57 protein-coding genes and 1 rRNA gene (1 of these 58 only partly in view) are annotated in these 54,915 nt (G+C 73.0%); 32 read left to right on the forward strand and 26 right to left on the reverse strand.

Annotation, left to right across the window (positions count from 1 at the left end):
* Both rrf and ACI2LW_RS09570 read left to right on the forward strand, forming a co-directional pair.
* Positions 1–87, forward strand: a 5S ribosomal RNA gene (gene rrf, locus ACI2LW_RS09565); the annotation flags it as partial.
* 70 nt (positions 88–157) lie between these two features.
* A complete protein-coding gene (locus ACI2LW_RS09570; protein WP_404730616.1) occupies positions 158–724 on the forward strand; it encodes a GNAT family N-acetyltransferase in 567 nt (188 codons plus the stop codon).
* A 57-nt stretch (positions 725–781) separates the two neighbouring features.
* Here ACI2LW_RS09570 and ACI2LW_RS09575 read toward each other — a convergent pair whose 3' ends face one another.
* The 6 genes from ACI2LW_RS09575 to ACI2LW_RS09600 all read right to left on the reverse strand — a co-directional run bounded on the left by ACI2LW_RS09575 (position 782) and on the right by ACI2LW_RS09600 (position 8,258).
* The gene (locus ACI2LW_RS09575) at positions 782–2,536 is read right to left on the reverse strand and encodes a type VI secretion protein (protein ID WP_404730617.1); all 1,755 of its coding nucleotides are present in this window, start codon (positions 2,534–2,536) and stop codon (positions 782–784) included.
* An 8-nt stretch (positions 2,537–2,544) separates the two neighbouring features.
* On the reverse strand, positions 2,545–3,957 hold the full coding sequence (locus ACI2LW_RS09580) for an ATP-binding protein (RefSeq protein WP_404730618.1): 1,413 nt from the start codon (positions 3,955–3,957) through the stop codon (positions 2,545–2,547).
* Positions 3,958–3,971: 14 nt separating this feature from the next.
* Positions 3,972–5,513, reverse strand: a complete 1,542-nt coding sequence (locus ACI2LW_RS09585; protein ID WP_404730804.1) for an SCO6880 family protein — start codon at positions 5,511–5,513, stop codon at positions 3,972–3,974.
* Between the two features lie 14 nt (positions 5,514–5,527).
* Entirely contained in the window at positions 5,528–6,877 is a 1,350-nt protein-coding gene (locus ACI2LW_RS09590) for a hypothetical protein (RefSeq protein ID WP_404730619.1), read from the reverse strand.
* Positions 6,867–7,715 (reverse strand): hypothetical protein, encoded by an 849-nt coding sequence (locus ACI2LW_RS09595; protein ID WP_404730620.1) that lies wholly within the window; start codon positions 7,713–7,715, stop codon positions 6,867–6,869. The genes ACI2LW_RS09590 and ACI2LW_RS09595 overlap by 11 nt, the downstream gene beginning before the upstream one ends.
* A 234-nt stretch (positions 7,716–7,949) precedes the next feature.
* Positions 7,950–8,258, reverse strand: coding sequence for a hypothetical protein (locus ACI2LW_RS09600; protein ID WP_014673544.1), 309 nt, complete (start codon positions 8,256–8,258; stop codon positions 7,950–7,952).
* A 408-nt stretch (positions 8,259–8,666) separates the two neighbouring features.
* Here ACI2LW_RS09600 and ACI2LW_RS09605 point away from each other — a divergent pair, with 408 nt between their 5' ends.
* From ACI2LW_RS09605 to ACI2LW_RS09615, 3 genes are all read left to right on the forward strand, one after another.
* Positions 8,667–9,518: a trypsin-like peptidase domain-containing protein gene (locus ACI2LW_RS09605; protein WP_404730621.1), complete on the forward strand. Its 852-nt coding sequence runs from the start codon at positions 8,667–8,669 to the stop codon at positions 9,516–9,518.
* Between the two features lie 129 nt (positions 9,519–9,647).
* Positions 9,648–10,646, forward strand: a complete 999-nt coding sequence (locus tag ACI2LW_RS09610; protein ID WP_404730622.1) for an NlpC/P60 family protein — start codon at positions 9,648–9,650, stop codon at positions 10,644–10,646.
* A 259-nt stretch (positions 10,647–10,905) separates the two neighbouring features.
* Entirely contained in the window at positions 10,906–11,616 is a 711-nt protein-coding gene (locus ACI2LW_RS09615; protein WP_404730623.1) for a phosphatase PAP2 family protein, read from the forward strand.
* 388 nt (positions 11,617–12,004) lie between these two features.
* On the opposite strand, the gene ACI2LW_RS09620 is transcribed toward ACI2LW_RS09615, so the two are convergent.
* On the reverse strand, positions 12,005–13,618 hold the full coding sequence (locus ACI2LW_RS09620) for an FAD-binding oxidoreductase (protein ID WP_404730624.1): 1,614 nt from the start codon (positions 13,616–13,618) through the stop codon (positions 12,005–12,007).
* Positions 13,619–13,946: 328 nt separating this feature from the next.
* On the opposite strand from ACI2LW_RS09620, the gene pstS reads away from it, so the two are divergent.
* The 4 genes from pstS to pstB all read left to right on the forward strand — a co-directional run bounded on the left by pstS (position 13,947) and on the right by pstB (position 18,118).
* Positions 13,947–15,077 (forward strand): phosphate ABC transporter substrate-binding protein PstS, encoded by a 1,131-nt coding sequence (gene pstS, locus ACI2LW_RS09625; RefSeq protein ID WP_404730625.1) that lies wholly within the window; start codon positions 13,947–13,949, stop codon positions 15,075–15,077.
* Positions 15,078–15,187: 110 nt separating this feature from the next.
* Positions 15,188–16,210: a phosphate ABC transporter permease subunit PstC gene (pstC, locus tag ACI2LW_RS09630; protein WP_404730626.1), complete on the forward strand. Its 1,023-nt coding sequence runs from the start codon at positions 15,188–15,190 to the stop codon at positions 16,208–16,210.
* The gene (gene pstA / locus ACI2LW_RS09635) at positions 16,207–17,271 is read left to right on the forward strand and encodes a phosphate ABC transporter permease PstA (RefSeq protein ID WP_404730627.1); all 1,065 of its coding nucleotides are present in this window, start codon (positions 16,207–16,209) and stop codon (positions 17,269–17,271) included. Before pstC ends, pstA begins: the two co-directional genes overlap by 4 nt.
* A gap of 70 nt (positions 17,272–17,341) precedes the next feature.
* Complete coding sequence (pstB, locus tag ACI2LW_RS09640; protein ID WP_404730628.1) at positions 17,342–18,118, forward strand: phosphate ABC transporter ATP-binding protein PstB; 777 nt, start codon at positions 17,342–17,344, stop codon at positions 18,116–18,118.
* Positions 18,119–18,455: 337 nt separating this feature from the next.
* Here pstB and ACI2LW_RS09645 read toward each other — a convergent pair whose 3' ends face one another.
* Genes ACI2LW_RS09645 through ACI2LW_RS09655 form a run of 3 tightly spaced genes read right to left on the reverse strand, consistent with a single transcriptional unit; the run spans position 18,456 to position 20,314 of the window.
* A complete protein-coding gene (locus ACI2LW_RS09645) occupies positions 18,456–18,656 on the reverse strand; it encodes a DUF5988 family protein (RefSeq protein WP_404730629.1) in 201 nt (66 codons plus the stop codon).
* A 31-nt stretch (positions 18,657–18,687) separates the two neighbouring features.
* Positions 18,688–19,686 carry an anion permease gene (locus ACI2LW_RS09650; RefSeq protein WP_404730630.1) on the reverse strand — a complete coding sequence of 333 codons (999 nt, stop codon included), beginning with the start codon at positions 19,684–19,686 and terminating at the stop codon, positions 18,688–18,690.
* A 7-nt stretch (positions 19,687–19,693) separates the two neighbouring features.
* On the reverse strand, positions 19,694–20,314 hold the full coding sequence (locus tag ACI2LW_RS09655; RefSeq protein WP_404730631.1) for a DUF47 domain-containing protein: 621 nt from the start codon (positions 20,312–20,314) through the stop codon (positions 19,694–19,696).
* Between the two features lie 218 nt (positions 20,315–20,532).
* Between ACI2LW_RS09655 and ACI2LW_RS09660 the strand changes: the two genes are divergently transcribed.
* Positions 20,533–20,865 carry a metal-sensitive transcriptional regulator gene (locus ACI2LW_RS09660; RefSeq protein ID WP_404730632.1) on the forward strand — a complete coding sequence of 111 codons (333 nt, stop codon included), beginning with the start codon at positions 20,533–20,535 and terminating at the stop codon, positions 20,863–20,865.
* Positions 20,866–20,892: 27 nt separating this feature from the next.
* On the opposite strand, the gene ACI2LW_RS09665 is transcribed toward ACI2LW_RS09660, so the two are convergent.
* Positions 20,893–21,087 carry a hypothetical protein gene (locus tag ACI2LW_RS09665; protein ID WP_404730633.1) on the reverse strand — a complete coding sequence of 65 codons (195 nt, stop codon included), beginning with the start codon at positions 21,085–21,087 and terminating at the stop codon, positions 20,893–20,895.
* Between the two features lie 126 nt (positions 21,088–21,213).
* Positions 21,214–22,095 (reverse strand): hypothetical protein, encoded by an 882-nt coding sequence (locus ACI2LW_RS09670; RefSeq protein WP_404730634.1) that lies wholly within the window; start codon positions 22,093–22,095, stop codon positions 21,214–21,216.
* A gap of 146 nt (positions 22,096–22,241) precedes the next feature.
* Between ACI2LW_RS09670 and ACI2LW_RS09675 the strand changes: the two genes are divergently transcribed.
* Positions 22,242–22,412 (forward strand): hypothetical protein, encoded by a 171-nt coding sequence (locus ACI2LW_RS09675; protein ID WP_404730635.1) that lies wholly within the window; start codon positions 22,242–22,244, stop codon positions 22,410–22,412.
* On the opposite strand, the gene ACI2LW_RS09680 is transcribed toward ACI2LW_RS09675, so the two are convergent.
* From ACI2LW_RS09680 to ACI2LW_RS09725, 10 genes are all read right to left on the reverse strand, one after another.
* The gene (locus ACI2LW_RS09680; RefSeq protein ID WP_404730636.1) at positions 22,405–22,872 is read right to left on the reverse strand and encodes an NUDIX hydrolase; all 468 of its coding nucleotides are present in this window, start codon (positions 22,870–22,872) and stop codon (positions 22,405–22,407) included. The two genes, ACI2LW_RS09675 and ACI2LW_RS09680, sit on opposite strands and share 8 nt — an antisense overlap.
* Before the next feature lie 35 nt (positions 22,873–22,907).
* A complete protein-coding gene (locus tag ACI2LW_RS09685) occupies positions 22,908–24,350 on the reverse strand; it encodes a CHAD domain-containing protein (protein WP_404730637.1) in 1,443 nt (480 codons plus the stop codon).
* Positions 24,351–24,375: 25 nt separating this feature from the next.
* Positions 24,376–26,748: an RNA degradosome polyphosphate kinase gene (locus ACI2LW_RS09690; protein ID WP_404730638.1), complete on the reverse strand. Its 2,373-nt coding sequence runs from the start codon at positions 26,746–26,748 to the stop codon at positions 24,376–24,378.
* 165 nt (positions 26,749–26,913) lie between these two features.
* Positions 26,914–27,834, reverse strand: a complete 921-nt coding sequence (gene mshD, locus ACI2LW_RS09695; protein WP_404730639.1) for a mycothiol synthase — start codon at positions 27,832–27,834, stop codon at positions 26,914–26,916.
* A 55-nt stretch (positions 27,835–27,889) separates the two neighbouring features.
* Complete coding sequence (locus tag ACI2LW_RS09700) at positions 27,890–29,356, reverse strand: sensor histidine kinase (RefSeq protein WP_404730640.1); 1,467 nt, start codon at positions 29,354–29,356, stop codon at positions 27,890–27,892.
* The gene (locus ACI2LW_RS09705) at positions 29,353–30,093 is read right to left on the reverse strand and encodes a response regulator transcription factor (RefSeq protein ID WP_404730641.1); all 741 of its coding nucleotides are present in this window, start codon (positions 30,091–30,093) and stop codon (positions 29,353–29,355) included. The genes ACI2LW_RS09700 and ACI2LW_RS09705 overlap by 4 nt, the downstream gene beginning before the upstream one ends.
* A 116-nt stretch (positions 30,094–30,209) precedes the next feature.
* On the reverse strand, positions 30,210–30,476 hold the full coding sequence (locus tag ACI2LW_RS09710) for a hypothetical protein (RefSeq protein ID WP_404730642.1): 267 nt from the start codon (positions 30,474–30,476) through the stop codon (positions 30,210–30,212).
* A 92-nt stretch (positions 30,477–30,568) separates the two neighbouring features.
* Complete coding sequence (locus tag ACI2LW_RS09715) at positions 30,569–31,711, reverse strand: S1C family serine protease (RefSeq protein WP_404730643.1); 1,143 nt, start codon at positions 31,709–31,711, stop codon at positions 30,569–30,571.
* Positions 31,712–31,879: 168 nt separating this feature from the next.
* The gene (locus ACI2LW_RS09720; protein ID WP_404730644.1) at positions 31,880–32,902 is read right to left on the reverse strand and encodes a LacI family DNA-binding transcriptional regulator; all 1,023 of its coding nucleotides are present in this window, start codon (positions 32,900–32,902) and stop codon (positions 31,880–31,882) included.
* Between the two features lie 567 nt (positions 32,903–33,469).
* Entirely contained in the window at positions 33,470–34,285 is an 816-nt protein-coding gene (locus ACI2LW_RS09725) for a response regulator transcription factor (protein WP_404730645.1), read from the reverse strand.
* Between the two features lie 302 nt (positions 34,286–34,587).
* On the opposite strand from ACI2LW_RS09725, the gene ACI2LW_RS09730 reads away from it, so the two are divergent.
* The 8 genes from ACI2LW_RS09730 (at position 34,588) to ACI2LW_RS09765 (ending at position 39,872) form a co-directional block, all read left to right on the forward strand.
* A complete protein-coding gene (locus ACI2LW_RS09730; RefSeq protein WP_404730646.1) occupies positions 34,588–35,556 on the forward strand; it encodes an alpha/beta hydrolase in 969 nt (322 codons plus the stop codon).
* Between the two features lie 37 nt (positions 35,557–35,593).
* Positions 35,594–35,848, forward strand: a complete 255-nt coding sequence (locus tag ACI2LW_RS09735) for a MoaD/ThiS family protein (RefSeq protein ID WP_398181272.1) — start codon at positions 35,594–35,596, stop codon at positions 35,846–35,848.
* Positions 35,849–35,851: 3 nt separating this feature from the next.
* A complete protein-coding gene (locus ACI2LW_RS09740; protein ID WP_404730647.1) occupies positions 35,852–37,039 on the forward strand; it encodes a hypothetical protein in 1,188 nt (395 codons plus the stop codon).
* Between the two features lie 139 nt (positions 37,040–37,178).
* Complete coding sequence (locus ACI2LW_RS09745) at positions 37,179–37,916, forward strand: DUF2993 domain-containing protein (protein WP_404730648.1); 738 nt, start codon at positions 37,179–37,181, stop codon at positions 37,914–37,916.
* A gap of 196 nt (positions 37,917–38,112) precedes the next feature.
* Positions 38,113–38,193 (forward strand): Ms5788A family Cys-rich leader peptide, encoded by an 81-nt coding sequence (locus ACI2LW_RS09750; protein WP_350751515.1) that lies wholly within the window; start codon positions 38,113–38,115, stop codon positions 38,191–38,193.
* 140 nt (positions 38,194–38,333) lie between these two features.
* Complete coding sequence (locus ACI2LW_RS09755; protein ID WP_404730649.1) at positions 38,334–39,179, forward strand: sulfurtransferase; 846 nt, start codon at positions 38,334–38,336, stop codon at positions 39,177–39,179.
* A 37-nt stretch (positions 39,180–39,216) separates the two neighbouring features.
* A complete protein-coding gene (locus ACI2LW_RS09760) occupies positions 39,217–39,504 on the forward strand; it encodes a DUF1416 domain-containing protein (protein ID WP_010351646.1) in 288 nt (95 codons plus the stop codon).
* Positions 39,505–39,614: 110 nt separating this feature from the next.
* Positions 39,615–39,872, forward strand: coding sequence for a DUF3099 domain-containing protein (locus ACI2LW_RS09765; RefSeq protein WP_404730650.1), 258 nt, complete (start codon positions 39,615–39,617; stop codon positions 39,870–39,872).
* A gap of 94 nt (positions 39,873–39,966) precedes the next feature.
* On the opposite strand, the gene ACI2LW_RS09770 is transcribed toward ACI2LW_RS09765, so the two are convergent.
* Positions 39,967–40,329 carry a DsrE family protein gene (locus tag ACI2LW_RS09770; protein WP_404730651.1) on the reverse strand — a complete coding sequence of 121 codons (363 nt, stop codon included), beginning with the start codon at positions 40,327–40,329 and terminating at the stop codon, positions 39,967–39,969.
* A 183-nt stretch (positions 40,330–40,512) separates the two neighbouring features.
* Between ACI2LW_RS09770 and ACI2LW_RS09775 the strand changes: the two genes are divergently transcribed.
* From ACI2LW_RS09775 to ACI2LW_RS09800, 6 genes are all read left to right on the forward strand, one after another.
* Positions 40,513–41,253: a hypothetical protein gene (locus ACI2LW_RS09775; RefSeq protein ID WP_404730652.1), complete on the forward strand. Its 741-nt coding sequence runs from the start codon at positions 40,513–40,515 to the stop codon at positions 41,251–41,253.
* The gene (locus ACI2LW_RS09780; RefSeq protein ID WP_404730653.1) at positions 41,250–42,290 is read left to right on the forward strand and encodes a hypothetical protein; all 1,041 of its coding nucleotides are present in this window, start codon (positions 41,250–41,252) and stop codon (positions 42,288–42,290) included. The genes ACI2LW_RS09775 and ACI2LW_RS09780 overlap by 4 nt, the downstream gene beginning before the upstream one ends.
* Complete coding sequence (locus ACI2LW_RS09785; RefSeq protein ID WP_404730654.1) at positions 42,287–43,273, forward strand: hypothetical protein; 987 nt, start codon at positions 42,287–42,289, stop codon at positions 43,271–43,273. Before ACI2LW_RS09780 ends, ACI2LW_RS09785 begins: the two co-directional genes overlap by 4 nt.
* 250 nt (positions 43,274–43,523) lie before the next feature.
* Complete coding sequence (locus tag ACI2LW_RS09790; RefSeq protein WP_404730655.1) at positions 43,524–44,099, forward strand: FABP family protein; 576 nt, start codon at positions 43,524–43,526, stop codon at positions 44,097–44,099.
* A 54-nt stretch (positions 44,100–44,153) separates the two neighbouring features.
* Positions 44,154–44,609: a Fur family transcriptional regulator gene (locus ACI2LW_RS09795; RefSeq protein WP_404730656.1), complete on the forward strand. Its 456-nt coding sequence runs from the start codon at positions 44,154–44,156 to the stop codon at positions 44,607–44,609.
* A gap of 10 nt (positions 44,610–44,619) precedes the next feature.
* Positions 44,620–45,585, forward strand: a complete 966-nt coding sequence (locus ACI2LW_RS09800; RefSeq protein ID WP_404730657.1) for a YgfZ/GcvT domain-containing protein — start codon at positions 44,620–44,622, stop codon at positions 45,583–45,585.
* Positions 45,586–45,603: 18 nt separating this feature from the next.
* Here the strand turns inward: ACI2LW_RS09800 and dtd are convergent, their stop codons facing one another.
* The gene (dtd, locus tag ACI2LW_RS09805) at positions 45,604–46,029 is read right to left on the reverse strand and encodes a D-aminoacyl-tRNA deacylase (protein WP_404730658.1); all 426 of its coding nucleotides are present in this window, start codon (positions 46,027–46,029) and stop codon (positions 45,604–45,606) included.
* 179 nt (positions 46,030–46,208) lie between these two features.
* Here dtd and ACI2LW_RS09810 point away from each other — a divergent pair, with 179 nt between their 5' ends.
* From ACI2LW_RS09810 to ACI2LW_RS09820, 3 genes are all read left to right on the forward strand, one after another.
* Positions 46,209–46,832: a hypothetical protein gene (locus ACI2LW_RS09810; protein ID WP_404730659.1), complete on the forward strand. Its 624-nt coding sequence runs from the start codon at positions 46,209–46,211 to the stop codon at positions 46,830–46,832.
* A gap of 1,211 nt (positions 46,833–48,043) precedes the next feature.
* Entirely contained in the window at positions 48,044–49,303 is a 1,260-nt protein-coding gene (locus ACI2LW_RS09815) for a GNAT family N-acetyltransferase (protein ID WP_404730660.1), read from the forward strand.
* Between the two features lie 399 nt (positions 49,304–49,702).
* Positions 49,703–50,620, forward strand: a complete 918-nt coding sequence (locus tag ACI2LW_RS09820) for a winged helix-turn-helix domain-containing protein (RefSeq protein ID WP_404730661.1) — start codon at positions 49,703–49,705, stop codon at positions 50,618–50,620.
* Positions 50,621–50,709: 89 nt separating this feature from the next.
* On the opposite strand, the gene ACI2LW_RS09825 is transcribed toward ACI2LW_RS09820, so the two are convergent.
* Complete coding sequence (locus tag ACI2LW_RS09825) at positions 50,710–50,898, reverse strand: hypothetical protein (RefSeq protein ID WP_404730662.1); 189 nt, start codon at positions 50,896–50,898, stop codon at positions 50,710–50,712.
* Between the two features lie 193 nt (positions 50,899–51,091).
* Here ACI2LW_RS09825 and ACI2LW_RS09830 point away from each other — a divergent pair, with 193 nt between their 5' ends.
* Positions 51,092–51,970 carry a GntR family transcriptional regulator gene (locus ACI2LW_RS09830; protein ID WP_404730663.1) on the forward strand — a complete coding sequence of 293 codons (879 nt, stop codon included), beginning with the start codon at positions 51,092–51,094 and terminating at the stop codon, positions 51,968–51,970.
* 29 nt (positions 51,971–51,999) lie between these two features.
* Positions 52,000–52,728, forward strand: a complete 729-nt coding sequence (locus tag ACI2LW_RS09835; protein ID WP_404730664.1) for an HAD family hydrolase — start codon at positions 52,000–52,002, stop codon at positions 52,726–52,728.
* On the opposite strand, the gene ACI2LW_RS09840 is transcribed toward ACI2LW_RS09835, so the two are convergent.
* Complete coding sequence (locus ACI2LW_RS09840) at positions 52,719–52,901, reverse strand: hypothetical protein (protein WP_404730665.1); 183 nt, start codon at positions 52,899–52,901, stop codon at positions 52,719–52,721. The two genes, ACI2LW_RS09835 and ACI2LW_RS09840, sit on opposite strands and share 10 nt — an antisense overlap.
* Before the next feature lie 196 nt (positions 52,902–53,097).
* Between ACI2LW_RS09840 and ACI2LW_RS09845 the strand changes: the two genes are divergently transcribed.
* On the forward strand, positions 53,098–53,970 hold the full coding sequence (locus tag ACI2LW_RS09845) for a winged helix-turn-helix domain-containing protein (protein ID WP_404730666.1): 873 nt from the start codon (positions 53,098–53,100) through the stop codon (positions 53,968–53,970).
* Positions 53,971–54,189: 219 nt separating this feature from the next.
* Positions 54,190–54,915: the beginning of a phosphotransferase gene (locus ACI2LW_RS09850; protein WP_404730667.1), read on the forward strand. The gene runs 1,467 nt beyond the window's last position; the window shows 726 of its 2,193 coding nt (coding positions 1–726); its start codon is at positions 54,190–54,192; the stop codon falls past the right edge of the window.

Consider the following 54,915-nt stretch of genomic DNA (forward strand, 5'->3'; position numbering starts at 1 on the left):
GGTTACATTCCGAACCCGGAAGCTAAGCCTCACAGCGCCGATGGTACTGCAGGGGGGACCCTGTGGGAGAGTAGGACACCGCCGAACAATTCTTGAAAAAGGCCCACACCAGAAATGGTGTGGGCCTTTTTTGTGTGCCTGGACTACCGTGGCCGCCATGAGCAGCTCTGACACCGACGAGAAGTACCTGGTCCGTGCCATACGGGCCGAGGAGTGGCCCGCCGTGAAGGAGCTGCGGCTCCAGGCCCTCCAGGACCCCATCGCCCACCTGGCCTTCCTCGAGACGTACGACAACGCCGTCGCCCGGCCCGACACCTACTGGCAGGAGCGGGCCGCGAAGGCCGCCACCGGCGCGGACGGCGTAAGGCAGTTCATCGTGGAGGGACCCGACGGTGCGTGGGTCGGCTCCGTGACCGTACTGGTGGAGGAGGCCGGCACCACCGACTGGGCGGGATTCCCCGTCGAGCGGCGCCAGGGCCATCTGGTGGGGGTGTATGTGCGGCCCGAGCACCGGGGGTGCGGGCTGACCGAGGTGCTCTTCGCGGAGGCGCTCGACTGGGCCTGGGGCGAGGGCGCGGAGCGGGTCCGCCTCATCGTGCACGAGGACAACGGGCGGGCGCAGCGCTTCTACCGCAGGGTCGGCTTCGTGCCCACAGGAGTCAGAGTTCCCCTGGCGGAACACTCGGACGACGCCGAACTGGAGTACGCGATCGAGCGTCCCTGAGCCGGTTGGCCGCCTGCACGCATCGGCCGGCCTGGGCAGCTTGTGCGGCGCCGGGGGTCACACCGGGAGTTCGTCGTGCGGCCAGCGGGCCCGGCCCTGTTCACGGGAGCGCAGCAGCGCGAGCGTGGGGAGGCCGCGGGCGGTTCCGCCGTCCAGCAGCTCGGGGAGCTGGGGCAGCGGGGCCACGGCGGCGACGTCGTCCAGGACGAGGGTGAGTGGTGGGTCGAGCCGACCGGAGGATGACCGTTCGGCCATGCGCCGGCCGCGCTCGACCACGCTTGAGGCGAGCCCCGTCAGGAAGGGCATCGCGCCCGGGTTGGTGCGGGGGTCCTCGATGGATTCCCCGACCACATAAAGCGTTCCCCCTTCGTTCACGAAGGAATCCAAGGCGAGGGCATCAGTTCGGTTGGGAGTACAGGCTTCCCGGACGTTGACCGTGAGAAGTGCGGCGAGGGCACGGCTCGTCAGCTGCTGGGCGATGTCGCGGCGTTCGGGATGCGCGGTGAGCGCGGCTTCCAGCTCGCCCGCCGAACCCGCGGCGGCCTTCGGGTTGGTCCGCAGCGCCCGTACGGCCTCCTGGACCTGGGTGCCCTGGGACCAGCGGTGGACATGACGGATGGTGCGGCCGTCGATCGCGGCGGCGTGCAGACAGCTGCGCAGCAGCAGTTGCGCCGTGTCGGCCACGGCCTGGTCGATCCTGGCCGTGGGCCGCACCGGGGCCAGGATCGCGGCGGCCCTGGCCTCCGCGATCTGCTTGTCCTCGCAGCCCGTGGTGGGCGACCAGTGCAGGCGGGCCGGGGTGTCGCACAGATGGGTGGGGTCGTAGAGCAGGACGGGGCCGAGCTTGGCCCGCGAGTCCTTGGTGTCCTGCCAGAGAGCGGGGTTGGAGGTGACGACGAGTGCGGGACCGGCGGCGTCCCGGACCGCCTGGGCCGCGGCGGCCAGACGTCCCTCGCGCGGGGCCACCAGCAGGGCGGGTGGCCGCGGGCCGGCGAAGGACCCCGCCGCCACCGGCACGGAACCGGGACCATCCAGCACTGAGCCCGGACCACCCGGCACGGACCCGGACCCGCCCGGCACAGGACCGGACCCACTTGGAGTCGTGCCCTGCCCGACCGGCACGGATGCCCATCCCTCCGGCGCGGACGCCATCCCTTCCGGCACCGACGCCATCCCCTCCGGCACGGACGCCAGAGCCTCCGCAGCGGGGCTCCGGGTCCCCGCACCACTTTCCCGGCCCCCGGACACCGGCTCCGAGGTCTCCGGGACCGGCGGCTGCTCCGCCGGCTCCGGACCCGCCCCCGAGCGGCGTTCCGGCGCGGGGTGCGCCCGCTGGGCCGGCAACTCGTGCGGAGACGTCCCGGGCTGCTCCTGCGGGTGCGCGTCCGGCCCCCGTCCCCGTGCCGCCTCCCGCCGCGCGACCCGCTCGGCGCGGCGTCCGAGCCGTACGGCTCTCCACCGGGCCACCGTCCCCATCACGAACACGGTCAGCACCAGCAGCACCATCAGCTGCCCGATGAGCAGCCCCCAGAACAGGCCGTACCCCGACAGCCGCCCCGGTGGGGTGCCGGGCCAGGCGCCCGCGATGTCGTGCGGCTCGCCCATCAGATGACGCATGGCGGTCGGCGTACGGGTGAAGGACACCCCGGCCGGCCAGGAGCCGTGGGCGAACAGTGCGGCCAGGCCCGTCGCCGTCCACACCAGCACGGTCATGCCGAGCAGGAAGGCGAGGATGCCGACCAGGAGGCCGTCGGGGATGCCGCCCTGGCCGTCCCGGCGGTCCGGGCGCGGGGCGCGGTCGTCCGGTCTCACGCCGCCTCCTAGGCCACCGTGGATTCGGAGTCGCCCACGTGCTGCTCCACGAAGGCCGCCGCGCGCTCCGCGGCCTCCAGCTCCGCGGCGCGCAGGGCGTCGTCAGCGGCCAGGTCGGTGGACGACTCGGTCATGGCGCGGTCGGTGAAGACCAGCGGGCGTTCGGTCTCGGTGACCAGGTGTTTGACCACCTGGACATTGCCGTTGACGTCCCACACCGCGATACCGGGGGTGAGGGTCGGGATGATCTCGACCGCCCACCGGGGCAGGCCCAGCACCCGTCCGGTCGCCCTGGCCTCGTCGGCCTTCTGGGCGTAGATCGTCCGGGTCGAGGCCATCTTCAGGATCGCCGCGGCCTCCTTGGCCGCCGCTCCGTCCACCACGTCCGACAGGTGGTGGACGACGGCCACGAAGGACAGGCCGAGCCGGCGGCCGAACTTCAGCAGCCGCTGGAACAGCTGGGCCACGAACGGGCTGTTGATGATGTGCCAGGCCTCCTCGACCAGGAAGATGCGCTTCTTGCGGTCGGGGCGGATCCAGGTGTGCTCGAGCCACACTCCGACGATCGCCATCAGGATCGGCATGGCGATGGAGTTGCGGTCGATGTGGGACAGGTCGAAGACGATCAGCGGGGCGTCCAGGTCGATGCCGACCGTGGTCGGGCCGTCGAACATGCCGCGCAGGTCGCCGTCGACCAGCCGGTCCAGGACCAGCGCCACGTCCAGGCCCCAGGCACGCACGTCGTCTATGGCGACGTTCATCGCCTCGGCCGACTCGGGCTCGGGGTGGCGCAGCTGCTCGACGATGTCGGAGAGGACCGGCTGGCGCTCCACGATCGTCTCGTTGACGTAGGCGTGCGCGACCTTGAGGGCGAAGCCGGAGCGCTCGTCGAGGCCGTGGCCCATGGCGACCTCGATGATCGTCCTGAGCAGGGCGAGCTGCCCGGTCGTGGTGATCGACGGGTCCAGCGGGTTGAGGCGGATGCCGTGGTTCAGGGCCGCCGTCGGGTCGAGCCGGATGGGAGTTATCCCCAGCTCCTCCGCGATGAGGTTCCACTCGCCGACGCCGTCCTCGCCCTGGGCGTCCAGGACGACGACCTGCCGGTCGCGGAAGCGCAGCTGCCGCAGGACGTAGGTCTTCTCCAGGGCCGACTTGCCGTTGCCGGACTCGCCGAGGACGAGCCAGTGCGGGGCGGGCAGCTGCTGGCCGTACAGCTGGAAGGGGTCGTAGATGTAGCCCTTCCCGGAGTAGACCTCGCGGCCGATGATGACGCCGGAGTCGCCGAGACCGGGTGCGGCGGTCGGGAGGTAGACCGCCTGGGCCTGGCCGGTGGAGGTGCGCACCGGCAGCCGGGTCGTCTCCACCTTCCCGAAGAGGAAGGACGTGAAGGCGTCCGTGAGTGCGGTGAGCGGGTCCCGCATCAGAGCATCAGCCCCTACCGTCGGATTCCGGTGGCGAACGGGAGCGTGTTCACGAAGGCGCGGTGGTGCTCGCGGTCGCACCACTCCAGTTTCAGGTACGACTTTCCGGCCGAGGCCCTTATGGTCCGCTTGTCGCGGGCCAGGGCCTCCGGGGTGCGGGCGGAGACGGTGATGTAGCCGACCAGGTTGACGCCGGCGGCGCCGCTGGCGAGGTCCTCGCCGCGCTGGTCGATGCGGTTGTGGGCGGCCACGTCCCGCGGGTCCACGGTGCGGTTCATCTTGGCGGCGCGGCTGGCCTCGGCGACGTCGTTGGTCTTCTCGGTCAGCATGCGCTCGATGGCGACCTCGGTGGGTTCGAGGTCCATCGTGACGGCGACGGTGCGGATGACGTCCGGGGTGTGCACGAGGAGCGGGGCGAGGAAGTTGACGCCGACCGGGGTCATCGGCCACTCCTTGATCCAGGCGGTGGCGTGGCACCAGGGCTCGCGGGTGGCCGACTCGCGGGTCTTGGCCTGGAGGTAGGTCGGCTCCATCGCGTCCAGCTCGGCGGGCCAGGCGTTGCGCTTGGTCATGGCCTGGATGTGGTCGATGGGGTGGTCCGGGTCGTACATGGAGTGGATCAGCGAGGCCAGCCTGCCCTGCCCGAGCGGCTGCCGTACACGGATGTCGGCCTCCTGGAGACGGGAGCAGATGTCGGTCAGCTCGCGGGCCATCACGACGGCGAGGCCGGCGTCGCGGTCGAGTCTGCGGCCCGCCTGCGGACGGGCGGCACGCGCCATGGCCTGCGCCTCGGCGGCCAGTTCGCGGTTGTAGTGCATGCAGGCCACGAGGTAGGCGCGGTGCTGCTCGCTGCTGGTGGACACCATGGACTGCAGCTGGTCGTACGACCGCTGGAGCCAGGCCGGGGCGCGCTCGTCGCCGCGTACGGCGACGTCCTTGGCGTGGGCGTCCGGGTCGGCGGGCAGGGTGCGGGCGAGCATCTGCAGCCGGGTGACGAAGCCGTCGCCGTTGGCCACGTGCTTGAGCAGGGTGCCGAAGCGGTCGACGAGGGCCTCCTGGTCCTCGGAGTCGCGCAGGCCGACGCCGGGGCCCTCGATCTCGATGGCGGCGGTGACCGTCTTGCGGTCGGCGTGCAGCAGTACGGCGATCTCGTCCGGGCCGAAGGGCGCGGCCAGCCAGGTGATGCGGCCGATGCCGGGGGGCGGGCCGACCTCGATCTCTCGGCCGTCCAGGCGGGTGCCGGCCTCCATGGCGGCGGAGCGGTACAGGGCGCCGCGCTTGACGGTGCGCTTGTAGGAGCGGTTGATCTCGAACCACTTGTAGAAGGTGCGGCGCCGGTACGGCACGTAGACCGCGGCGAGGGCGAGCAGCGGGAAGCCGGTCAGCAGGACGATGCGCAGGGCCAGCACGGGCACGAGCAGCCCGCACATCATGCCGACGAACGCCCCGGCGACGATCAGGGCGATCTCGCCGGTCTCGCGGTTGCGGCCGATGACGGCGTTCGGCCGGGCGCGGCCGATCAGATACGTCCGGCGGGGCGTGACCGCGTGGGACATGTGGGAATCGGTCGTCAACGCCCTTCACCTCCCGTGCGTGGGGTACTGCTGTTGCGGGTGCGGCCTGCGTGGGGGGTGTTCACCGGGCTGGGTGCGCGGGGAGCGGGCGCGGCGGAGGGAACGGAGCCGCCGCCGTCCGGGACGCGGGCGCCGTGCGCCGCGACACCGCCGGAGGCGGGGTTGGCCGGGCGGGGCGTGGACGGCCCGCCGCCGCCCGCCGCTCCGTTGCTGTCGGCGCGGGTGCTGTGGGTCTTGATGCCCTGGGCGACCAGGCTCGCCGGGGAGCTGATGACGGCGGCGGCCTTGCTCTCGGCGCCCTGCATGATGCGGTTGTTGCGGCCGGCCGCGATCTCGTCGCCGAAGCCGGGGACGAAGCGGTAGATCATCGCGCTGGCGAAGATGGCGAGCAGGATGATCGCGAGGCCGGAGACGACGGCGGAGAACGCGCCGGGGCCGTTGTCGTCGGCGGACAGCGCCCCGGCGAGCCCGAGGACGATCACGATGACCGGCTTCACCAGGATCACCGCGATCATGATGCCGGCCCAGCGGCGGACGTGGCCCCACAGGTTCTTGTCGACCAGGCCGGCGTAGACGACGGTGCCGAGCAGGGCGCCCACGTAGAGCAGAGCGGCGCGGATGACCAGCTCCAGCCAGAGCACGCCGGCGGCGAGGATGGACACCAGGGAGACCACCATCAGCATGATGGGGCCGCCGCCGATGTCCTCGCCCTTGCCGAGCGCGGCGGAGAACGTGCCGAAGAACGTGTCCGCCTGGTCGCCGGTCGCCTTGGCGAGCACGTCGGAGACGCCGTCGGCGGCGGAGACGACGGTGTAGAGGATCAGCGGGGTGAAGGCGGAGGCGAGCACGGTCAGCCAGAGGAAGCCGACCGCCTCCGAGACGGCGGTGGTCAGCGGCACGCCGCGCACCGCCCGCTTGGCCACGGCCAGCAGCCACAGCAGCAGGGTGAGGATCGTGGAGGCGGCGAACACGACGGCGTACTGCTGGAGAAACTTCTGGTTGGTGAAGTCGACGTTCGCGGTCTCCTGCACGGCCTTGCTGAGCTTGTCGATCGTCCAGGACGCGGCGTCGGCGCAGCCCTTGGCGAGGGAGGAGAGCGGGTCGAGGGTGGCGGAGGGGTCGGTGGTGAGGCCGTTGGGACGGGAAGAGCCGCCCTCGTTGCCACGCTCGCAATACTGCCGGGCGCGGCCCACGATGAGGTCGCAGTTGTTCTTGGTCGCCGACGGGGACGGACTCGGGGTGGGTGAGGGCGCGGCGGCGGCGCGGGCGGCCAGGAGGACGACCGAGGTCTGCACGGCGGCCACGACTCCGGTGAGCCCCAGCGCGCGCTGCTTGCTACCGGGCATACGTGAACCCTCCGTACTCTTCGGTGGCCTTGCGGATCTCGTCGGAGGTGGCGGCCTTGTCGTCGCCCGGTACGGGGGCGGGACCGTCCTTCTGGGAGTCGGAGACGATCTTCCAGTCGCCGGCCGACCACTGCAGCTCGAACGTCCAGGTCTTCCACGAAGAGGTGACCGGATCGGTCGAGGTCGCCGAGGACATGCCGATCAGGCCCACGTACCAGACGGAGACCTTGGCGCTGGTGCCCCCGTACTGCTGGACGGTGGTGCCCACCGGAGTCACCCGGGAGACGAAGGTGCTTCCGGCCGGGGCGTTGCCACTGGCGTCCAGGCCCATGTTCCTGAGGAAGTCCGCCGAGTACGCCTGGTCCATCGGGCCCTGGAGTCCGGCGGCGGCCTCGGGGGTGTAGAGGAGGTTCACGATGGCGTGCCGGCTGTCCTTTCTGAACATGCCGGTGGAGCCGAGCGTCACGGCGTAGTTCGCCGCCGCCGACTGTGCCCCCTGTTCGTCGTGGGCGAAGCCCGAGGGGATGCCCGCGGCCTTGGTGCGCACCGGCTGCGTGCCGGTCGCCGCCGTCGCCGCCGCGCTGGGCTTGCCGCCGCCGTTGCCGTCCGCGGAGGAGGAGCCGCCTCCCGTGCGGTTCGCGAAGGCGATGGCGGCGATGAGGAGGACCACCACGGCGACCACCGTGACCAGCCCGCGCGAGGACGAGCGGGCGCCGCGCCGGGCCCCTCCGTAGGGGTCGGCGGCCCGCTCGGGGAGCCGGGTGCGGGTCTGCCCGCCGTACAGCTCGTCGTCGGCGCGCGCGGAGTCGCCGAATCCGTGCTCGTCTCCGAGACTCATGTCCCGTACGCCCCCTCGGCCTGGTACCGGAACGCGTGCACGTACGACGGTAGCCGTGCTGGTTTCCGCGTGGACGCGGTGTGGTGACTCGACATCAGGGAAACGCAACCTCAGCCGGTGAGCACGGTGGGTGGGTGGGGGCAGCGGGGGCACCGGGCGCGTCCGGAGGGTCCGGCCGGCGGCGCGGACGGAGCACCGTGCGCGGCATGCGCGGGTGTGCGCCGGTCGTACGGCCTACACGGCCATGCCGTACACGATGGTGAACAGGGTGCCCAGGGAGCCGATGATGAACACGCCCGTCAGGCCGGCGATGATGAGGCCCTTGCCCTGTTCCGCGCTGAAGGTGTCGCGCAGGGCGGTCGCTCCGATGCGCTGCTTGGCGGCGCCCCAGACGGCGATGCCGAGGCACAGCAGGATGGCGACCGCCATCACCACCTCGATCATCACCTTCGCCTCGTTGCCCAGGCTGCCGAAGGGGCCCCAGTCCGGAGCGATCCCGCCGATGATGGTGTTGATGTCTCCCTTGTCGGCCGCAAAGAGCATGTAAGTCACCGCCCCTGGTGGGTAGTTCCGCGGCCCCTGCAAAGGCGCAGAGGTCAGGCCTCATTGTCGCTGACAATCGCGCGTGCGGATGTCGACTTGGCGCCATTGCCCGGCAGCTTTTGTTCGTATGGTCACTCTGTGTATCACGGCAGGTCACGCCGGGCAATGAAGTGCGACCGGAACCCGGGATGTGGTCCCGTCGTTGACACTTTTCATGGTCCGGCACGCCTTCTGACGGCCAGTCGGGTGAGTGGCCGCGTCGATGGTCTCACGCTTTGCCCTCCGGGTCGCGGAGGCGGGACAAGCGGGGTGAGGGCGAGCAAATCGCGCGCCGGCCGGGGGGTTCACGGAAAAATCTGGGTGAAGCCGGGCTGCGGTTCTCACCTTCATGAGCCACAGTGGGCCCTGATGACGCGTACCCCGGACACCAGCAGTCCCGCCCACCGCTCCCGTCACCGGGCCGGCCCCCGGCCGTACGCGCTGTGCGCCGCGCTGGTGATGCTGGCCGCGACCTCGGCCTCCGTGGCCGCCGCGGACGGCGGCCCGGGTCCCCTCGGGGTCACCGCGGTGGCCGTGAGCACCCCGCAGAGCGCGCGGGTCGGGGCGCTGATCCCGGCGGACCGGACCGGTGACCTGACGGACAGCCACTTCTGCACCGCCTCCGTCGTGCGCAGCCCGCACCACAACCTCGTCGTCACCGCGGCCCACTGTCTGAGCGATGGGACCGACCTCGTGTTCGCACCCGGCTACCGGGACGGGACGGCGCCGTACGGGCTGTGGCGGGTGCGTGCCCGGTTCATACCGGAGGGCTGGTCCAGGGACCAGGACGAGGACAGCGACCTGGCCTTCGCCGCGCTCGAGCCGCGGGACGACGCCGGGAACGGCCACAGCGGCGGCGGCGACGATGACGGCGACGGTGACGGTGGTGAGAACGTGGAGGACGTCGTGGGCGGCAACCGCTTCGCCACCGGCACGGCGACCGGCGCGACCGCGGTGACGCTCACCGGTTACCCCGACTCCCGGGACGAGCCGATCCGGTGCACCAACAAGCCGCGGCGGCAGGGCGGCAGCCAGCAGCGCATCGACTGCCCGGAGTTCACCGCGGGCACCAGCGGCAGCCCCTGGGTCAACGGGGACCGCGAGGTCGTCGGGGTGCTCGGCGGGCACGAGGAGGGCGGCCTGACCCCGGACACCTCCTACAGCGTGGTCCTCGGCGCGGAGGCGGCCGAGCTCTACGAGGAGGCCGCCGCCGCGTCCTGACGGGCCCCGGTGCGGGCGCGGGCCGCGACCGGTGTGCTGCCGTGCGCCCGTGTGTGATCACTTCCGGACGGCGGCCGCGCGCTTACACTGTGGCTCGGCGTACTCCCGGGCGGTGAGGGGCGGTTGACGGTGCGTAGGGCATGGGTCGTTGCGATCGCCGCCGTCGGTTCCGGACTCACCTTCGTCATGCTGCTGGTCGTCGGTGTGTACGTGACCGCCGGCAGTCTCGCGGGCGGTGCCGGAGGGTCCGTGGGACTGGCCAAGGGCGCCGTCCCGGCCGCGTACAAGAGCCTCGTGGAGAAGTGGGGCAATCTCTGCCCCGCCATCAACCCGGCGCTGCTGGCCGCCCAGTTGTACCAGGAGAGCGGGTTCAACCCGCGCGCGCAGTCGCCCGCCGCGGCGCAGGGGATAGCGCAGTTCATCCCGGGCACCTGGGCCACGCACGGCGTCGACGGCGACGGCGACGGCAAGCGCGACGTCTGGGACCCCGACGACGCCATCCCGTCGGCCGCCTCCTACGACTGCGAACTGGCGAAATACGTACGGACCGTGCCCGGCGACCCGACGCACAACATGCTCGCCGCGTACAACGCGGGAGCGGACGCGGTCATCCGGTACGGGGGCGTGCCGCCGTACGCGGAGACCCGCAACTACGTCAGGACGATCACCACGCTGCAGAAGAGCTTCGCCGCGCCCGTCACCCGGGTGGCCCCCTCCAAGCAGGCCGCCGCGGCCATCTCCTTCGCGCAGCGCAAGCTCGGCACCCCCTATCTGTGGGGCGGTGAGGGCACCCCTGAGCAGGGCGGACGGTTCGACTGCTCGGGTCTGACGCAGGCCGCGTACGCCAGTGTGGGCGTCAGGCTGCCGCGCGTCGCCAACGACCAGTACAACGCGGGCCCGCACCCCAAGCGGGACGAACTGCTCCCCGGTGACCTGGTGTTCTTCTCCGACGACCTCACCGACTCGCGGGCCATCCGGCACGTGGGCATCTACGTCGGCGGCGGCTACATGATCGACGCGCCGAGGTCGGGCGCCGTGATCCGCTTCGACCCGGTGGACACCCCGGACTACTTCGGGGCGACCCGGGTAACCGAGGATGGCGCGAAAGCGCTCCCCACCCCGGTGTGAACCGAGCGTGAACCAACCCCCTGAGCTGCGGCGATGAGTATCTCTTCGATAACGTCTGCGTGATCATTCGGTGGAGTGTGGAACGTATGCAGCAAGGTCGTGCGTTCCTGTTGACGTAGCCCGGCGGACGCGAGCGGCCTGCGGACGGAACGCGTGTGCACGCACGCGCGCGCAGCGGAAGCGGATCTACGACCACGGGGGTGGCAGAGGGCGCACACAGGGTGCGCCCGGAACGACACGACGAAGGGGCCGCAGCGCCATGGCTGGACTCGCCGACAGCGGGGCGAACCCCGACGTCGACCTGCTCTACGACATCAACGGCCTGGCCAAGGACGCTCCGCACTGGTTCGACCGGCTCATGGAGTACATCGGCGAGTACGGGCTGCTGCTCGCGATGGTGCTGCTCGTGGTGTGGTGCTGGTGGTCCGTGCGGCGGCGCGGCGGGGAGCGGGCCGCCGCCTCCGTGGCCGCGCTGGTGTGGGCGCCGCTGGCGGCGGGGCTCGCGGTGCTGGTGAACGTGCCGATACGGGGGTTCGTGCGGCGGCCCCGGCCCTTCCTGGACCACCAGGGTCTGGACGTGCTGGTGTCCGGCAAGACCGACTTCTCCTTCGTGAGCGACCACGCGACGATCACCATGGCGATGGGCGTCGCGCTGTTCGTGGCCAACCGGCGGTTCGGCCTGGCCGGCATCGGGCTGGCGCTGCTGGAGGGGTTCTGCCGGGTCTACATGGGCGTGCACTATCCGACCGACGTGGTCGGCGGGTTCGCGCTGGGAACCGCGGTGGCGCTGCTGCTGTCGCCGCCGGCGATGATCCTGCTCACCCCGCTGCTGCGGGCCGTCGAGGGGTCGGCCTGGGGCGGGTGGCTGGTACGGAGCCGGCGCGCGGCCGGGAGCCGCGGCGGCGCGGACTCCCGCGGGCGGACCGGCGACCGGGCGTCGGCGACGGAGGAGCGCGACCTGGCCGCGTAGCCGCCCACCCGCGACCGGACCGAGCCCTCGTGCGCCCGGCCCGACGGCCCCGCACCGGACCGAGCCCTCGCACGCTGGGCCTGGCGGCCAGGCAGCCTGGGGGCCGGCCGCCAGGAGTCGGGCCGAGCCCCGCATGTTGGGCCCGGTGGCCCGGCATCGGGCGAGTCCTCGGGCGTCCCCCGGTCCGGCGCTCCGGCGGCCGGGATCGGGCCGAGCCCTCGGGCGTCCCCCGGTCCGGCGCTCCGGCGGCCGGGATCGGGCCGAGCCCTCGCACATTCGCCCCGGCGCCCCGGCGCCCCGGTGGCCTGACGGCCTGACGCCCGGCGCTCCGGCGGCCCGACGCGGCCCGGCGGCCCGGCGCCCCGGCCGCCCGCCAGGCGCGGCCAGGCTACAGCCCCTGTGGGTACGTGAAGAAGTTCTGCGGGTCGTACTGGTGCTTCAGTTTCGCCAGGCGGGGGGCCGCATCGCCGTAGTAGGCCGTGCGCCAGTTCTTCAGCGTGGGGTCGGTGTAGTTCTGGTACGCCGCTCCGGAGGCGTACGGCCGCATCGCGCCGTGGGCCGCGCTCAGCCAGGACTGGGCCGCCGAGCCGCTGGTGCCGGCCCGCCAGGACGCTATGTACTGCGCCAGCATCCGCGAGCGCCGGTGCACGAAGGCCGTCGCCGTCGGGGAGACGCGGTTGACCGCGCCGCCGAGCGCGGTGAGCGCGACGCTGCCCGCGCCGCCGCGCACCGACCGCATCTGGTTCAGCAGGGTCTGCACGCCGGCCGCGGGGATCGAGCGGTCGAAGAAGTCGGAGCGGGCGGCGTAGGTCTCCCGGCCGAGCCGGCCCTGCGGGGAGCGGCCCGGGGTCGAGCCCGGCAGATGGCACTGGGCGTCGGTGGGGAAGGACGAGCAGCCGGCGTACGCCTCCATGGCCTGCTCGTAGGTGTGCCGCTTGAGGGACACGCTCGAGGCGTGGGCGCCGACGCGCGCGGCCAGCCGGTCCACCGCGTTCTGCAGTTCGCCGTAGGTGCCCAGCGAGAAGGCGGCCACCGAGACCGTGGGGGTGCCGCCCGCCGAGCCGGCCAGGTGCAGGGACGACCAGATCTCGTCCGGCTGACCGGGGCCCCACTCCTGCCAGGCCCGCACGACCGCCGCCGCCTTCGCCCACGGCCAGGTCAGGTACGCCGAGACGGCCTGGGGGGCGGGATGGGTGCGGAACCGCAGCTCGGTCACCACGCCGAAGGTGCCGTTGCCGGCGCCGCGCAGCGCCCAGAAGAGGTCCTTGTTCTCGGTGGCGTTGGCGGTGAGCTGCCGGCCGTCCGCGGTGACGAGGGTCGCCTGGGTGAGGCTGTCGCAGGTCAGGCCGTAGGCGCGGGAGACCACGCCGTGGCCGCCGCCCAGGACCAGCCCGGAGACCCCCACCGTCGGGCAGGAGCCGGCCGGGATGGTCACGCCTTTGGCGGCGAGCGCGCGGTAGACGTCGATCAGCTTGGCGCCGGCGCCGACCACCGCGGAGGCGCCGCTCGCCCGGACCTGGCCGAGCCGGGAGACGTCGACGATCAGACGGCCGTCGCCGGAGGACCAGCCCGCGTAGGAGTGGCCGCCGTTGCGGATGGCCACGCGCAAGCGGTGGGCGCGGGCGTAGGCCAGGGTGGTGCGGATGTCGCCGGTGTGCGCGACGTAGGCGACCGCGGCCGGGCGCAGACCGTCGAAGCGGGTGTTGTACAGCCGGCTGGCCGTGGTCCAGGAGGCGTCGCCCGGCCGCAGCAGGGTGCCGTCCAGCTCGCGGGCGAGCGCGGCCCAGTTCGCGGCGGCGGCGGCGCCGGCGGTGCGCAGCCCCCCGGCGGAGCCGGTGCCCGAGGCCGCCGTGCCGGGGGTCGCCGTACCGGGGGCCGCCGCACGGGAGGCCGTGGCGGAGGGACCGGCGGCGCCCGCGCCGTCCTTGCCGCCGCCGCACCCGGCGGTGACGGCCGCCGCGATCGCGGCCGTGCCGCCGGCGATGAACGCACGCCGTTCCATGTCTGTGCCTCCTGTCGGCTCCCCTGATCGAGACGACCACCCGGCCCGGCGGGTTCCAGGGGACCGGGAAGTCTGCCAGCAGGCCGGCGGGGCCCGGCGGGGCGGCGGTGCGCCGGGACCTCCACGTGCTCTTCCCGTGAGCGTTCCGTGACCTCACCGCACCGACGGCAGGGGTTCACCCCTCGTTCACGTCCGGCCATCGGCGGCTTCACCTGTTCTGCCTAATTTCGGCCTTACCCGGTGCTGACGCGCATCCCGGCGCATCGGGACCGCCCACACTTCGCACGCCGCCGATCAGGACGGCGGCTCCTGGAAGGAAAACCCTCAAGTGAAGTCTCAGCGCAAGAACCGGCGGGCTCTCGCTCTCGGCGTCCTCGCCGTCTCCGGCGCCCTGGCCCTCACGGCGTGCGGCTCCGACGACAACAGCGGCAAGGAGGGCGGCGGCAGCCCGGCCGCGGCGGCCGCGCCCGGCTCGGTCCACTGCGACGGCGCCAAGGGGCAGCTGCAGGCGTCGGGTTCCTCCGCGCAGAAGAACGCGATCGACGCGTGGGTCAGGCAGTACGGCGAGGCGTGCAAGGACGTGCGGATCAACTACAACCCGACCGGTTCGGGCGCGGGCATCACCGCCTTCCTCCAGGGCCAGACGGCGTTCGCCGGCTCCGACTCCCCGCTGAAGCCGGAAGAGGCCGGTCAGTCCGCCAAGGTCTGCTCCGGCGGCCGGGCCATCGACCTGCCCATGGTCGGCGGCCCCATCGCGGTCGGCTTCAACGTGCCGGGCGTGGACAGCCTGGTCCTCGACCCGTCCACCCTCGCGAAGATCTTCAACGGGAAGATCACCAACTGGAACGACGCGGCGATCAAGAAGCTGAACCCGGACGCCGAGCTGCCCGATCTGAAGATCCAGGCGTTCCACCGCTCGGACGAGTCCGGCACCACCGACAACTTCACCAAGTACCTGATCGCCACCGCCAGGAGCGACTGGCCGTACTCCGGCGGCAAGGCCTGGCAGGCCAGGGGCGGCCAGTCCGCGCAGGGCTCCTCCGGCCTCGCGGCGCAGGTCAAGCAGACCTCCGGTGCCATCTCCTACTTCGAGCTGTCCTACGCCGCCGACGGCATCAAGACCGTCGACCTGAAGACCGGCGCGGCCACCCCGGCCAAGGCCTCCGTCGAGAACGCCACCAAGGCCATCGCCTCCGCCAAGGTCGTCGGCACCGGCAAGGACCTCGCGCTCAAGCTGAACTACCGGCCCACCGAGGACGGCGCCTACCCGCTGACCCTGGTCACCTACGAGATCGCCTGCGACAAGGGCAACAAGGCCGCCACCCTGCCGGCCGTGAAGTCCTTCCTCACCTACATCGCGTCCGAGGACGGCCAGAAGCAGCTGGCCGCCGCCTCCTACGCGCCGATCCCCGACGAGATCATCGCCAAGGTCCGCACCACCGTCGCCGGCCTGAGCTGATCCACGTGTGCGGCCCGGGTCCCGGCCCTGCCGGGGCCCGGCCGCACCGTCCGGTGCACCGCCGCCAGGAGCCCGCACCCCGTGCACGGCCCCGCAGACCGGAGAACCCGATGGACATATCCGCACAGCACACAGACGCTCTCCCGCCCCCGGCCCCGCTGCCCCCGACCCCCGCGCGCCCGGCCGCACGCGACCGTGCGGCCCAGGGCGCCGCCCGGCCCGGTGACCGCATCTTCCTCGGCCTGTCCCGGGGATCGGGCATCGCCCTGCTGGTGATCATGGCCGCGATCGCGGTCTTCCTCACCTACCGCGCCACCCTCGCCATCAGCGAGGACGACGGGAACTTCCTGACCACCTTCGACTGGAACACCGGCCTGCTGCCGCCCCGGTTCGGCATCGCCGTGCTGGCCTTCGGCACGGTCGTCTCCTCGATCGTCGCGATGGCCCTCGCCGTCCCGGTCGCGGTCGGCATCGCCCTCTTCCTCACCCACTACGCCCCGCGCCGGCTCAGCGGCCCGATCGCCTACGTGATCGACCTGCTGGCCGCCGTGCCGTCCATCGTGTACGGCCTGTGGGGCGCCCTGGTCCTCGTACCGCACCTGAACGGCCTGTACGGCCGGCTGGACGCGTACTTCGGCTGGACCGGCGTCCTGTCCTGGCAGGGCGGCGCCCCGCGCTCGCTGCTCACTGTGGGCATCCTGCTGGCGATCATGATCCTGCCGGTCATCACCAACGTCAGCCGTGAGGTCTTCCGCCAGGTCCCGCGCACGCACGAGGAGGCGGCCCTGGCCCTCGGCGCCACGCGCTGGGAGGTCGTCCGCATGTCGGTGCTGCCCTTCGGCCGCTCCGGCGTGATCTCCGCCTCGATGCTGGGCCTGGGCCGCGCCCTCGGCGAGACGATGGCCGTCGCGACCGTCCTGTCGCCCACCTTCGACATCCGGGCCAGCCTGCTGGACCCGGGCGGCGGCACCTTCGCCCAGAACATCGCGAGCAAGTTCAACGAGGCCACCGAGTTCGGCCAGGACGCGCTGATCGCCTCCGGCCTCGTGCTGTTCGTGATCACCCTGCTCGTGAACGGAGCGGCCCGCGTGATCATCAACCGCCGCAAGGAGTACTCGGGGGCCGGCGCATGACCGGGCCGGCCGTCTCGCACAAGCGCCGCGGCCCGCTGCGCGGCGCGAGCCTCCCGAAGTGGTTCCCGCTCGCCGTCGTCGCGGGCTCCCTCTCCGTCGCCGTGGGCATCGGCCTGGCCGCCGGCCTGGACAGCAAGGTGCAGTGGGGGCTGATCGCGGCCGTCCTCGCCGTGCTCTCCACCTATGCGATCGCGGCCCGTGTCGAGGGCCGCCGCCAGGCGAAGGACCGCATCGCGACCAGCCTGGTCTGGGTGTCCTTCCTCGTCGCCGTGGTCCCGCTCGCCTCCCTGGTCCGGGCCACGGTCGAGCGCGGCACGAAGGTCCTGGACGGGTACTTCCTGAGCCACTCCATGGCCGGTGTCGCCGACAGCCGGCCCGGCGGCGGTATCTACCACGCCCTGCTCGGCACCCTGGAGCAGGTGGGCCTGGCCACTCTGATCGCCGTGCCGGTCGGCGTGCTCACCGCCATCTACCTGGTCGAGTACGGGCGCGGCCGGCTCGCCAAGGCCGTGACCTTCTTCGTCGACGTCATGACGGGCATCCCGTCGATCGTCGCCGGACTGTTCGTCCTCAGTTTCTGGATCCTGATCCTGAAGATGGGCTACTCCGGCTTCGCCGGCTCGCTGGCCCTGGCGATCCTGATGATGCCCGTGGTGGTCCGCTCCACCGAGGAGATGCTCAAGCTCGTCCCCAACGAGCTGCGCGAGGCCTCCCTGGCGCTAGGGGTCCCCCAGTGGCGCACCATCCTGAAGGTGGTCCTGCCGACCTCCCTCGGCGGCATCGTCACGGGCGTGATGCTCGCCGTCGCGCGCATCACCGGTGAGACCGCCCCGGTGCTGCTGCTGGTGTGGGGCACGAACTTCATCAACAGCGATCCCTTCTCCGACCCCCAGGCCTCGCTGCCGCTGTACATCTACCAGCAGTACGCGAACAGCTCGGGATACGGCGCGGCGTACGACCGCGCCTGGGCGGCGGCCCTCACCCTGATCGCCTTCGTGATGATCCTCAACCTGGTGGCCCGCGGGATCGCCCGCTGGAAGGCGCCCAAGACCGGTCGTTAGGGCACCCGTGCGCGGCCACCGCCGCGCACCGCGGGCCGGCGACCGAGAGACCGGAAGTGAAGAAGCAGACATGGCCAAACGAATCGACGTGAGCGGGCTCACCGCCTACTACGGCTCCCACAAGGCGATCGAGGACATCTCGATGACGGTCGAGCCGCGCTCGGTGACGGCGTTCATCGGGCCGTCCGGCTGCGGCAAGTCGACGTTCCTGCGCACCCTGAACCGTATGCACGAGGTCACCCCCGGCGGCAGGGTCGAGGGCAAGGTGATGCTCGACGACGAGGACCTGTACGGCGCCGGGATCGACCCGGTCTCCGTGCGCCGCGAGGTGGGCATGGTCTTCCAGCGGCCCAACCCGTTCCCCACGATGTCGATCTTCGACAACGTGGCGGCGGGGCTCAGGCTGAACGGCGGCCGCGGCAAGAGCGAGCTCGGCGACATCGTCGAGAGGTCGCTGCGCGGCGCCAACCTCTGGAACGAGGTCAAGGACCGCCTGAACAAGCCGGGCGCCGGCCTGTCCGGCGGCCAGCAGCAGCGGCTGTGCATCGCCCGCGCCATCGCGGTGGAGCCGAAGGTGCTGCTGATGGACGAGCCCTGCTCCGCCCTGGACCCGATCTCCACCCTCGCCATCGAGGACCTGATCGGCGAGCTGAAGGAGCGCTTCACGATCGTCATCGTGACGCACAACATGCAGCAGGCGGCGCGGGTGTCCGACCGTACGGCGTTCTTCAACCTGGCGGCGGTGGGCCGGCCGGGCCGGCTGATCGAGATCGACGACACCGAGCGGATCTTCTCCAACCCGTCCGTCCAGGCCACGGAGGACTACATCTCCGGCCGCTTCGGCTGATCCGCGGCCGGTCCCGAGGATCCCTCGCGGTGCTGCATGGCGGTGCCACCGCGAGGACGCAGAAGGGCCCGCCCCCGGCTCCCGGGGGCGGGCCCGCGCTGTGGTGCGCCCGCGGTGCAGGTGCCCGCGGTAGCGCCCGGGGTGCAGGTGCCCGCGGTAGCGCCCGGGGTGCAGGTGCCCGCGGTAGCGCCCGGGGTGCAGGTGCCCGGGGTAAAGGCGCCCGAGGCCGTGCGCCCGCTCTGTCGTGCGCCCGCGTGCGTGCGCGCCCGCCGGAGCCGTGGGTCGTGCCCGGGCGCGGCCTGCGCGGCGCGGCGCCCGGGCGGCGGTCCCGGTCCGCCTATTCGGCGATCTCGGTCCGCTCCCACCACTTGTAGACGGTGACCTGGCCCTCCGCGCTGTCCTCGTGCCGCGTGGTGACCTTGTAGTGCTCGTATCCCCCGGAGTGCGGGATCTTCAGTTCCTGACCCGGAGGGACCACCGGCACCAGGGTGCCCGCGAGGTCCTCCGGTCCGCCTTCGAGGAGTGCCTTGGTAGTCATGCTTCCAGTGTCGTCACACCGGCGCGGGCGGCTACAGGAACGCCAGATCGATCAGCCAGAAGGAGCACGCCGCCACGATCGCCGCCGCCGGCATGGTGATGAACCAGCCCAGCACGATGTTCTTGGCGACGCCCCAGCGCACCGCGTTGACCCGCTTGGTCGCGCCCACGCCCATGATGGCCGAGGTGATCACATGGGTGGTGGAGATGGGCGCCTTGAACAGGAACGCCGTGGCGAACATGATGGACGCGCCGGTGGTCTCCGCCGCGAAGCCCTGCGGCGGGTCCAGTTCGATGATCTTGCGGCCGAGGGTGCGCATGATGCGCCAGCCGCCCGCGTAGGTGCCGAGCGACAGCATCAGGGCGGAGACCAGCTTCACCCACACCGGGATCGGGTCGCCGTAGTCCTCGACGTCGGCGATGACCAGCGCCATCACCACGACACCCATGGTCTTCTGGGCGTCCTGCAGACCGTGCCCGAGCGCCATGCCGGCCGCGGACACCGTCTGCGCTATGCGGAAGCCGCGCTTGGCCTTGTGCGGGTTGGTCCGGCGGAAGATCCACATGATCGCCGTCATGACCAGGTAGCCGGCGACCAGACCGACCACCGGGGACAGGAACATCGGGGTGACGACCTTGTCCAGCACCCCGGACCAGTAGACCGTCGTACCGCCGGCCAGGGCCGCGCCGACCATGCCGCCGAACAGCGCGTGCGAGGAGGACGAGGGCAGGCCGAAGTACCAGGTGATCAGGTTCCAGACGATGGCCCCGAGCAGTGCGGCGAAGAGGATGCCCATCCCCTTGCCGCCGGTGGGGGTCTCGATCAGGCCCTCGCTGACGGTCTTGGCGACCCCGCTGCCCAGGAAGGCGCCGGCGAGGTTCATGACCGCCGCCATGGCCAGTGCGGCCCGCGGGGTGAGCGCGCGGGTCGACACCGAGGTGGCGATGGCGTTGGCCGAGTCGTGGAATCCGTTGGTGTAGGCGAAACCGAGGGCGACCAGGACGGTCAGGATCAGAGCGAAGGTGTCCATGGACGCCTCAGGACTCCTTGACCGCGATGGTCTCCACCGTGTTCGCCACGTGCTCGAAGGCGTCCGCCGCCTCCTCCAGTACGTCCACGATCTGCTTCAGCTTGAGCACCTCGATCGCGTCGTACTTGCCGTTGAACAGATGGGCCAGGAGCTTGCGGTGGATCTGGTCCGCCTGGTTCTCCAGGCGGTTCACCTCGATCCAGTACTCCGTGAGGTTGGCCATGGTGCGCAGGTTCGGCATGGCCTCCGCGGTGAGCTCCGCCGCCCGTGCCAGGACCTCGATCTGCTGCTCCACGCCCTTGGGCAGCTCCTCGACGTTGTAGAGGACGACCAGGTCGACGGCCTCCTCCATGAAGTCCATGATGTCGTCGAGGGACGACGCGAGGGAGTAGATGTCCTCGCGGTCGAAGGGCGTGATGAACGAGGAGTTCAGCTGGTGGAAGATCGCGTGCGTGGCGTCGTCACCGGCGTGTTCCGCCGCCCGCATACGCTCCGCGATCTCGGCCCGGGCGGAGGTGTCCGCCCCGAGCAGTTCCATCAGGAGTTTCGAGCCCGTGACGATGTTGTCCGCGGACGCGGCGAACATGTCGTAGAAGCTCGTCTCCCTGGGGGTCAGACGAAAGCGCACGTGGGGTCCTCGGGGTGCTTCGGTTTCGGTCAGGGTGATGCTAAGCGCATCATCCGGCCACGGCTAAGGGGCCGCCCCCCAGTGTCGCCCATGGGGCATGGTGCTCCGCACCGGGGCAGGTGCCAAGGGTCGTGTACCCGGCGGAATTCGTTACCATATACCCGCCAGGGGTATGTCCCGAGCTCGCCCCCGAGCTCCACGACGCAAGGGAGACCGCGATGACGACCACCGAGGCCGGCGCTCCCGGGCACGGGGCGCAGGAGCACGTCACGCACGGTTACCACAAGCAGAAGGCCGAGCACCTCAAACGGCTGCGCCGGATCGAGGGCCAGATCCGCGGGCTGCAGCGGATGGTCGACGAGGACGTCTACTGCATCGACATACTCACGCAGGTGTCCGCCTCCACCAAGGCGCTGCAGTCCTTCGCGCTGCAACTGCTGGAGGAGCATCTGCGGCACTGCGTCGCCGACGCGGCCGTCAAGGGCGGCGCCGAGATCGACGCGAAGGTCGAGGAGGCCACGAAGGCGATCGGGCGGCTGCTGCGCACCTGAGGCGGAGGGCCGGCGCGGACGGGCCGGTCAGCCCTCGCGGCGGGAGCCGGCGGTGGCGCCGGCGCGCTCCTCGGCCACCCTCAGCACCTCGTCGATGCTCTCCAGGCTGAGCCGCTCCCGGGCGGCCGAGGCGGCGATGATCAGTTCTCCGCACAGTTCGATCTCGGCGAGGGCCACGTGGTCCTGAACTGCCGTACCGCCGAGCGGAGCCACGTGCGTCACCTCTTCCCTGCCGTCACCGGCTTCCTAGGGTAGGGAGCGGCGCACGCACCGCGCATGGCACGGAAGGGCTAGTTCGACGGTCATTTCCGGCCCCCCGTGCCACCGGGAGCCCGCCCCGGCGGTGGCTCAGCGCTCGGCGATCCGCCCGGCGTAGATGTCGCCGGCGTGCGGCAGGCTGACGGTGACGGGACGGCCGAAGGCGTACAGCAGCGTGGTCGAGCAGACGGCCACCGTGCCCGCGTGCTGCCCGTTGACGAAGCTGAACCGCTGCCGGAGCTTGCGGATGCGGCCCTGGTCGTCGAGGTAGGCGTCGAACGGGACGTCGGCCGTGGCGAACCCTTTCGCCGCCGCCCGCAGCACCGCGGCCCCGGCCGGCGAGGCGTGCCGCGCCGCGAGGGCGAGGTCGGCGGTGCCCCGGTAGTGCCGCACCGCCGTGCCCGCCACCTCGGTGCGGCCCAGGTACGTCGCCGTACGGGTGCCGCGCAGCACCTCGGCCGCGGCGAGCGGGTCGGTGGCGCCGCCGGTGACGAGATTGCCGTCGGAGAGGGTGGCCGTGTCGACGCGCACCCACTTGTCGGGCGGCACGCCCGCGCCCCGGTTCTTCATGAACAGGGCTCCCGGCGCGAGGAGTTCGGTGATCGGCAGGTGCGCGTCGGCGCCGGCCGGGTCGGGCGGCAGGATCACGGTCAGCTGCCCGAGCCTTCTGCGGAAGTCGTACGCGCCCTCGCCCCGGATGGTCACGCGGGTGCCTCCGGTGGCCATCTCCATCGACGTACGGGCCTCGGAGGTGCCCGCGCGCAGCAGGGCGGCGGGGGACTCGCGCAGGGTGGTCACCGGATCGGCGGCGCGTCCGTCCTCGGCGGCGGCGCCGCTGCCGGAGCATCCCGTGGCGCACACGCAGAGCACGAGTCCGGCAGTGCCCGCGGCCAGCAACGGCCCGCCCGCACGCCGCCGGGACGCCGACCCCGCTCGAGCCGTGCGGAGCCCCGTGCGCTGCCGATCCGTCATCGTCCGCCTACCCCCAGCCGGTCCGTTGAGTCGCGGGCCCCCTGTCGTTCCGGTCAACGACGAGTGGGGGGCTTCGTCACGCGCACCGGGCGGACCCCGGGCAACCCGCAACCGTCCGTTCACCCGGCGCGGGTAGCGTCAGGGGCGTGGCGCAGCAGGGAGAACACCGCACGACGACCGTCGAACAGGGCCGCTTCTGCCTGGCCCGCTGCACCTGCGGCTGGCGCGGTCCCGCGCGCCGGGCCCGCAGCCTGGCCCGCACGGACGCGGAGCGGCACGCCGGGCGGCCCGGCGGGGGAGCGGCGCGGCTCAGCTGAGGCGCAGGGACGCCAGCAGCTCACCGACCAGCTCGGCGTCGCGGAACTGGGTCAGGCGGCGGCGGGCGGCGGCCGGGGGCAGCCACAGCAGGCGGTCCACCTCGTCGTTGGGGACGAACCGGCAGCCGGTGGCCTCGGCGGCCCAGTAGCGGACCTCCTTGGCGCGGCCGCCCACCATGTACGTCACCGGGCTCAGCTCGGCTCCCGGCCGCGCGGTGCACCCCGTCTCCTCGGCGACCTCCCGCAGGGCGCCGGCGAGCGGGTCCTCGGCGCGCTTGAGCTTGCCCTTGGGCCAGGACCAGTCGTCGTACTTCGGGCGGTGGACGAGGCAGAGTTCGACCGAGCCGTCCCGCGGCGAGCGCCGCCACAGCACGCATCCCGCGGCGCGCACGACCGGGTCCGCGCCCGGTCCGCCGTCCCGCGCACTCCTCGCGCTCTTCCCTCCCTTTGCCTCCTTCATCCCACCTCCCTTCGCCGGAGCGTCCTTCCCGGGGGTCATCCCGTCCCACCGTCCTCCCGGCCGGGGCCGGCCGTCCGCAGCGGCCAGGACCGCTGGAAGGCGAACCGGGCCGCCTCCACCTCGTGCCGCTGGTCCGCGTGGAGCACGCCGAGCGCGTACGCCGTCGCCGGGGCGATGCGCGGGGTGCGGGCCGCCGAGGCCGCGGCGGCCGCCGCCTCCGAGGCGTCGCGGTGCCGGTCCAGGGCCCGGCTCGCGGCGCGCAGCCGGGCGCCGGCGCCGGCAGGGCCGCCGTCGAGCACCTCGCGGGCGTAACGGTGCAGGCGCAGCAGCAGGCGGACCTGGTGCCAGGGCGCGTCCTGCGGGTGCGGGGAGGGGTCCGGGGACAGGGCGTGGACCAGCGCCTGGGCGTTGTACGGGCTGCCGGCGGTGGCCAGGGGCAGCGCGGCGACGGCGTCCGTCAGTCGCTCCTCGGCCGCCGCGGCCAGGGGGCGCAGATCGGCGGCGGCCGCGGCGGGGGCGAGGGGGACCTCGCCGGCGAGTACGGCGACCTTGTCCGCCAGGGCGTGGAAGCGGCTGGAGCCGAGCGCCTGGAGGGCGGCGGAGTGGGCGCGGGTCCGGGCGAGGGTCAGCCGGCGCTCCAGCAGGGCGCCCGCCCGGGCCGCGCCCGCGGTCGGACGGCCGCGGTCCGGGGCGGGCGGCTCGGGCGGCACAGGGGCGGTGCGGGGGCCGTCGTTCCGTGGGGCGGTCACGGCCCCGGCCACCCGCCCGCCGACGGCCGCCGCGGTGGCGGGCACGGTGGCGGACAGCGCGGCGGGCAGGGGCGTGCGGTCGCCCGCGGGCCGGGCGGCGGGGGCGCCTGCGGACTGCGGTGCGGGGCCGCCTGCGGATCGGGTGGCGGGGGCGCCTGCGGACTGCGGTGCGGGGGCGCCTGCGGATCGGGTGGCGGGGGCGCCTGCGGACTGCGGGGCGGGGGCGCCTGCGGATCGTGGGGCGGGGTCGCCTGTGGGCCCCGCGGCCGCGGCGCCTGCGGTGCCGTTCGCCGCCGTACCGGAGCCGCCGGACAGGAATCCGCCGGACAGGGTTCCGCCGGACGGGCCGGCCGCCGTGGCACGGGCGCCGGACAGCTCCGTGGAGGTCAGCTCCGTGGAGGTCGGCTCCGTGGAGCCCGACAGCCGGTGCAGGGCGAGCAGCAGCCGCTCGAGCCGGGACCGGTAGGCCTGCTCGAGGGCCAGGGTGCCGGAGAGCCAGGCCAGTTCGGGACGCAGCTCCTGCGACCAGGGCTCGTCCAGCAGCGGGCGGAAGGTGTGCAGGGAGCCGCTGATGCGGCGGACCGCGCGGCGCAGGGCGCGCGCCGCGTCCACGGACTCCCCGGTGCCGTTGCGGTTGCCGGTGCCGCCGGTCTCGCGGTGCAGGCGCAGCGCGCGGAGGAACTCCGTCGCCTGCGCCCGCAGATGGGCGGCGAGGGCGTCGGCGGGCACGGGGCCGGCCGCGGGGTCCGCCGGGTCAGGGTGCGGCCGGGCCACGCCGGCGCCTCCGGGCGTCTATGAGCATCTCCTGGATGTTGCGCAGGGGGTGGCCGTCGGCGTCCGTCGCGTGCCGGGTCCACTCGCCGTCCGGTCCCAGGTGCCAGGAGGCGGTGGTGTCGGACATGCCGGTCTCCAGCAGCCGGTTGAGGGAGGCGCGGTGGCCCGGGTCGGTGACCCGCACCAGCGCCTCGATACGGCGGTCGAGGTTGCGGTGCATCATGTCGGCGCTGCCGATCCACACCTCGGGCTCGCCGCCGTTGCCGAAGGCGAACACCCGTGAGTGCTCGAGGAACCGGCCGAGGATCGAGCGGACCCGGATGTTCTCCGACAGGCCCGGCACGCCCGGCCGCAGCGCGCAGATGCCGCGCACCCACACGTCGACCGGGACCCCGGCCTGGGAGGCGCGGTACAGCGCGTCGACGACGGCCTCGTCGACCATCGAGTTGACCTTGATCCGGATGAACGCGGGCCGTCCCGCGCGGTGGTGCTGGGCCTCCTTGTTGATCCGCGCGATCAGGCCGTCCCGCAGGGACTTGGGGGCGACGAGCAGACGGCGGTAGGTCTCCCGGCGGGAGTAGCCGGAGAGCCGGTTGAACAGGTCGGACAGGTCCGCGCCGACCTGCGGGTCGGCGGTCAGCAGGCCCAGGTCCTCGTACAGGCGGGCCGTCTTCGGGTGGTAGTTGCCGGTGCCGACGTGGCTGTAGCGCCGCAGGGTGTCGCCCTCCTGACGGACCACCAGCGACAGCTTGCAGTGGGTCTTCAGACCGACCAGGCCGTACACGACGTGGCAGCCCGACTCCTCCAGCTTGCGCGCCCACTTGATGTTGGCGTGCTCGTCGAACCGTGCCTTGATCTCCACCAGCACCAGGACCTGCTTGCCGGACTCGGCGGCGTCGATCAGCGCGTCCACGATGGGGGAGTCGCCGGAGGTCCGGTACAGGGTCTGCTTGATCGCGAGGACGTCCGGGTCGGCGGCGGCCTGCTCCAGGAAGGCCTGCACGGAGGTGGAGAAGGAGTCGTAGGGGTGGTGCAGCAGCACGTCGCGGCTGCGCAGCGCGGCGAAGATGTCGGGAGCGGAGGCGGACTCCACCTCCGCCAGGTCCCGGTGGGTGCCGGCGACGAACTTGGGGTACTTCAGCTCCGGCCGGTCCAGGCTGTGGATGCGGAAGAGGCCGGTGAGGTCCAGGGGGCCGGGCAGCGGGTAGACCTCGGCCTCGCTGATCTTCAGCTCCCGTACCAGCAGGTCGAGCACCTCCCGGTCGATGGACTCCTCGACCTCCAGGCGCACCGGCGGCCCGAAGCGGCGCCGCATGAGCTCCTTCTCCAGCGCCTGCAGGAGGTTCTCGGCGTCGTCCTCCTCGACCTCCAGGTCCTCGTTGCGGGTGAGCCGGAAGGCGTGGTGCTCGAGGACCTCCATGCCCGGGAAGAGCTCCTCGAGGTGGGCGGCGATCACGTCCTCGACGGGCACGTAGCGGCCCGGGGAGCTCTCCAGGAACCGCGACAGCAGCGGCGGCACCTTGACCCGGGCGAAGTGGCGGTGGCCGGTGACCGGGTTGCGCACGACGACGGCCAGGTTCAGGGACAGGCCGGAGATGTACGGGAAGGGGTGCGCGGGGTCGACGGCCAGCGGGGTGAGCACCGGGAAGATGCGGTGCCGGAACAGCGTGAACAGCCCGGCCTGCTCCTTCTCCGTCAGCTCGCTCCAGCGCACCAGGTGGATGCCCTCGTCCGCGAGGGCGGGGGCGACGTCCTCGTGGTAGCAGGCGGCGTGCCGGGCCATGAGCTCGCGCGAGCGGGCCCAGATCATCTCGAGGACCTCGCGCGGCTGGAGGCCGGAGGCGGACCGGGTGGCGACGCCCGTGGCGATACGGCGCTTCAGTCCGGCGACCCGGACCATGAAGAACTCGTCCAGGTTGCTGGCGAAGATCGCGAGGAAGTTGGCCCGCTCCAGCAGGGGCGTGTTCGGGTCCTCGGCGAGTTCCAGGACGCGCTCGTTGAACGCGAGCCAACTGCGCTCCCGGTCGAGGAACCGTCCCTGCGGCAACTGCTCGCCCTCGACCGGTGACTCCTCGTAGCCGTCGAGGTCGGCGTCGATGTCGGGCTCCAGGTCGGAGACGGTGGCCGCCACGGTGTGCGGACGGTGGGCGGCTATGGAGCCCACGGAGGGCTGCACGCGCTGGACTTCTACCTGTGCCTGGGTGTCTGGCTGGCTCATGAACCCATTCTTCCGCGTGAGGCGCGGGACAGGCGCGTCGGAAAGCGCGCGCGGCACCGTGGGCGGCTGCGCGGCCGGGAGCACGGCGGCGATTCCCCGGTGGGGCGGCGAGGGCTCGGGCACGGCGGGCGTCATTCGCCGAGCGTCGCAAGCCCTTCTGAATCACCGGTTACGGCGACATGACGTACGGGACACCGGGGCGCGGCCCGCGGGGGGCGGGCCCCCGGGCGGGCCTCCCCACGGGCGGGCCTCCCCACGGGCGCGAATGAGCGTCGGCCCGCAGCCGCGGTCGCCGCCCGGTCAGGTCTCCGTGCGGTACATCAGGTCCGTCTCGTACGTCGTGAAGCCCAGCCGTTCGTAGACCGACACCGCCGCCTTGTTGTCGGCGTCGACGTACAGCATCGCCGTGGGCAGGCCCTGCCCGGCCAGGTGCCGCAGCCCGATCAGGGTGAGCGCCCTGCCCAGGCCGCCGCCCTGCGCGCCGGGCCGCACCCCGAGGACGTACACCTCGCCGAGCCGCTCCTCCCGGTGCACCTTGGTCCAGTGGAAGCCGATCAGGCGGCCGTCGCGCTCGGCGAGGAAGAAGCCGTGCGGGTCGAACCACGGTTCGGCCTTGCGGTCGTCGAGGTCCCGCTGGGTGAGGGAGCCCTGCTCGGGGTGGTGGGCGAACGCCTCGGCGTTCACCGCGAGCCACGCGGCGTCGTCCTCGCCCGGTACGAAGGTCCGTACCGTCACATCCGGCGGGAGCACCGGCTCGGGCAGGCCGGAGTCGGTCAACGGACGCCGCATCTGCCGCAGTTCGCGGAAGAGGGTGAGCCCGAGGACCTGCGCGAGGTGCCGGGCGGCGGAGTGCCCGCCGTGCGCCCACACCCGCAGCCGCTTCCCGGAGGCGGCCAGCAGCGCGGTGCCCAGCGCCCGCCCGTGCCCGCGCCCCCGGTGCGCCGGGTGCACGACCAGCTCGGCCGCCGGCGCCTCCACCGGGTCGGTGTCCTCCAGCTGCGCGTACCCGGCGAGTTCGCCGTCCACCCGGAGCAGCAGATGGGACACGCCCGGACGGGGCCCGCCCCGCAGCCGCAGCCGTCCCTGTTCCGAGACCGCCTGCCGGCCGTCGACACGGGCGGCCGCCGCCAACAGCCCGTGCACGGCCTCGGCCTGTTCCGGGGAGAGCTGGGAGCACGTCTCGATCGAGCGGGCGATCGGTGCGCAGTCGTCGCTGGTCATGGGTACGAGGGTACGGGCAGGCCCGCCGGCCGCCGGGTCGCGCCGGGCGGCCGGCTCACGCGGCCGTGCCGTACGGTCCCCCCGGAGGGGGCGTGGGCGCCCCCGGGAGGCGGACCGTCGCCACCGTGCCGCCGTCCTGCGCGGGGGACAGGGCGACCTGCCCGCCGGCCTGCTGGACGGTGCGGGCGACGATGGACAGCCCGAGGCCCGAGCCGGGCAGCGCGCGGGCGCTGGGGGAGCGCCAGAAGCGGTCGAAGACGTGGGGGAGTTCGTCGGCGGGGATGCCGGGGCCGTGGTCGCGGACGGTGAGGACGCCCTGGTCGAGGACGACCTCGACGGTGCCGCCCTCCGGAGAGAACTTCACCGCGTTGTCCAGGATGTTGACGACCGCGCGCTCCATCGCGGACGGTTCCGCCCGCACGTACCAGGGGTCCAGCTCGGAGGTGATCGTCAGTTCCGGGCCGCGCAGCCGGGCCCGCCGCAGCGCCGCGTCCACCGTGTCGTGGAAGGCGATCACCTGGAGCCGCTCGCCGCGCTGCCCCTCCGAGCGCGACAGCTCCTGGAGGTCGCCGATGAGGGCGGCCAGCTCGGTCATCTGGGCCGTGACCGAGGCCATCAGCGCCTTGCGGTCGGCCTCCGGCAGCGGGCGGCCGGTCTCCTCGCTGCGGGTGAGGAGTTCGATGTTGGTGCGCAGCGAGGTCAGCGGGGTGCGCAGCTCGTGGCCGGCGTCCGCGATCAGCTGCTGCTGCAGGTCGCGGGAGCTGGCCAGAGCCGAGGTCATCGAGTTGAAGGAGCGCGACAGCCGGGCGACCTCGTCCTCGCTGTCGTCCTCCACCGGGATGCGGATGGACAGGTCCTCGGTGCGGGCCACGTGCTCGACCGCCTCGGTGAGCCGGTCCACGGGGCGCAGCCCGGCCCGGGCGACCGCGAGGCCGGCGGCCCCGGCGCCCACCACCCCTATGCCGGAGACCAGCAGCAGGATCAGCGCCAGGTCGTTGAGCGTGGACTCGGTGCCCCTCAGCGGGACCGCGACGAGCAGCGCCGCGTTCACACTGGTCTGGGCGATCGGGTCGGCGAGGACGACCGGGCGGGTCAGCACCCGTACGGCACTGCCGTCGTCGGCCACGCCGTCGCGGATGATGCCCTGGCCGCTGGCCGCGTCCCTGATCACCTCCTGGTCGGCGCGGGTGACCTCGACCTCGCCCACCGACATCGCGAAGAGGCAGGCGGTGCCGTCCTGCTTGACCACCTGGGAGTAGTAGGTGGGGTGCAGGCCCCTGAGGGAGTCGTGCGGCGTGCGGGTGCAGTTGTTGTAGGCGTCCAGGATGTCGTTCTGCTGGGGGCCCCGGATGACGGCGGCCTTCCTCAGATCGCCGTCGATCTGGTCGTACAGCTTGCCCTTGACGATGAACCAGCACGTCACCGAGACCGCCGCGACCGCGAACGCCACCGCCGCCGCCACCAGCAGCGCCAGCCGCGAGCGGATCGGCAGGGACCGGAACCGGCGGACCACCGGCCTCACTCCGCGCCGCCCTGCCGCAGGACGTACCCCACCCCGCGCACGGTGTGCACCAGGCGCGGCTCGCCGCCGGCCTCGGTCTTGCGGCGCAGGTACATCACGTAGACGTCCAGGGAGTTCGACGACGGCTCGAAGTCGAAGCCCCAGACCGCCTTCAGGATCTGCTCCCGGGTGAGCACCTGGCGCGGGTGCGCCATGAACATCTCCAGGAGGGTGAACTCGGTGCGGGTCAGCTCCACCTGCCGGCCGCCGCGCGTGACCTCGCGGGTGGCGAGGTCCATGCGCAGGTCGGCGAAGGTGAGGGCCTCGTCCTCCTGGGCGGTGCCCGCCACGGCCGCCGCGTAGGAGCTGCGGCGCAGCAGCGCCCGGATCCGGGCGAACAGCTCGTCCAGCTCGAACGGCTTGACCAGGTAGTCGTCCGCGCCCGCGTCCAGGCCGGTGACCCGGTCGCCGACCGTGTCGCGGGCGGTCAGCATCAGGATCGGAGTGGTGTCGCCGGTGCCGCGGATGCGGCGGGCGGCCGTCAGACCGTCCATGCGCGGCATCTGGATGTCGAGGACGACCAGGTCCGGCCGGTACGCGCCCGCCTTGTCCAGCGCGTCCGCTCCGTCCACGGCGACCTCGGTGTCGTAGCCCTCGAAGGCGAGGCTGCGCTGGAGCGCTTCGCGCACCGCCGGCTCGTCGTCGACGATCAGGATGCGCTGCGGGTCACGGTCACGGTCGCCGTCGGCGGGGCTCATCGGTCGCTGTTCCTCGGGGGCTGGGGGGGCGGGCGGGTCCCGGGCTGTGGCGGGACCCTGCCAGCGTCGCATGTTTCCGGGTCGTGCAGTGTGCTGCGGGAACGGGGGGTCGCCGCTCACGCCGCCATGGCCGTCAGCCGCTTGAGCGGCACCTTGTGGCGGTGGGTGCGCGCGGCGGAGGTGCGCAGGCCCATCAGTTCGGGGGCGCAGACGCTCAGCGGGGCGCGGTGCTGCGCGCGCTCCACGGGGGTGGGGAGCGCCGCCGGACCGTGGAGTCCCTTGGGGCTGTGCAGCTCCTTGGCGACGGACAGGGCCAGGGCGGTGCCGGCGGGGGCGGTCGCGTCGACGGTCTCGCACTTCTCGTGCACAACCTGCTGGATCATGACGTGCTCCTCTCCTCGTTCCTGCTGCGTTGCTGCTGCGGTCGTTTCTGCTTGCTTCCTCGGGCTCGTTCCTGCGGGTACGGCCGGAACGCTCAGCTCCGGGCGCCGGAGCGCAGCCCGGCCAGGTCGGACTTGACCGTGTCGACCGGGATGGCGAAGCCGAGGCCGACGCTGCCCGCGCCGGCGGAGTCCGAGGCGGCGGCGGCCGAGTACATCGCCGAGTTGATGCCGATGACATTGCCGTTCGCGTCGATCAGCGCACCGCCGGAGTTGCCGGGGTTGAGGGACGCGTCGGTCTGGATCGCCTTGTAGGTGGTGGTGGAGGACCCGGTGTCGCCGTTGAACTCCCGGCCGCCGAACTGGAACGGCCACCGGCCGTCCCCGCCCTGCCCCTGCGCCTGGCTCTCGCCGGTGGACACGGTCACGTCCCGGTCGAGCGCGGAGACGATGCCGCTGGTGACGGTGCCGGTCAGGCCCTCGGGGGAGCCGATGGCCACGACCTGGTCGCCGACCGCCACACCGCTGGAGGTCCCCAGGGAGGCCGGCTTCAGCCCCGAGGCGCCCTCCAGCGCGATCAGGGCCAGGTCCTTGGAGCTGTCGGTGCCCACGACCTTCGCGGTGTACGACGTGCCGTCGCTGGTGCGCGCCTTGATCGACGAGGCGCCCGCTATGACGTGGTTGTTGGTGACGATCTCACCGTTCCTGGAGATGATCACACCGGAGCCTGTGGACGTGCCGTTGTCCAGTTTCGCGGTGATCTCCACGACGCTCGGGCTCACCGCCTTGGCGATCGCGGCGATGCTGCCCCGCTGGCCGGCGGGCACCACGCTGGTGCTCGTGGTGCCGGTGGCGACCGGGTCCTTGCCGGTCAGCTCCTGGAAGGCGAACGCGGTGCCGCCGCCCACCGCCGCGGCGGCGATCGCCACGGCGCAGAGCAGGGCGGCCGGACCCCTGGCCCGCTTGCCCTGAGCGGGCGGCACGGGGGCGGGGGCCGGAGCGGCGGTGGGCAGGTGAGCGGTTCCGCCGCCGTGACCGGCGTCCTGACCGCCGCCGTGACCGGCGCCCTGGGCGAGCGGGTCGCCGCCGTACGCGGCCGGCCGCGCCGGGGCGTACGCCGGCGGGGGCGGCCACTCCGGGTTCACCGGGGCGGGGGCGTGCTGCTGGTACGCGGACGGGGCCGGCCCGTCACCCTGAGGGTGCTCGTACTCGCCGCTGCGGCGGAAGCTCTCGGTCATGACAGGAAGAGTGTCCCGGGATCATGAAAGCTTCCTGAGGCTGTGCTGAGAAGCCCGACAGAACCTCGTATGCCCGATATAAAGACCCGCGCGGGCCAGGGAGGAGGAGCTGCGCGGGCGGGGGTCAGGGGCGCCACGTCACCCGCGGCGGGCGGGCCCCCGGCCTGCCTACGCGCAGCCGCAGGACCTGCGCACCACCAGCCGGGACGGGAACACCTTCAGCCGCTCCCGCCGCGAACCGGCGACCCGCAGTCCGTCGTCCAGCACCAGGTCCACGGCGGCCCGGGCCATCGCCGACCGGTCGGAGGCGACCGTGGTCAGCGGCGGGTCCGCCAGCGCCGCCTCCTTGATGTCGTCGAACCCGGCCACCGCCAGCTCGCCCGGCACGTCGATCCTGAGTTCCCGCGCCGCGCGCAGCAGGCCGATGGCCTGGTCGTCGGTGGAGCAGAAGACCGCCGGCGGACGGTCGGGGCCGGAGAGGATCTCCAGGCCCACGCGGTAGGCGTCGTAGCGGTTGTACGGCGCCTCGAACAGCCGGCCCTCGGTCGGGATGCCCGCCTCGGCCATCGCGCGCCGCCAGCCCTCGACGTGGTCCGAGACCGGGTCGCCGACGGCCGGGGTGTCGGCCGTGCCGCCGACACAGGCGACGTACTCGTAGCCGTGCTCCAGCAGATGCCGCACGGCGAGCTGGGCGCCGCCCAGGTCGTCGGTGACCACGGCCACGTCGTCGATGGCCTCGGGCCGCTCGTGCAGCAGCACCACGCGGGCGTCCCAGGCGTCGATCTCGGCGGCGGCCAGGTCGTTCAGGGCGTGGCTGACGAGGATCAGGCCGGAGACCCGCATCCCGAGGAAGGCGCGCAGGTAGTGGACCTCGCGCTCGCCGACGTAGTCGGAGTTGCCGACGAGGACCATCTTGCCGCGCTCGGCCGCGGCCCATTCGACCGCGTGCGCCATCTCGCCGAAGAAGGGCTGGCGGGCGTCGGGCACGATCAGGCCTATGAGGTCCGTGCGCCGCGAGGCCATCGCCTGGGCGACCCGGTCGGGCCGGTACCCCAGTTCCTTGATCGCGGCGAGGACGCGCTCGCGCGTGGCCGGGGCGACCGGCCGGGGTCCGTTGTTGATGACATAGCTCACGACGGCAGTGGAGGTCCCTGCCAGCCGCGCCACATCGTCCCGAGTCACCTTGGCCACGCGCGGAGTCTACGCGGATGGACCCGCTCCGGGCAGGGCGTATCACGACTTGGATGGGCGCCCGGACATGCGGGCGGACCTGCGCTCGAATGTGCGCCCGCGCGTGCGCGGGCCGCGCACGGCACGAGCACCGTCGCGCGCTACGGACGCGCGCGGTCCCGCGCCCCGGACGGGCGGCGTCCCGCGCCCCGGACAGCCGTGTCCGGCTCCCGGACGCGAGCGCGTCCGGATCCCGGGCCGCCTCGGCCCCGGCCCCGCGACCCGGCTCAGGGTCCCGGAATCAGGCCCGGCGCCCCGAAGCCCGCCCCCGGCACCCGGAGCCCGCCTCGGCGAAACGCCCCGGACCCGTCCCGGCACCCGGACCCGTCCCACCGCCAGGGCCCACTGCGGGTGCGGCGGCGCGGTCACGGCGCGCTGCCGTGGTTCCCCGCGCGCCGAGGCCCCGTCCGGGCGCGGACGCGGGCTCGTGCGCCTGCCCGCGCACCCCGGACGCGTGGCGTGACGTCTCCACGCGCCGCGCCCCGGGCGTGCCCGCCGGGACCCGCGGCCGGGCTGGGCGCCGCCCGGCTACGCCTTCGCCCGCGCCTCGGCGGGCACGGCGGCGGACGCGGGATCCGCCGCCGAGTCGGACGCGGAGCCGCCCTGCGCGCCGGCGTCGTCCGCCTTGGGCCGGGCCGCCTTGGCCTTGGCCTCGTCCGCGGCGCGCTCGACCTTCTCGGGCGTGACGAACCGGTAGCCGACGTTGCGCACGGTGCCGATCAGCGACTCGTGCTCGGGTCCGAGCTTGGCCCGCAGCCGCCGTACGTGCACGTCCACGGTCCGGGTGCCGCCGAAGTAGTCGTAGCCCCAGACCTCCTGGAGCAGCTGGGCGCGGGTGAAGACGCGGCCGGGGTGCTGGGCCAGGTACTTCAGGAGCTCGAACTCCTTGAAGGTCAGGTCCAGCACCCGGCCCTTGAGCTTGGCGCTGTAGGTGGCCTCGTCCACCGACAGGTCGCCGTTGCGGATCTCCATGGGGGAGTCGTCGTTGACGATCTGCTGCCGGCCCATGGCCAGACGGAGGCGGGCCTCCACCTCCGCCGGGCCCGCGGTGTCCAGCAGTACGTCGTCGATGCCCCAGTCGGCGGTGACGGCGGCCAGGCCGCCCTCGGTCACCACGAGGATCAGCGGACACCCCGGCCCGGTGGAGCGCAGCAGCTGGCACAGGCTGCGCACCTGCGGCAGATCGCGCCGCCCGTCGATCAGGATGACGTCGGCGCCCGGGGTGTCGACGAGCGCGGGGCCCTCCGCCGGAGCCACGCGCACGTTGTGCAGCAGCAGGCCGAGAGCGGGAAGCACCTCCGTCGACGGCTGGAGGGCGTTGGTCAGGAGCAGCAGAGAACTCATCGCGCTCCTCCCCCGGGCCCTTGCCCGTGGTCCCCGATGGGCAGCGGCGGTTCCCCTGCCGGGGTCGTCATACGTTCGTGCACGGTTCGCTCGTCCATGGCGTTCGGTTCCTCCTCGGTCCCTGCGAGGACGTTCTGCGGCACTGCCTCGTACGGTCGTGCGAATCCCGCGCCCCTGGGACCCGCTGTGCCATCGACGGCCCGTACACCTGCGGTTTCCCGCGTCGTATACAACGCTTCCGAAAGCACAAAAGGACCCGGGGGCTTCGCTGCCCGAGTCCTCTTCCCAGCAGAATAGCCGACATGAGCTCGGGTTCGGCAGGTCGTGTGACGCGTTCGGCGGTCGTCCCGGAGTGCGAGACGGCTCCGCGGACACGGGCCGGCGCGCTTCTGCGCACGGCGGACGGGGTGGCGATCGACGCCGTGTACGAGCCGGGTGCGGCTGTGTACGGGAGCGCCCCGGTGTTCGTGGTCGCGCACGGGTTCACCGGCGACCTGGACAAGCCGCACGTGCGCCGGGTGGCGCGCGCCCTGTCCCGGTACGGAGCCGTGGTCACGTTCTCCTTCCGCGGTCACGGGCGTTCCGGCGGGCGTTCGACGGTCGGCGACCGCGAGGTGCTGGACCTGGCGGCGGCGGTGTCCTGGGCGCGCGGGCTCGGGCACGAGCGCGTGGTGACCGTCGGCTTCTCCATGGGCGGGTCGGTCGTCCTGCGGCACGCGGCGCTGCACGGCCCGCGGCGCGCCGGCGCCACCGGCACGGCGGGCACGGCGCCCGCAGAGGGCGTGCACAGGGACGACGCGCACGCGGAGGACGCCCACGGGGAAAAGGCGCACAGCGACGACGCGCACAGGGACGACGCGCACGCGGCGGAGACGGACGCGCACACGGACGCCGTGGTCTCCGTGAGCGCGCCGGCCCGCTGGTACTACCGGGGAACGGCCCCCATGCGCCGGCTGCACTGGCTGGTCATGCGCCCCGAGGGCCGTCTGCTGAGCCGCTACGGACTGCGCACCCGCATCCACCACCGCGACTGGGACCCCGTCCCCCTCTCACCGGTGGAGGCGGTCCCGCGCATCGCCCCCACCCCGCTGCTGATCGTGCACGGCGACCGGGACGGCTACTTCCCCCTGGACCACCCCCGCATGCTGGCCGAGGCGGCCGGTGACCACGGCGAACTCTGGCTGGAGGCGGGCATGGGCCACGCCGAGAACGCCGCCGCCGACGAGTTGCTGGACCGCATCGGGCGCTGGGCCCTCGCACGGGCGGGCTAGCCTGGCCGTGTTCACTTCCGAGCGATCGAGGGACGGAATGGCAAAGGTCACGGTGCGCTACTGGGCGGCGGCGAAGGCCGCGGCCGGGGTCGCCGAGGAGCCGTACGAGGCGGAGACGCTCGCCGAGGCGCTCGACGCGGCGCGCGAGCGGCACCCCGGGGAGCTCGTCCGCGTCCTGCGGCGGTGCTCGTTCCTCATCGACGGTGACCCCGTGGGGACGCGTGGACATGAGACGGTACGGCTGACCGAGGGCGGCACGGTCGAGGTGCTCCCGCCGTTCGCAGGAGGGTGAGCGATGACCGACCGGCCGTATGAGGAGCCCGGGTACGACGGCTCCTACGACAGCGCGTACGCGGGCCCCTACGAGGGGCACGCCCCCTGTCCGGCGCAGGAGTGGCCCGGCGGGCAGCCGCCGGCGTACGGCGCGTACGAGGATCCGCACGCCGACCAGCAGTACACGCAGCAGTGGCAGGGCCAGACCTGGGAGACGCAGACCCACGCGCGGCCCGTCGCGGCGGCCGAGACGGCGTACCTGCCGCCGGTGGGCGGGCCGGAACCGGCGGCGGCCCCCGCCCCCCGGGCCCGGGCGCACGCCCCCGCCGACATGGCCTCCGCCCCGGCCGCCACCGGGGAGCCCGGGTACGGTCCCGCGGCCGGGGAGCCCGGGTACGGTCCCGCCACCGGGGAGCCCGGGTACGGTCCCGCCACCGTCGGCGGCAACACCCGGGTCACCGACGCCCAGCGCGCCCGCGCCGAGGGCCGCTCGCCGATCATCGAGCCCGGTATGCAGCCGGCCGCGCTCACCGCGCTGCTGGGACTGCTGCTGGCCGGCACGGCGGAACTCGGCTCCTACGCGCTGCTCGTCCCCCTGGTGCTGCTCCAGGCCGTGACGGCCGCGGGATGGTTCCGGCTGAACGGAATGTGGCCCGCCCGGCAGGGCATCGCCCTGGGCTTCGCGGGCGCGCTCGTCGCGGACGCGGCCGTGCTGGGCGCCGGCCGCGCGCACGCGCCGGCCGCGATCCTCGGCACCCTCGGCGTGTGGGTGCTGCTCTCCCTGGCCCTCCAGCTGCGCTCGCACGCCGATCCGGACGAACGGATGTACGGCCTGATGGCGACCGTCGCCGCGGCCGCGCTGGCGATCGTGGCGACCGGCTATCTGGCGGCCGTCCCGGACGCGGTCGAGGCCGGCGCCGCCGCGGTCGCGGTGGCCGCCCTGGCGCGTGCCCTGCCGCTGCCCACGGCGGCCTCGGTGGCCGTGTCGGTACTGGCGGCGGCGGGCGCGGGCATCGCGGTCGGCGGTATGACCGGGCTGGGCGCCAAGGGGGCGCTGCTCGGCGCCGGCGCGGCGGTGTGCGCGCTGATCGGCCACCGCGCGGCGAGCTACGACTACCCCTCCCGCTTCGTGCACTTCACGGCGGGCGTCGCCCTGCCGCTGGCCGCCGCGGCGCCGGTGGTGTGGGTGCTGGGACGGGCGCTCGGGTAGCCGCTCGGCGCGCGCCCCCGGCGGGGCGGGCCCCTGTCACAGGTGATCGACAATCCCCCGGCCGCCCCGTTCCCCGGCGTTACGCTCGCGGGCAGGGCGGCCGACCCGGCCCCCGTGGACCGAGGTGGGGGAACACCGCATGCGTGCGCTGCGAGTACTGCTGGTCGTCGTCGTGGTCCTCGGTGTGCTGTTCACGGTCGTGGACCGGGTCGCGGTGCACTTCGCGGAGGGGCAGGCGGCCGACCGGCTCCGCACCACGGAGAACCTCGCGCGCACCCCCGACGTGTCCATCAAGGGCTTCCCGTTCCTCACCCAGCTGGCGAGCGGCGAGCTGGACGACGTCGAGGTCGGCATCAAGGACTACGAGGCGCCCACCGGCCAGGGCTCGCGGACGATCCGCATCGACAGGCTGGAGGCCGACATGAAGGGCGTGCGCTTCTCCGGCGACTACAGCTCGGCCACCGCCGCCCGGGCCACGGGGACGGCGACCATCGGCTACGACGAGCTGCTGAGGACGGCCAAGTCCGGGCCCACCCGGGTCGGGCCCGGCGTCACCGCCCGGGTGGTCGGCCTGTCCGACGGGGGCAACGGCAAGATCAAGGTCGCGGTCGAGGCCACCGTGCTCGGCGTCAAGCTGCCCAAGCCCGTCGACGTGCTCAGCTCGGTCACCGTCCGGGGCGACAAGGTCGAGGTGACCGCCGACGCGCTGCCCGCGTTCGGCGGTGTGCGGCTCGCCGAGAGCCGCATCCGGGCCATCACCGACTTCCAGCAGGCGATCGACCGGCTGCCCGGCGGCGTCCGGCTGGACTCCGTGCGGGCGGCCGAGGACGGGGTGCGGATCACGGTGAAGGGTTCGGACGTCCGGCTGGCGGGGTAGACAACGGCCGGTGGACGGTGAACGTCCGACTGGCGAGACGCCGGGTCCGACGAGCAGATGCACGGGCGCCACGGGGCGCCGCCCAGCCGCCCGGCAGGCCCTCCGGCAGCCCTTGAGTCTCCCCATGTGGACGATCGCGTCTCAATATGCGACACGGCGGTGACATGTCCGCCCGTACCTCCCTACGATCGGGCACATGAAGCGACAGGCGGATCTCACGAAGCGGCGGGCAGTAGACCTGTGCCGCGTTGCCGCCATGCTCTGTCGCCCCTTCTGAGCGGGAGCCCGGACTCCCGCATCGCAGGGCCCCGTACGACCCGGGGCCCGTCCGCGCGCCACGCACGCCGGCCCCGCCCGTGTGTCCGCGCGCCCCAGCACTCCCACGCCCCGCCGTAACTGCCCCGGAGGAGATTGAGCATGAGCCGCAGCGACGTCCTGGTCGACGCCGACTGGGTCCAGGAGCACCTGGACGACCCGAGCATCGCCATCGTCGAGGTGGACGAGGACACCTCCGCGTACGAGAAGAACCACATCAAGAACGCCATCCGGATCGACTGGACCAAGGACCTCCAGGACCCGGTCCGCCGTGACTTCGTCGACCAGGCCGGCTTCGAGAAGCTGCTGTCGGAGAAGGGCATCGCCAACGACCACACGGTGATCCTCTACGGCGGCAACAACAACTGGTTCGCCTCCTACGCCTACTGGTACTTCAAGCTCTACGGCCACGAGAACGTCAAGCTGCTCGACGGCGGCCGCAAGAAGTGGGAGCTGGACGCCCGTGAGCTGGTCGACGGCAACGACGTGCCCGAGCGCCCGCGCACGGAGTACAAGGCCAAGCCGCAGGACACCTCCATCCGGGCCTTCCGCGACGAGGTCGTGGACGCGATCGGCAAGCTGAACATCGTTGACGTCCGGTCGCCCGACGAGTTCTCCGGCAAGCTGCTCGCCCCGGCCCACCTGCCGCAGGAGCAGTCGCAGCGCCCCGGCCACGTGCCGACCTCCCGGAACATCCCGTGGTCCAAGAACGCCAACGACGACGGCACCTTCAAGTCGGACGAGGAGCTCAAGGCCCTCTACGAGGCGGAGCAGGTCGACCTGGCGAAGGACACCATCGCCCTGTGCCGCATCGGTGAGCGCTCCGCGCTGACCTGGTTCGTGCTGCACGAGCTGCTCGGCGTGCAGAACGTCAAGAACTACGACGGCTCGTGGACCGAGTACGGCTCCCTCGTGGGCGTGCCGATCGAGCTCGGCGCCGGCAAGTAACCCACCCGACCGACCTATCTGACCTCTGGAGAAGCACATGTGTGGAGCGAAGGCCGGCGGCCCCGACGCCTCGACGATCAAGCCCGGTGAGACGACGATCCAGGGCCAGGTGACCCGCGACGGCGAGCCGGTGACCGGCTACGTCCGGCTGCTGGACTCGACCGGCGAGTTCACCGCGGAGGTTCCCACCTCGGCCACGGGCCAGTTCCGGTTCTACGCGGCGGAGGGCACCTGGACCGTCCGGGCCCTGGTCCCCGGCGCCACCGCCGACCGCACGGTCGTCGCCCAGCAGGGCGGCCTCGCCGAGGTCGCGATCGCCGTCTGAGCAGCCCTGCGGGCTGAGCAGCGCGGAAGGGCCGCACCCCCCGGGTTGGACGCCTGGGGTGCGGCCCTTCGGCATGCGCGCGACGCCGGACCCGGTCCTACCCTGGACTCATGTACGCACGCCGGCGTCACCTCTACTTCACCATGATGGGCATCTGCATCGGGCTGTTCGTCCTGGCGTGGGGCGTCGTGCGCCTCTGGTCGGTGCCGGCGGCCGTCGGCATGTGCCTGGCCGCCATGGTGATCCCGCCGGCCGCCGCCGTGGTCGCCAACCGGCGGGGCCCCGACGACCGCTGGTGGGACGACCCGTCCGGCGACCCGCAGTCCGACGACTGGTGGGACGAACTGGACGGCAGGAAACGCCACTGACGCCCGCCCGCTCGGGGCGGGGGCGGGGCGCCGGGCGGGGGACGGCTGGAGCGGCGGGCCCGGGTACCGGGGCGGACCGGAGCGGCGGGCCGGCTCAGTAGACGAGGGCCTGGGTGTCGTCGCCCAGCGCCTCCTGCACGAACACCTGCGCGCCCGCGATCCGCACACCCTCGATCACGTCCTTCTCCGTGATCTCGCGGCGGGCCGCGCACTGGGTGCACAGGGTGATGCGGCCGGCGGCCAGCACCGAGTCGATCAGATCGGGCAGCGGAGCGGCGTGCGGAAGCTCGAACTCGGCCGCGCGGCCCGGCAGCGCGAACCACGACGACTCCCCGGTCAGCCACAGCGAGACCTCCACGCCGCTGGCCACGGCCACGGCCGCGACCGTGAACGCCTGCGAGCAGCGTTCGGGGGCGTCCGCCCCCGCCGTCACCTTGATCACGAGCTTCTTCGCCATGCCGGAAGGTTATCCCCGGCGACCTGCGGCCGCGCGGGCGGCGTCGCACCGCGGTGTGCGCGGCGTGCGAGGCGGTACGAGATCAACCCGTGATCGAACTCCCGTACAACCCTGTGCAGTTGCCCGAGGTCTCCCGTGGAGCGCGCATGCGGAATGCGTGCTTCACCTTTTGTGGGGGATGTCTTGGAAGATTCCGAAAGACCCCGGTCCCGCCGCCCTCGGCGCCGTGGCCGTACGGCCCTGCTGATCGCCACGGCCGCCGTCCTCGGCGTCGTCGGCGGCACCTGCACCGGTTATCTGATCCAGGCCGACCGCAGTCCCACCCCGCTGCCCCCGTTGTCCCAGGCCACGCTGGCGCAGGCCAAGGGGCCGGCCCCCGAGCCGCTCCCCGCCGCCCAGGACCGGAAGGTCAGGACCGACGGCGATCTGCGCAAGCTGCTGCTGTCCAAGCCGCGGGGGGCGAAGAGCCCCGAGTGGCTGGAGGGTTCGGTCGGCTGGGTGGACGTGGCCGCCTACGCCGGGTACTTCGAGCACCCGGCCGACGCCTTCCGCGCTCTCGCGGAGGACGAGTTCCGCCGGGCCGCCGTCACCGGGTGGGAGACCAGCGACCGGACGCGCGTGGAGATCCGGCTGATCCAGTACCGCCAGGAGGAGCGCACCGCCGCCGCCGCTCACGCCAAGGGCGCCCAGAACTACCTCGACGAGGAGGGCGGCACCAGGAGCTGGCCGGTCCCCGGCACCGAGGAGGGCAGGGCGTACGTCCGCACCCGCCCGTCCACCAAGGCCGGCTACCTGCCCCTGTACAGCGCGGAGGCCCACGCCTGGCGCGGGGACATCGCCGTGGAGATGTGGGTGTACTCCAGCAGTCCGGTCCCCAAGGCGACGATCATGGATCTGGCGGAGCGGCAGATGGAGCGTCTGTGAGCGAGAACGAGCACCGGCCCGAGGACGAGCCCGGTCCCGAGAGCAGGCCCGGCCCCGGGACCGAGCCCCGGCTCGCGAACGGGCCCGACCCCGGCGACAAGGCGCAGCCTGTTCCGGATCCCGGGCCGGCGACCGCGTCCAAGGCCGCCACCGAGCCCGCCACCGGCTCCGAGGCCGCCACCGGCTCCGAGGCCGCCACCGAGCCGGATGCCGTCAGCGAGACGGCCCCCGCATCCGAGGCCGCGACCGAGCCCGCCCCCGTGGCCGATGCGCCGGTGCGCAAGCCGGTGCGGCGCGGACGGATCGCCGCGATCGTGGGTGCCGTCCTGGTCGCCGGCGCGGTCGTCGCGGGGACGGGGTACACCGTGGTCACCGTGCGCGACGCGGACCGGAACCCCGGTGCGCCGGTCTGGGCCATCCCCGAGGACAGCGGGCGGAACGCGAAGCCGGCCGCGCCCACCGGGCTGGCCGCCGCGCTGGTACCGCACGGCCACGGCTGGGAGCGCGGCCCGGATCTCGGCGAGTTCGCGTCGGGCGTCCAGCTCGACGGTGAGCGGGCGGTGGCCCTGCGCAAGGAGGCGCTGCGCGGCCTGCCCCGGACCCAGCGCAAACGGCTGGAGCGGGAGATCGACAAGCAGCGCGTCCGGGGCATGGCGATGGGCAGCTACCTCAGGACGGACGTCGGCGACGCCTTCACCGAGGAGGCGATCTCGGTGAGCGTCGTCCTCACCCGGATGGACAACAAGGAGGCGCTCCGCTCCGTCGCCGCCTGGCAGAACGAGTTCCTCGAAGCCCTCCATGTCTTCCGCAGGGGACCGGCGGTCAAGGGGCACAAGGACGCCAAGTGCTTCCTGCCGCCCGAGAACGACAGGCAGAAGAAGGCCGAACGCCTGAGCGGGATGATCTGCTCGGCCCACCAGGGCGACGTCCTGGTCAGCCTCAGCGCGGAGGGGCCGGCCGGCTTCGACACCAAGGCGGTGGCGGACCTGCTGACCGACCAGCTCGACCGCATCAAGGACCCGGGGGAGGCCGTATGACCGAGCAGACGCAGGAGCAGGCTCAGGAGGAGACGCGGGAGCAGGCTCAGCACGAGGCCCAGGAGACGCAGGAGGCCTGGGAGACCCAGGAGGTCCAGGGGACCCCCGAGACCCGGGAGGCCCGGGAGCCGCAGCGGACGTCGGAACCGGAACCCCCGGTGGCCGCCCCGGCCCTGGCCCCGGCCCCGGCCCCGGCCCCGGACCCGGCCCCGGCGCCCGGGAAGGACCGCCGTCTGCTGCGGGCCGTGCTGCGCTGGACCGCCGCCGTCACCGTGTTCGCGGCGTTCGGCGCGGGCACGGCGTACGGCATCACGAGCATGGAGCGCACGGACGTACCGGGCCTCGCGACCGAGCCGGACGGCCGGTGGGACTATCCGGTGCTCACCAGGCCGCCGCTGCCCTCCGGCAGCCCGGGCCCCTTCGCCGAGGGCAACCGGGCCGGCGCCCACTACGCCGATCTGCGCGCCCTCGTGCTGCCCGCTCCCAGGGGAGCCAGGGAGGACAAGGCGCTGCGCGGCTCCGACGGCTGGCTGGCGACCAGGGACTTCCTGGCGGAGTACAGCGACCGCAAGGACCGCGCCGAGCTCGGGCAGCGGTTCGCCGACTCGGGCCTGCGGCACATCGCGGCCCGCGGCTGGACCACCGAGGACGGCACGCGGACCCGGGTCTACCTGCTCCAGTTCGGCACGGCGGAGGTGGCCGACCAGATGCAGTACGAGGCCGGCGGGGCGAACACGGCCGATCGCCCGGTGCGCGGCGCCCAGGTGTCGCGGCTCGACGCGTCCTTCCCGCTCGCCGCGAAGGTCGAGAACGTCAGCCGCTACATCTACGGCGAGTCCCGGCCGTACGGCGAGGAGCAGGTCCGGCACGCCTACCTGCTGGCCGGCGACGTCCTCGCCATGATCGTCCAGTCCCGCGAGGGCGCCGTCGCCGCCGTCCCGTTCCAGCAGACGGTCACGCTGCAGAGCGAGCTGCTCGGCTGAGCGGACGAGGGCGCACCTCGGCAAGAGGGCCGGGGCCCGGCCGACTAAGCTGGGCCCCGGCCCTGTGTACGCACGTACCGCACCGCGCTCGACAAGGAGCACCCCGTGGAGACTTTCTTCGAAACCCTTCTGGTCCTGGTCTGCGTCGGCGTCCTCGCCTTCGCCTACCTGACCGTGAAGAAGCTGTACCAGGGCCAGCGCTGACCCCGCCGGCTCAGCCCTCCCCGTCTGCCACCACGAAGAGCTGCTCATGATCGAGATCCCGTCCGACCTGCACAAGGACCTGGTGCCCCTCGCCTTCCTGCTCGGCGAATGGGCCGGCGCGGGCGTGCACGACTTCCCCGGCGCCGAGAAGTGCAACTTCGGCCAGGAGGTCAGCTTCACCCACGACGGCCGGGACTTCCTGGAGTACCACTCCCACACCTGGGTGCTGGACCAGGAGGGCAACAAGGTCCGCCCGCTGGAGTCGGAGGCCGGCTTCTGGCGGATCGACAGCGCCCGCAAGGTCGAGGTCACGATGACCCGCGACGACGGTGTCGTCGAGGTCTGGTACGGCGAACTGGCCCACCAGAAGCCGCAGATCGACCTGGCCACGGACACCGTGGCCCGCACCGTTTCCTCCGGCCCCTACAGCGGCGGCAAGCGGCTCTACGGCTACGTCAACAGCGACCTGATGTGGGTGGGCGAGAAGCAGACCCCCGAGGTCGAGCTGCGCCCCTACATGTCCGCCCATCTGAAGAAGGTCGTCACCCCCGAGGAGGTCGAGCGCTGGGCCAAGGCCCTGCCCGACGACCTGCCCGACGACGGCATCGCCTTCTTCAAGTAGGTCTTCAAGTAGGTCTTCAGGTGGGCCGCACCCCACTGGTCCTAGACTTTCCGTGTGGTGAGCACCGACTGGAAGACCGACCTGCGGCGGCGCGGCTACCGGCTGACCCCGCAGCGGCAACTCGTGCTCGAAGCCGTGGACAGTCTGGAGCACGCGACCCCCGACGCCATCCTCGGCGAGGTGCGCAAGACCGCGTCGGGGGTCAACATCTCCACCGTGTACCGGACCCTGGAGCTCCTGGAGGAGCTGGGCCTGGTCAGTCACGCCCACCTCGGGCACGGGGCGCCGACGTACCACCTGGCGGACCGGCACCACCACATCCACCTGGTGTGCCGCGACTGCACCGGCGTCATCGAGGCGGATCTGTCGGTGGCCGCCGAGTTCACCGCCAAGCTGCGCGAGCAGTTCGGGTTCGACACGGACATGAAGCACTTCGCGATCTTCGGGCGGTGCGGGGACTGCGCGGCCGGGGGACCGCCGCCGGCCGAGCGCCCGAACGCCGAGTCGTAGTCTGGTGTTCATGAAGAGCCCCCTGCTGTCCCTGCCCGGCGCCGTCCCCGCCGAGGGCGTGGACGAAGGCGTCGCCGCCCACTACGGCGACCTGTTCCGCGAGCAGCGCGCCCTCGCGGACGGGACCGGTTTCGTCGACCTCTCGCACCGCGGTGTCGTCACCGTCTCCGGCGAGGACCGGCTCGGCTGGCTGCACCTGCTGCTCACCCAGCACGTCAGCGAACTGCCCGCCGGCCAGGCCACCGAGGCGCTGATCCTGTCCGCGCACGGCCACATCGAGCACGCGCTCTACCTGGTCGACGACGGCGAGACGGTATGGGCCCATGTGGAGCCGGGCACCCAGGAGGCGCTGATCGCCTATCTGGAGTCGATGAAGTTCTTCTACCGGGTGGAGGTCGCCGACCGGACGGCCGACTTCGCCGTCGTGCACCTGCCGGCGGGTTCGATCGCCGACGTGCCCGAAGGGGTCGTCGTACGGGAGACCGCGCACGGCCGCGACCTGTTCCTGCCCCGCGCGGACCTCGAGCAGTACGCCGCGCAGGCCGGGCCGCCCGCCGGGATCCTCGCCCACGAGGCGCTGCGCGTCGAGCAGCACCGGCCTCGGCTCGGCTTCGAGACCGACCACCGCACCATCCCGCACGAGCTGGGCTGGATCGGGACGGCGGTGCACCTGCAGAAGGGCTGCTACCGGGGCCAGGAGACCGTGGCCCGGGTGCAGAACCTCGGCAAGCCCCCGCGCCGCCTGGTGTTCCTGCACCTCGACGGCAGCGACGTCCACCTCCCGGCGCCGGGCACCGACCTGCGCCTGGCCGACGACGGCCAGGACGGCCGCAGGATCGGGTTCGTCACCACCTCCGTGCGCCACTACGAGCTCGGCCCGGTGGCGCTCGCCCTGGTCAAGCGGAACGTGCCGGTGGACGCCCGGCTGCTGGCCGGGGACACGGCCGCCGCCCAGGAGACCGTGGTCGAGCCGTAGCCCGCCGGGCGGGAGCGCTCACATCTCCAGCAGCACGGTGAACGGGCCGTCGTTCGTCAGCGACACCCGCATCCGCGCGCCGAACCGGCCCGTCGCCACCGTCGCGCCCAGCGCCCGCAGCTGGGCGACGACCTCCTCCACCAGCGGCTCGGCCACATCGCCGGGGGCCGCCGCGTTCCAGGTGGGACGGCGGCCCTTGCGGGCGTCGCCGTAGAGCGTGAACTGGCTGATGACCAGCAGCGGGGCGCCGGTGTCGCTGCACGAGCGCTCCTCGTGCAGCATGCGGATCGTCCACAGCTTGCGGGCGAGCTGCGCCGCCTTCTCCTTGGTGTCCTCGTGGGTCACCCCGACCAGGACGCACAGCCCCTCGCCCTCGATGGCCCCCACCGTCTCGCCGTCCACGACGACGCTCGCGCCGTCCACCCTCTGCACCACTGCACGCATGCCGACCATCATGCCCGGCGGTCCGGGACGCGCCGCGGCGGGGCGGCGAAGTCCATATCGTGCTTCTTTCTGTTCCGTAACCCCCCATCCGGGGCCGATCGGGGGCACTCGGTCACATTCTGGCCACCAGGGGTGGCACGATGCTCCCGTACGCGCCGGTCGAGGGGACGGTTAGACGCATGGACACATCAGTCACGGGGGTTGCCGCCGGGGTCGTCCCGGGAGGCCCGGAGGGCCACCGGCCACCCGTGCAGCGCACCGACAGCCCGGCGCCGCCCGCGGACCCGGCCGAACCGGACCTCACCCTGCTGAGTCTGCCCGAGCTGCGCGCGCTGCGCCGCCAGGCACTGCGCGACGAGGCCGACCTGAGTTATGTACGGAGGCTGCTGCAGGGCCGGATCGACATCCTGCGCGCGGAGCTGGCCCGGCGCGGGCCGCGGTCCGTGCCGGACGCCGCCGAGCGGGCCGGCACCGCACCGGCGTCCGTGGTGGAGCGGCTCGCGGAGATCCTCAAGGACGGCCCGGCCCGGCAGCGCTCCTCCGCGCGCCATGTGACGCTCGGGACTCCGCGCGGCGAGGAGTACCGGCGGCTGGCCGCCGAGATGCTCGCCGAGGTCGAACTGTCGGACCTGGGCGCCCGCACGGACGGCGAACTGGCCGCGGGGATGGGCCGGCTGGTGCGGTACGAGCAGCAGGTCTCCCACAGCCGCCAGCGGCTGCAGCGCACGGCCGACGACTGCAGCGCGGAGATGGCCCGCAGGTACCGCGAGGGCGAGGCCCAGGTGGACGACCTCCTCACCTGACCCGCCCCGCGGGGCGCGGGGAACCCCGGCGGGGCACCCAGGCAGACGGGCGCCCGGCCGGCCTCCCGCCGGGGCCCCGAGCCGGACCCCACCGGTCTCCCGCAACCGGGCCGCGCCGAGCGCCCGGCCGGTCTCTCGCCGGGCCTCCGGCCGGCCCCGCCGGGCTTCTGCCGCCGGGCCGCGCCGGGCCCCGGGTTTCCACCGGGCTGCGGGCCGGTCTCACGCCGGTCTCACGCCGGGCTCCGGGCCGGTCTTCCGCCAGGCCGGCGAGGGTCTTCTGCCGGTGTCCAACCGGCCGAGCGGGGACTTCTGCCGGTCCCTTGCTCGGCCCCGCCGGTCTCCCGCCTGGTCCCCGGCCGGCCCCGCTGGGCTCCCGCGGGGCCGCGCGGATCCTCTGCCGGTCCGCCTGTCCGGCCACGCCGGGCGCCCGGCCGGTCTCGCCGGGCCTCCGGCCGGCCCCGCCGGGCTTCTGCCGCCGGGCCGCACTGGGCCCCCGGCCAGTCTTCCGCCTGGCCCCCGGCCGGGCTTCGCCGGCCCTTTCTGCCGTCAGGCCGCACCGGGCCCTCGGCCGGTCTTCCGCCGGGGGGGCTCCGCCCCGGCCCTCCCGCCGGACCGCGAGGGTCATCTGCCGGTCTCTTGCTGGGCCCCGCTGGGCTCCCGCTGGGCCCCGCTGGGCTCCCGCCGGGCCCCGGGCCGGGCCTCCCGCCGGGCTGCGCCGGGTCCTCGGCCAGTCTTCCGCCGGGCTCGGGGCCGGTCTCACGCCCGGCCGCGAGGGTCTGCTGCCGGTCTTCCGCCGGCTCCGCCGGGCCCCCGGCGGAGCCCCGCGGGTCTCCCGCTCCCGGCCGGTCTCTTCCCGGGCCTCCGGCCGGCCCCGAGGCTTCTGCCGCCAAGCAGCGCCGGGTCCTCGGCCGGCCTTCCGCCGGGCCCCGGGCCGGTTCCTGTTGCCGAGCCGCGTGGATCTTCTGACGTTCTCCCGCCGGATCCCCGGCGGGGCCCCGCCGGTCTCCCGCCGCCGGGCCGTGCTGGGCCTCGGCTGGTCTCCCGTCGGGCCGCGCCGGGTCCCCGGCCGGCCTCCCGCCGGCCTCCCGCCGGGCCCCCGCCGGGCTCCGCCGGGCCCGTCGCGGTCTGCGGGGCCGTGTCGGGCCGACGGGGGCAGGTCCGGTGCGGAAAATGCGGCGACACCCCCGGGCCGCCGCGCATACCGTCGGACCATGACTGCCGCCCGCCCCGACATAGACGTACGCCCCATCGCGGAAGCCGAGATCGCCGACTGGACACGCGCCCTGAACACGGGCTTCCTGCGCAGCCCAGCCGTCTCCGGGGACGAGGTCGCCGACCGTGCCTCGTACATCGTCCCGGACCGCACCCTCGGCGCGTTCGACGCCGGCCGCTGCGTGGCCACGTTCCGCTCCTTCCCCCAGGAAGTGACCGCCGTGGGCGGCGCGGCCGTCCCCGCCGACGCGATCACCAACGTCACCGTCAGCCCCACCCACCGGCGGCGCGGCCTGCTCAGCCGGATGATGGCCCGCGACCTGGCCGCCGCCAGGGAGCGCGGGGACGTGGTCGCCACCCTGATCGCCGCCGAGTACCCGATCTACGGCCGGTACGGCTTCGGCCCCGCCACCTCGGCCGTCCAATGGACGATCGACGTGCCGCGGGCCGGACTCGACCCCCGCCGGCCGGGTCCGGACGACGGCGGCCGGATCGACCTCGTGGACGGCGACGACGTCCGCAAGCTCGGGCCCGATCTGCACGAGCGGCTGCGCCACCTGAAGCCCGGCGCGGTCGACCGCTCCGAACGCTGGTGGCGGATGAGCACCGGCGCGCTGGACGTCAACCGCGCCTCCTGGGTCGAGCCCTTCCACGCCGTCCACCGCGCGGCGGACGGCACGGTGGAGGGACTGGTGCGGTACCGCTGCGACGACACCTGGGGGGACGCCAAGCAGCCGCTGAACACCGCCACCGTGAGCGACCTCATCGCGGTCACCCCGGCCGCCGAGCGCGCGCTGTGGCTGTACCTGTGCTCGATCGACTGGGTGGTGAAGGTCAAGACGGGCTGGCGCGCCCCCGACGACCTGCTCCCGCATCTGCTGCCGGACCCCCGCGCGGCGGGGATCACGACCCAGGCGGACTGGCTGTGGGTGCGCGTCCTGGACGTCGTACGGGCCCTGGAGGCGCGGACCTACCAGGGGACCGGCGCCCTGGTGCTGGAGGTGGCCGACCGGACCGGACCGGCCGGCGGACGGTTCCGGCTGGAGGCCGGACCGGACGGCGCCGCCTGCACCCCCACCACACGGCGGGCCGACCTGGTGCTGGACGTGGCGGAACTGGCGACCCTGTGGCTCGGCGACGAGTCGGCGGTACGGCTCGCCGCGCTGGGCCGGGTCCAGGAAGAACGAGCGGGCGCCGCCCGGCTGGCCGACGCCCTGCTGCGCACGTCCAGGCGGCCTTGGTGCCCGGACGTCTTCTGAGTGCTCCTTCCTGCCGGTGGAGGTGACGGGGATGACGCATCCGTAGCTGCTGTTCGGTTGTGGCTGTGCGCGAACGGTGTTCGGTTGTGGCTGCGCGTGCGGTCTTCAGTTGTGGCTGTGCCGGACGGTGTGAAGTTGTGGCTGTGCGACGACTGTTCAGTTGTGGCTGTGCGCGGGCCGGACGCCGGCTGGTGCCGGCTCCGGCGCGTCGGCCGACCGTGCTCCCGGCTCCCCTCCGGAAGGGAGCGCGGTCCGACGTTCCCCGGATGTCACCCTGGTGGCCAACCACTAGAAAGTTTGACCATGTTGTGGAAGTTGGCTACCAACTTCACTCCTCTTATCTCCGTTTGGAACGTCTCATAACCACCTGCCGGTGAACTGCCCGAAGATGGCGAGAAGTTGTACTGTTCGGCCGTGGAGCCGGAACATGCCTCCGTCAATGGGCGGGAGAGGTCACAACGGCCACATCCGTCACACACCGAGGTGGCCGACGAGCTGCGGCACCGGATCAGGACCGGCGTGCTGCGGCCGGGCCAGCGCATGCCCACCCAGGCGGAACTGGCCGACGAGTTCCACGTGGAGCGCGGCGTCGTGCGGCAGGCCCTGCGCATCCTGAGGGCGGAGCGCCTGCTGACCAACGGGTCCCAGGGCAGCCCGGCCACCGTCGCGATCCCCCCGCACCCGGCCCTGACCGGCCCCGCGGCCCCTCCGCTGCCCACCACGGTCGCCCTCACGCCGCGGATCGCCGCCGCCTTCGAGGCCCCGCACGTCGAGATCGACGCCCTGTGCCTGACCTCCATCTCGCTCACCCTGGCCATCGGCGAGCCGCTGCGCCAGATCCACGCCGGACGGCTGAAACCGGCCAAGATCGACGTCCGGGTCCTGCTGCCCAGCCGGGACATCGACCTGGCCTTCCCCGCGCCCGTGGACGCCTCCGCCTCCGGCCGGCTGCGCGGGCGCTGGCTGGCCCAGCGCAACGCCCAGGGCCAGGTGCTCCGGCACAATCTGCGGGCGCTGCGCGCCTCCCACGGCATCGACGTGCGCGTGACGTTCCGGGCGCTGCCCTTCACCCCGCCGGTCAAGCTGTACCTGCTCAACGGGGCGGAGGCGCTGTTCGCGTACTACACGCTGGGGCGCCGCGAGGAGGAGATCGACCACGAGCACCTCGAGCTGTACGACGCGGAGGGCACCCGGTCGATGCTGTTCGCCTTCGAGCAGGGCGCCGGGCCGCGGGACACGACGTTCGTGGAGCAGTCGCACCTGTGGTTCAACGCGCTGTGGGAGACGATCAGCTCGGAGCTGACGCTCTCGGGCTGACGTCCCCCACGGGGTCTGCGTGCCGGTTCCGTCACAGAGCGTGCGCGGGCGCCGGTTCCGTCACAGGGCGTGCGCGGGCGCCGGGTCCGTCACAGGGCGGGCCTGGTCAGGAGCATGGCCAGCACCACGGCCCCCACGGAGCACACGGTGGGGCTCTTGGCCTTGATCCCGACGGTGAGCAGGAGCAGGCCGATGATGCCCATCGCGCCGTACTTCCACTGGATGAGCTGCTCGAAACCGATGACGAGTACTGCGGAGAGAAGAGCGAGAGCAGGCACGGCGATTCCCCCTTCGGGCATTCCTGGGCGGGTCATGGGTGGGGGGTGGTGGCGGTGGTGGGCAGTACAGGAGGCAAAACTTCCGCCAACTTCTCCAAGTTGGTAGCCAACTCTGATTAAGTTGTCCCCACTTGGCTACTGCCTATAAACAACTTCCAAACAACTCCCTTCAACTGGATCCGAGTTGTAGCGTTTGGTCGTGACCCAGGAGAACGTGGCCGTGAACGGCAGCAGAAGGAGCTCGCCGCAGGAGATCGCCGACACCCTGCGGGAGAGGATCCGCGCGGGCGAGCTCAAGCCGGGCGACCGCCTGCCCACCCAGGCGGAGCTCGCCGACGAGTTCGGCGTGGAACGCGGCACCGTTCGCCAGGCCCTGCGGGCGCTTCAGGAGGACGGGCTGCTCAGCAATGTGAGCAAGGGCAGCCCGCCCAGGATCGCCGCCCCGGTCACGGCCCGCGCGGAACCCCAGCCCACCATGGTCGGCCTCACCCCCCGGCTGCTGGAGGCCTTCTCCGCCCGGCGGGTGCGGATCGACGCGGCCTGCCTGACCGCCGAGACGCTGATGCTGGCGCTCGGCGAGCCCGTCCGCCTGATCCACGAGGGCAGTCTGCGCCCGGAGTCGATCGAGGTGCGCATCCTGCTGCCGTCCCGGGACATCAATCTGGCCTTCCCCGTCTCGGTGGACCGCGGCAGCGAGGACGACCCGGTCCACCAGCGCTGGCTGGCCCAGCGCAACGCCCAGGGCCAGGTGCTCCGGCACAATCTGCGCGCCCTGCGCGCCACCCACGGCATCGACGTGCGGGTGACCTTCCGCGCCCTGCCCTTCACCCCGCCGGTCAAGCTCTACCTGCTCAACGGCGCGGAGGCGCTGATCGCGTACTACATGATCACCCGTCGTGAGGAGCTCGCGGACGAGGGCACACTGGACATGTACGACGTCATGGGCACCGAGTCCCTGCTGTTCTCGTTCGAGAGGTCGGCCGGCCGGCGGGACGCCGCGTTCGTGGCGGAATCGCAGAAGTGGTTCGACGCCCTCTGGGAAACCATCACGACGGATCTGACACTCTCCTAGTGACTTCTGATACGACGCAGACTGAAGCGGTGACAGCAGAGACCGGAACAGAGACCGAGAAGCTGCGGAACCTGATCACACGTGCCCGTGTCGTCCTGTGGGACTTCGACGGCCCGATCTGCCGCCTGTTCGCCGGGCACTCGGCGGAACGGGTGTCGACCGACCTCGTGCACTGGCTCGAGGGCCGGGGCCTGCACGGCCTGCTGACGGAGACCGAGCGCGAGTCCCTGGACCCGCACATCGTGCTGCGCGCCGTGGACCGCCGCCACCCCCGCAGCGACCTGGTCACCGAGCTGGAGGCCCGCCTCACCCAGGAGGAGCTGCGCGCCGCCTCCTCCGCCTGGCCCACGCCCTACGCCGACCCGCTGATCCGCACCTGGACCGCCCTCGGCTCCCGGCTGGCCATCGCCACGAACAACTCGCCGCGGGTGGTGCGCACCTACCTGGACGGCCGCGGCCTGCTGGACTGCTTCGCCCCGCACATCTACGGACGCACCGAGGACCTGCACCACCTCAAGCCGGACCCGCACTGCCTGAACCGGGCCCTGAGCGCCATGGGCGCGGCCCCGGCCGACGCCCTGATGATCGGCGACACCCCCTCCGACCACGAGGCCGCCCTCAGGGCCGGCGTCCCCTTCCTCGGCTACGCCCGCAACGCCCGCAAGGAGAAACTCCTGCGCGAGGCCGGCGCGACCGTGATCGTGGAGTCCCTGGAACCGGTGCTGCGCGTCCTGCGGGGCGAGCGGCATCAGGCCTGAGTCATCAGCAGCGTCAGGGCCACGGCGGCCCCGACGGCCAGCCCGCTGTGCCGCGCCCGTATCCCCACGGCGAGCGCGCACAGCAGCACCACCCCGGCCGGGCCGAGCCACGTCCGGGCCAGGGTGCCCGCCAGCAGCCCGAGCGCCTCCCGGAGCACCGCGTTCAGAAGCATGTCCACCCACCTCCACGCCACTTCCCCGCAACCTCACCGGCAACCCGTCCAATTGGACTGCTTGCGGTGAAGTTGTCATCCCCGGCTCGTCTGATCCCTTAACGGGCCGACCAGTGCGGGCCTGAGTTGACCGAAAACGCTGCCCTGTCTGACTGAAACCGGTTTGCCCGTGGACGGGAAGCGGTACGGTCCAGGGGTGAGCGCCAAGCGGGCGGACAAGGGGGGCGGGCGAGAGGCCCGCCGGGTGTTCGAGGAGCTGCGGGCCCGGATGGTCGACGGGACGTACCCCGTGCGCTCCTTCCTGCCCTCGCAGCGCGCCCTGGCCGAGGAGTTCGGCGTCTCCCGGGACACCGTGCAGCGGGCCCTGGGCGAGTTGCGGCGCGAGCGGTGGATCGAATCCCGGCAGGGCAGCGGCTCACGGGTCGTCAAGAACCAGCGCATACAGTCCTCGACGGTCAGGGCCACCAGGGAGCGGCGCGGTCTGACGCTCGGACCGCTGATCGGGGAGGCCTTCGAGCGTCCCGAGGTGGCGCTGGACGTCTACACCCTCACCTCGGAGAGCCTGGACGCCCACATCCGCCTGCAGGCGGAGCGCATCCGCAGCCGGTCCATCGCGCCCGAGCGGATCATCCTTCGGATGCTGCTGCCCCTCGAGGACCCGCCGCTTCCCTACCCGCGGGTCAAGGACGACAGCGACGACCACCGGCTGCGGGAACGTCTGCACGGCATCACCGAACGCCACACCGACTCGTTGCGCAGGGTGTTGCGGGACCTGCAGACCGAGGGCCTGGTGCCCCAGGTCGCCGTAAGGATCCGCCGGACGCCGCTGCCGCCCGCCTTCAAGCTCTACCTGTTCAACGGGGCCGAGGCGCTCCACGGCTTCTACGAGATCGTCGAGCGCCCGATCGAACTGGAATCCGGTGAGGAGGTGACCGCGATCGACGTCCTCGGCCTCGGCGCCACCCTCACCCACCATGTGAAGGACGGCGATCCGCAGTCCCCGGGGACCGTCTTCGTGGACAGCGCCCAGGCGTGGTTCGACTCGGTCTGGCAACAGTTGGCCGAGTAGGCCGGATCCTTGCGCTAGCATTCCCGCACCGCGCTCGAGCGATCGCCCCCCTTCGTACGTATGGATGTGGGACGGCGGACACGCCGCGCCCGCGGGACCGACGCGGAAGAGCGAGCAACCACCACTTGACCGACTCGGCCGTCTCCAAGTCGCGCGGGCAGGACCTCAGGCTTAACGTTTGCCCTACCTCTCACCTGCGCGACCGAACCGGAGCGGCCAGTGGACGCACCACCCGTCTCTCAGGACCCTCCCGGGAGACATGCCGCGGGGCCCTCCGGCGCGGCGGCCCTGGCGGCCTTCGTGCGCAACGCCGAGCTGGGCCAGGCGAGCAGCGGCCACCACAACCGCAACTACGTGGTGCCCGTGACGGCCGCGGTGGCGCCGTTCGTGGGCCGGCCGGTCGGCACTCAGGTGACGGTACGGATCAGACGGACCGACGCGCTGCCCGTCGTCATCCGCACCTGGCAGGAGGAGGGACGCGTCCTGGACGCCATCGGGGGCGTCCTGCCGCACGTCCCCAGACGCCTGGCGTCCGGTGACGGCTTCGCCGTCCACAGCTATGTGGAAGGGGTGCCGCTCTCCAGCGTCTGCCCGAACGGCAAGCCCGTGGACGCCCTCCTGATGAGGGCGGTGGCGGATCTGCTCGCCCGGATGGGTCAGGTGCGGTGGGCGGCCCTGCCCGCCCTGCCGGCCGTCTGGCCGCGCAACCACACGGACAGCCAGGGATTCCTGCGCACCCTCGCCCACCTCGCGGACGAGCAGATCAGACGCCCCAATTGGGCTGCTTTTGGTGGACTGTTCGTGGCGCTCGGCATCCCGGAGGACGCCCTCGTCCGGCTGCGGGACCGGGTGCCGGCCATGGCCCGCCGGCCCTTCAGCCTGCTGCACGCGGATCTGCACCGCGACAACCTGATCATGTCCTACGAGGGCGACCCGCCCCTCATC

It is taken from the genome of Streptomyces sp. NPDC004065 (assembly GCF_044903565.1).
In the GTDB taxonomy this organism is placed as follows: Bacteria; Actinomycetota; Actinomycetes; order Streptomycetales; family Streptomycetaceae; genus Streptomyces.

Bases quoted from the DNA above. Each gene is read 5' to 3' on its own strand.
- ACI2LW_RS09570 (WP_404730616.1), top strand. From the start codon at position 158: ATGAGCAGCTCTGACACCGACGAGAAGTACCTGGTCCGTGCCATACGG.
- ACI2LW_RS09580 (WP_404730618.1), bottom strand. From the start codon at position 3,957: ATGCGGGACCCGCTCACCGCACTCACGGACGCCTTCACGTCCTTCCTC.
- ACI2LW_RS09585 (WP_404730804.1), bottom strand. From the start codon at position 5,513: ATGTCCCACGCGGTCACGCCCCGCCGGACGTATCTGATCGGCCGCGCC.
- ACI2LW_RS09590 (WP_404730619.1), bottom strand. From the start codon at position 6,877: ATGCCCGGTAGCAAGCAGCGCGCGCTGGGGCTCACCGGAGTCGTGGCC.
- ACI2LW_RS09595 (WP_404730620.1), bottom strand. From the start codon at position 7,715: ATGAGTCTCGGAGACGAGCACGGATTCGGCGACTCCGCGCGCGCCGAC.
- ACI2LW_RS09600 (WP_014673544.1), bottom strand. From the start codon at position 8,258: ATGCTCTTTGCGGCCGACAAGGGAGACATCAACACCATCATCGGCGGG.
- ACI2LW_RS09605 (WP_404730621.1), top strand. From the start codon at position 8,667: ATGACGCGTACCCCGGACACCAGCAGTCCCGCCCACCGCTCCCGTCAC.
- ACI2LW_RS09615 (WP_404730623.1), top strand. From the start codon at position 10,906: ATGGCTGGACTCGCCGACAGCGGGGCGAACCCCGACGTCGACCTGCTC.
- ACI2LW_RS09620 (WP_404730624.1), bottom strand. From the start codon at position 13,618: ATGGAACGGCGTGCGTTCATCGCCGGCGGCACGGCCGCGATCGCGGCG.
- pstC (WP_404730626.1), top strand. From the start codon at position 15,188: ATGGACATATCCGCACAGCACACAGACGCTCTCCCGCCCCCGGCCCCG.
- pstA (WP_404730627.1), top strand. From the start codon at position 16,207: ATGACCGGGCCGGCCGTCTCGCACAAGCGCCGCGGCCCGCTGCGCGGC.
- pstB (WP_404730628.1), top strand. From the start codon at position 17,342: ATGGCCAAACGAATCGACGTGAGCGGGCTCACCGCCTACTACGGCTCC.
- ACI2LW_RS09645 (WP_404730629.1), bottom strand. From the start codon at position 18,656: ATGACTACCAAGGCACTCCTCGAAGGCGGACCGGAGGACCTCGCGGGC.
- ACI2LW_RS09650 (WP_404730630.1), bottom strand. From the start codon at position 19,686: ATGGACACCTTCGCTCTGATCCTGACCGTCCTGGTCGCCCTCGGTTTC.
- ACI2LW_RS09660 (WP_404730632.1), top strand. From the start codon at position 20,533: ATGACGACCACCGAGGCCGGCGCTCCCGGGCACGGGGCGCAGGAGCAC.
- ACI2LW_RS09670 (WP_404730634.1), bottom strand. From the start codon at position 22,095: ATGACGGATCGGCAGCGCACGGGGCTCCGCACGGCTCGAGCGGGGTCG.
- ACI2LW_RS09680 (WP_404730636.1), bottom strand. From the start codon at position 22,872: ATGAAGGAGGCAAAGGGAGGGAAGAGCGCGAGGAGTGCGCGGGACGGC.
- ACI2LW_RS09690 (WP_404730638.1), bottom strand. From the start codon at position 26,748: ATGACGCCCGCCGTGCCCGAGCCCTCGCCGCCCCACCGGGGAATCGCC.
- mshD (WP_404730639.1), bottom strand. From the start codon at position 27,834: ATGACCAGCGACGACTGCGCACCGATCGCCCGCTCGATCGAGACGTGC.
- ACI2LW_RS09705 (WP_404730641.1), bottom strand. From the start codon at position 30,093: ATGAGCCCCGCCGACGGCGACCGTGACCGTGACCCGCAGCGCATCCTG.
- ACI2LW_RS09710 (WP_404730642.1), bottom strand. From the start codon at position 30,476: ATGATCCAGCAGGTTGTGCACGAGAAGTGCGAGACCGTCGACGCGACC.
- ACI2LW_RS09715 (WP_404730643.1), bottom strand. From the start codon at position 31,711: ATGACCGAGAGCTTCCGCCGCAGCGGCGAGTACGAGCACCCTCAGGGT.
- ACI2LW_RS09725 (WP_404730645.1), bottom strand. From the start codon at position 34,285: ATGAGTTCTCTGCTGCTCCTGACCAACGCCCTCCAGCCGTCGACGGAG.
- ACI2LW_RS09730 (WP_404730646.1), top strand. From the start codon at position 34,588: ATGAGCTCGGGTTCGGCAGGTCGTGTGACGCGTTCGGCGGTCGTCCCG.
- ACI2LW_RS09735 (WP_398181272.1), top strand. From the start codon at position 35,594: ATGGCAAAGGTCACGGTGCGCTACTGGGCGGCGGCGAAGGCCGCGGCC.
- ACI2LW_RS09740 (WP_404730647.1), top strand. From the start codon at position 35,852: ATGACCGACCGGCCGTATGAGGAGCCCGGGTACGACGGCTCCTACGAC.
- ACI2LW_RS09745 (WP_404730648.1), top strand. From the start codon at position 37,179: ATGCGTGCGCTGCGAGTACTGCTGGTCGTCGTCGTGGTCCTCGGTGTG.
- ACI2LW_RS09750 (WP_350751515.1), top strand. From the start codon at position 38,113: ATGAAGCGACAGGCGGATCTCACGAAGCGGCGGGCAGTAGACCTGTGC.
- ACI2LW_RS09755 (WP_404730649.1), top strand. From the start codon at position 38,334: ATGAGCCGCAGCGACGTCCTGGTCGACGCCGACTGGGTCCAGGAGCAC.
- ACI2LW_RS09760 (WP_010351646.1), top strand. From the start codon at position 39,217: ATGTGTGGAGCGAAGGCCGGCGGCCCCGACGCCTCGACGATCAAGCCC.
- ACI2LW_RS09765 (WP_404730650.1), top strand. From the start codon at position 39,615: ATGTACGCACGCCGGCGTCACCTCTACTTCACCATGATGGGCATCTGC.
- ACI2LW_RS09770 (WP_404730651.1), bottom strand. From the start codon at position 40,329: ATGGCGAAGAAGCTCGTGATCAAGGTGACGGCGGGGGCGGACGCCCCC.
- ACI2LW_RS09785 (WP_404730654.1), top strand. From the start codon at position 42,287: ATGACCGAGCAGACGCAGGAGCAGGCTCAGGAGGAGACGCGGGAGCAG.
- ACI2LW_RS09790 (WP_404730655.1), top strand. From the start codon at position 43,524: ATGATCGAGATCCCGTCCGACCTGCACAAGGACCTGGTGCCCCTCGCC.
- ACI2LW_RS09800 (WP_404730657.1), top strand. From the start codon at position 44,620: ATGAAGAGCCCCCTGCTGTCCCTGCCCGGCGCCGTCCCCGCCGAGGGC.
- dtd (WP_404730658.1), bottom strand. From the start codon at position 46,029: ATGCGTGCAGTGGTGCAGAGGGTGGACGGCGCGAGCGTCGTCGTGGAC.
- ACI2LW_RS09810 (WP_404730659.1), top strand. From the start codon at position 46,209: ATGGACACATCAGTCACGGGGGTTGCCGCCGGGGTCGTCCCGGGAGGC.
- ACI2LW_RS09815 (WP_404730660.1), top strand. From the start codon at position 48,044: ATGACTGCCGCCCGCCCCGACATAGACGTACGCCCCATCGCGGAAGCC.
- ACI2LW_RS09840 (WP_404730665.1), bottom strand. From the start codon at position 52,901: ATGCTTCTGAACGCGGTGCTCCGGGAGGCGCTCGGGCTGCTGGCGGGC.